Source organism: Pseudomaricurvus sp. ABR4_320, assembly GCF_056159445.1.
Window position 1 is genome coordinate 173015 of the sequence record NZ_JBSWVF010000009.1, and the last position, 51184, is coordinate 224198.

A 51184-nucleotide genomic window follows, 5' to 3' on the forward strand; every position below is an offset into this window, starting at 1 on the left:
GCGAGTAATGTCCATGGTGACAGGCTTGGTAATGCCTTTGATGGTGAGTTCCCCGGACATCGACGTAGGTACGCCGTCTTCAAAGTTTACTCGCGTCGAAGTAAAGCGCGCCGTCGGATAGCGCTCAGCGTTAAAGAAGTCGGTGCTCATCAAGTGTTCGTTGAGTTTTTCTGAGCCGGTGTCGACGGAATCAATACCGATAGTGATGTCGATGTTGGCGATCTCTTTGTCGGCATCCAGTGACACGGTTCCCTCGGTTTTGTTGAAACGGGACTGCTGTGTACTGAAGCCAAAGTGGCTGTATGAAAAGCGAGGAAACGTATGCGCGTCGTCCACCGTGTACACCACGGGAGATGCCAGAGCGGGAATGGACAAACTGCTGGCCAGTAAGAAGGTGGCAAGTGTGGTTTTCATAATAAAATTCCTAAGTTGATTTATGGGTTCAAGCCGCTGCTTGACCTTGATTCCCATAGTATTGGTTTGAATAGCATGGATAAATGGCGTTTCAATTGATATATTGTTACGTAAAACGTAACAATAGGTGTGTATGGATCGCTTTCGAGAAATCACCGCGTTTAAAGCCGTGGTTGAGCAGGGTAGTTTTGTTGCCGCAGGAGATGCCTTGAGGTTGTCCAAGGCGGCGGTTTCCCGTGCTGTGCAAGAGTTGGAAGATCGCCTCGGCGCCAGGCTGCTGCACAGAACCACGCGGCGTTTGTCGCTGACCGAAGCCGGTCAGGCGTATTACGACCGCAGCTGTGACATTCTTGCGAGCTTGGAGGAGGCGGATAGCGCGGTTGGATCCGTTACCGGCCAGGCGCTTGGCAAGCTTAGAATTAATGCCCCAGTGTCTTTTGGCATCAATCATCTCGCCGGATTATGGGGGCAATTTAGTCAGCAGTATCCTGAGGTCAATTTGGATATCGATCTATCGGATCGCTTTGTGGATGTGGTGGAGGAGGGCTTTGATGCCGTGATTCGAATTGGTGATCTCACCGATTCGTCTTTGGTGCAGCGTCGTTTGGCGGGCACGCAATTGGTCACCTGCGCGAGCCCCGCGTATCTAAAGGCTCATGGAAAACCCAGCTCACCGGAGGCGCTACCCAAGCATTCTCTGATTGGCTATCAATTCAGTTTGTCCCGGGATATCTGGCGTTATGAGGCGGCGGGAAGATCCATTGATATTCCGACTCAGCCGACGTTCCGCACCAACAATGGCGATACCTGCAGGGCGCTGGCATTAGCCGGACGTGGCATTATTCAACAGCCGGATTTTTTGCTGCATCACGATCTTGCGAATGGGGATTTGATACCGCTGTTTCCTCACCTGCAGGAGAGAGTCATCGGTATTTATCTGGTGTTTCCTTCCCGCCGCTTTCTCAGTGTCAAAGTGCGTGGATTGGTGGACTTTTTGGTGGAGGCGTTTCGGAAGCCGCCGTGGGAAAACAGTCAAACGGTTACATGAGTGACTTCTCACGAGAATGTATTGCTCGATAAATACTGAGAAGACACACGTTTGCTTCAAAGCAGCCGTGTGTCTCTTTTGACTTGACCTTTCGTTAAAACTAACGATAGGTTAACGCGTTATTATTGACGCTCACTTAAAAATGATAATCCACTCTGATCAGATAGCTGCCGGAGATCCCCTCTAGATTGAGGTCCCATTTCTCATTCAGCTGATACTTGGCGCCCGCACCAAAGTAAAGATCAAATTCGTTTTCTCCCTCATGATGATAATCAATCGGGTTGTCAGTGTTGTAGGTTTCGTGAGTGTAGTAGCCATCATCAAAATCGTATCCCGCACCAGCTTCCAGGTAAACGCTAAATTTTTCAGTGAGCGGAAAGAGGTAAATACCTTTCAGTACGAGATTATCTACATCGTCTTTTCGATCGGTATAGCCATACTGACTTATGGAGGTTTCTCGTTGGGCTTCATCTTCAATGTATGAGGCTTCTATCGAAAACCGATCGTTTATTTCATAACCCAGATTGATTGAAAACGAAGAGAGATAGTTTGAATCGCTGAATTCTTCTAGGTCATGAAAACCTGCACCTATCCCCACGTATGGATCCGCACTGGCATGAATCGCCCCCAACGCCAGTAAGCTTCCAAAGGTTAATCGATTAAGTTCTGACATTGTATTACTCCTTGTTTGTACCACCCGTTAAAAATCAAAAGTCAGAAGCGCCCAGGCAACCGCCGGCAAAGGTTTGGTGTTTCGTTGTTGTTCGTTTTTGTGTTTTTGGATTCTGGTCGAGATGCTGTGAATAAAAACCTCGATTAAGGTGGACCCTGGATAGGCTTTGGATCGACGGGTATAACGCCTGCCATTGAGATGGCGATCTGGAATGATCTGAAGTCGTTCAAGCGCATGCTGTCCTTTCCAATGCACGTATTGTTATAACTAACCTGTCCTTTTATAACAGTACTAATAGTACCCACGAAAATTAGAAGGGCTTTATCTTTCTGCGCCAAACTCTTGTCTGCTCATAAGAGTGGTGATTTTGTGCCGGTTGGTAGGGTGGTGTGCTGGGGCGAGTCACGTTTGAATGTGTTGCAAATTGGTGCGGCAATATAAAAAAGCCTAAGGATGGTGCGAATTTGAGAGGCGGAATTCTGAAGCTTTCTCGTTAAGGTGTTGAAAGTTAGTGACATTTCTCCATGGCATTCATCTTGCCTAATAGTGATAGTTCGCAATACGAATATATGTTCACAAAATGAGCGAGCGGATTATTCCGGATATTGATCTCCGGACTTGGTGGAAAACCTGTTCAAGTTATGTACTGGGAGTCTAAATGAGAAGTTTCAGGAAGAGCAGACACGTTATGTTCGATTCAGCCGCACTTCGTGCTCCGTTGGCACTGGCTGTTGCGCTGGCTGGCACCACGACGGTCAAAGCAGCTCAGATCGAGGAGGTTGTGGTTACTGCATCGCACCGTCAACAGTCGGTTCAGGACATTCCATACAACATTACCGCGATGACGTCCGCGGATTTGGAAAACGCCGGTATTACCGATATTGCCAAACTGGCTCAGCAAGTGCCCGGCATGGTTTGGAATGATATGGGCGCGCGCTCAAACGGTGTTAATAATCCGATCGTACTGAGGGGGCTCAATGGAACCTCAGCCGGTTCGAACAGCAAGTCTCCTGGCGCAGGGGATCAAACGGTTTCCGTTTATCTCAACGAAACACCGCTCTACGCCAACCTTCGGTTAAAAGATATTGAACGGGTAGAGGTTTTACGTGGTCCTCAGGGAACACTTTACGGCGCTGGCTCTGTGGGGGGAACCGTACGGTTTATCTATAAAAAGCCTGAGTTCGATGAATTCTACGGCAGCATCGATACCAAAATTGGTCAATCTAAAGATGCTGACGATATGGACTATGCCGCAGATGGTGTTGCGAATATTCCATTAACGGAGACCTTAGCTCTGCGGGTAGGTGCGGGTTATGAATATAACGCCGGTGTGATCGACGCCACCAATCTGATGCAGATGGATGAAAACGGGGCGCCGGTTCTCGCAGATCCGACGGATTATTTTGGTAGCGACGCGCTTTATTACGGTGAGAAAGATGTCGATGAATCCGATGTGTATTACGTGCGCGGATCTCTGTTGTGGGAACCAACGGACTCCGTTTCTGTATTGTTAAGTGCTCACGTGCAGGAAGATTCCGCGGAGGATTTCAGTGGCCAGAGTCTGAACGGGAATGAACGTGAACATACCCGGTTTGGCAAGTCTCCCATTGATATCAAGAATAACGTTTATTCTGCAGAGGTATCGGTAGATTTAGGTTTCGCTACACTGACGTCTGCCAGTTCTTACACTGACACAGAAATGGTCAGTGATACCGATAATACCAACTACGGAATTGGTGCCGCCGCGTGGTACGCGGGTAACCCTCGCCCGAGTTACAAAGACGGTATTGATTACGATACCGATCGTTTCACTCAGGAGTTTCGTTTAGCGTCCAATAGCGAAGGTGGTCTGTTTGATTGGGTGGTGGGCGCTTATTATTCTGACTACCAACAGAAATCCCACATCGAAAGTGAATTTGCCGGTTGGGCAGAGCTCGCCAATACGCCAGGGCATCCAACCGCTGTTGCTGAGCTGGGCGATCCCAATGCAACCTGGGCACAATATTACCAGACACTCTATCCGGACGCCGTGTTTAACGATGATATTGTCTACTACCTAGACAAAGACATTACCTATGAAAACACGTCCATTTTCGGCGAGTTAACCACGCATCTGACCGATGCTTGGCAGGTGACCTTAGGGGCTCGCGCTTTCTGGGTCGAAAACGACCGAGTATCTGATCAGAGTGTTCCCTTCGGTGGTGTTGCGTTTGATTTCTACGCCCAAAATACCGACGAAGACAACGATATGATCTTCAAGCTGAATACGTCTTACGACATCAGCGATTCGACAATGGTGTATTTCACCTGGGCAGAGGGTTATCGGCAGGGTGGCAGCAATGCGATTCCCGTGACCGGACCGTTCGGCGCGCCAGAGGAATTCGTTCCTTATGATCCCGATTACGCGACCAATTGGGAAGTCGGCGCGAAAGGGCAGATCAGTGATAAATTCAGTTATGTTGCTGCCCTATATTACATCGATTGGGAGAGCATTCAGGTTCAAGTACCCGCTCCGGCGTCGGGTATTCCCACCATTGCCAATGGTGGTGATGCCGTTTCACAGGGCATGGAGTTGGAGTTAAAGGCCTATTTAACCGACAACTTTGATGCGGTATTGGGATATACCTATACCGATGCCGAATTGACCGAAGACAGTTTGATTCGCTCTGGCTTTAACGGCTATGACGGTGACAAGCTTCCCGGCGTCCCCGAGCATTCTGTGACTCTCTCGATGAACTATGTGCAGCCCTTGGATATGGGTGAAATCCGTTGGCACCTCGATGGCTCCTATCGTTCAGAGACGCAAACTGCCTTGAATTCCGAGGCCCGTAATTATTGGGAAGTGGACGGGTTCGATATGTGGAACGCGTCGGTGACGTGGAATTATGACCGCTATCGTGTCGGGGCTTTTGTCGACAATATTACCGATGAGCTGGGCGTGACCTCTGTGGATCTTTCCAGCGAGACGACGCCGCCCAGTCGCCCGGGAAGTTTGATGTATGTGCAGGATCCCCGCACGATTGGTCTGACCTTTGGTTTGACGTTCTAGCGCCGTATGGCGTGATGATGCGTGTCCTTCTTACCCGCAACGCGCCATGGGCAGTTGCGGGTAAACTCTTCTCATCGTCCGGAGATACGTGTGCTCGCGAATCAGGAAACCCGAACGTCGGCCGGGGACACTTCGGCGGCAAAAAGCCATGTCGATTCCTCCTATGCCTGGTATGTGCTGGCACTGTTGTGTGTGGCTTATTCTCTCAATTGGATCGACCGCTATCTGTTTGTGGTGTCCATGGAATCCATCAAGCGTGATCTCGAGCTTTCAGATACTGCGCTGGGATTATTGAGTGGTGTTGCCTTTTCTCTCGTTTATTCTCTCGCAGGCCTGGTAACCGCACGCATAGCGGACGCGCGCGGACGCCGTAATCTTCTGGCCGGAGGCATTGCTCTATGGAGCGCGATGACCGCCGTCTGCGGAGCCTCGTTTAATTTCGTGCAATTGTTTTTCGCGCGTATGGGGGTGGGGATTGGCGAGTCTGCTTGCAGTCCCGCCGCCCATTCCCTGATCTCTGATTATTTTACGCAACGGCATCGCGCAACGGCCATTGCCATCTACGGCCTGGGACTCTACGTGGGGCTGACGACGGGGCTCTGGTTTGGTGGCTGGATCATCGAAGCCTACAGCTGGCGTGTCGCGTTTCTTGCGGCGGGAATACCTGGCGTATTCTTTGCGGTTGTTTTCTGGTTGACCGTAAAAGAGCCTGTGCGAGGCAGTGCGGATCTCGCCGCGACCGATCGCCAACATTATTCGGTGTTGGCGGTATTGCGCTACATGATGTCCAATCGGACCTTCGTCTGCTACGTGCTGGGATCCGGCCTGTTTGTTCTCGGCGGCAATTGCCTCGATAGCTGGGCGGCGGTCTTTCTGATGCGTATCCACGGGCTCGACAGCGCTCAGGCGGGTGCGACCATTGGCGCGATGGGCGGTATCGCGGGAATGATCGGCACGATGGTGTTTGCCCTTCTGGCAGATCGGCTTTCCGGAAGGGACATCCGCTGGTATCTGTGGATCTCCGCCATTGGCGGTACTTTGTGTGTACCGGCCTCTCTGATCTTTTGGTTCAGTGATGGCTGGCTGCAGATGGTAAGTTACTTTATCGGTATTTTAATGGGCGCCTCCTATATGGCGCCGACTATTGCAATCACGCAACGACTGGTGCCTGTGCGAATGCGTGCTGTGTCGTCGGCGGTAATTTTACTGAGTTATAACATCGTCGGGCTGGGATTGGGTAATCTGCTTGTCGGCGGTATCAGCGATTTACTGGTGCCCGTGTATGGGCAGGAATCCCTGCGTTATTCTTTGGCCCTTGTCACGCTGGCTGCGCTGGCAGGGCTGGTGTTAACACTCTACGCCACCGCGCGTATGCCCAAAGATTTTGCCAACCAGATTTTTAATGGAACATCAAAAGCATGACCACTGAAACGGTTTTTACCCCAGAACGATTACGCGAACTTCTGGTTTGCGATATGACGTTTCCTCAGGCGCCTTGTGGCGTTTTGTATACCCCGGATTTCGAGGGCGCAATGCAGAAGCGTCGCGAGAGCGGTTGTCGGTTTACGTCGTTAACTCTGGCCAGCGATGAACCCAGTATTGAAATGACAATTACCGCCGTGGCGGGCGCGCGGGATTATTTCCTATCGCAGCCGGATGACTATATTCTGGTGAATTCTGTGGCCGATCTGGATCGTGCGATGGTGGAAGACAAACTGGCCATCAACTTTCATTTTCAGGGGACGAACGGATTGCAGGGCAATACGGACTTCGTGGAGTTGTATCGGACGCTGGGTGTCGGGCATATGTTGCTGGCCTACAACACGCGCGGTTTTGCTGGCGATGGCTGTCATGAAGAAAGCAACGGTGGCCTGAGTCGCTTCGGGCGTACACTGGTCGAATCGATGAATCGGGCGCGGATGATTGTCGACGTGACCCACTGCAGCCTGCAGACGTCTCTGGACGCCATGGAAGTTTCTACAGCACCGGTTATTTTTTCCCACTCCAATTCGAAATCTGTGTGGGGGCATGACCGTAATATCACGGATGATCAGATCCGGCTGTGTGCACAGACCGGTGGGGTGATTGGTGTGAATGGTGTGGGATTGTTTCTCAGTGAAGCCAGATACGATGCCTCCGCGGAAATCATTGCCACCCACGCGGATTACATGGCGGAGTTGGTCGGGCCTGAACATGTTGGGATCGGCATGGATTCTGTACACCACATGGATTATTTTCTGGATAATTTTGCCCGGGCGAATCGCAAGCGGTATCCCACGGGTGGATATCTGCAATCACGCACGCCCAGTTTTGCCGGCCCGGAGATTATTCACGAGATCGCCAATGTGCTGTTGAAAAAAGGGTGGCAGCAGCAAGATGTACTGGGTTTTCTCGGATTGAACTGGCGCCGGGTTATGGCGCAGGTGTGGGGGTAACAGGTTCAGGCAATGCAAGACCAGAAACAGCTGTATCAGAATGTTGTGAAGCACCTCCGGTCCGGTCGGCCGAAGGATGCTCTGATGGCCTGCCGAACTTTATGTGAAGCCTATCCGGACTTTGCGCCTGGCTGGTATATGGCAAGCTCTGCCGCTCAGGGTATGGGCAATCTCCCAATGGCGCTGAAATATGTTGAACGGGCCGTGGCTATGGCGCCCGCTGAAGAAATTTTTCAGTTGCGTCAAGCTCATCTGTTATTACAGGTGGGACAAAAATCTCGTGCACTGGATGTCGCATCGAAACTCAAGGGGAGTGACGCCGGTGCGCAGTTTATGCAGGATTTAGGTAAATTTTACCTGTTGGCAGGGCACTATGTTCAAGCGTGTGCCTGTTCTAAAAAAGCGTTGCAAAGAGACCCTCAGCAGCCGGGGGCATGGTTTCATTTGGCGACAGCGCAACGGTTTCTTGGTGATCTGAACGCCGCAGAAGAGGCTTTTGACAGAGGCATCACAATACATCCGGAGTTTTATGAGGCCTGGTATTTGCGCTCAGGTTTACGTAAGCAGACACCAGAAAACAATCACATTGATGAATTAAACGCTCAAATTTCCCTTGAAGCCAAGCGCGGTTTAAATCGGGATATCAGCTATCTGCATTTTGCGTTGGCAAAAGAACTGGATGATCTCAAACATTACTCTGACAGTTTTTCCGCTTTGTCCATCGGCAACCGCCGGTATCGATCCAGCTTTCACTACGATGTCGCTGGTGATCGCGCCGTTATGGAGGCCATCGCCCGCCACTACGATACCCCGATCGATACGGCCTCTGATACACAGAATAGTCCTGCGGACAAAAGACCGATTTTTATTCTGGGGTTGCCGCGCAGCGGGACGACACTGGTTGAGCGGATCCTGTCTTCCCACAGTGGTGTTTATGCCGCGGGTGAATTGAAACAATTTGCGTTGACGTTAAGTCAGGCAGTGAGGGAGCAGGCGGGAACGCCGGTCGATCGACTGCAGGGTGTTGAAGTGTCTCGACAGCTGGATTTTTCCAATCTGGGTGAACGCTATCTACAGGCCTGTGATGAATTCCGCAGGGAAGCAGGAGATCGGCGTTTTATCGATAAAATGCCGCTGAATTTTCTCTACTGCGGCCTGATCCAGAAAGCCCTGCCTGAGGCGCAGATTATTGAGTTGGTCAGACATCCACTGGATGTGTGTCTGGCAATGTACAAGCAGCGCTTTGTTGGCGCCTATCCTTTTTCCTATTCGCTCGAAGAGACGGTGGCCTACTATCTGGCCTACCGGCGGTTGATGAATCATTGGCACAGAATAATGCCGGGTAAGATTCATCGGGTGATTTATGAAGATCTCGTTGCCGATCAGGAAAACTGCAGTCGACAACTCGTGACAGCCTGCGGTCTTTCCTGGGAAGAAGAATGTCTTAATTTTGCCGCAAACCCTACCGCCTCAACCACCGCCAGTGCGGTACAGGTGCGTCAGCCCATGTATCGTTCATCTATCGACAAGTGGCGCCACTATCGCGATCACCTGCAGGTTTGTATCGATGCACTGAACGAAAATCCGGATCTATGGAACGAGTCTGGACGTTACTCGTTGGACTGACCGATGAATACGACCGGGGACAGCCTGCTGTTAAAAAATGCGCGCATCATTGATGGTATTGGCGGGTACGAGCCATCGCTTTCCTGTGTACGCGTTCGCGACGGGTTGATTGACCAGATCTCATTCGGATCAGTACTGGAGCCGCTGGACGATGAACTCTGTATCGATCTCAAGGGCTACTGGCTGTTGCCCGGACTGATCGACTGTCACGCTCATCTTGCTGCCGTTGAATACGAGTTGGAAAAGCGACTGACGACACCGGCCAGTCTCAGTCATTTCCGAACAGCGAAAAACCTAAAGCGAACGCTGGATGCGGGTTACACAACGGTGCGCGAGGCGGGCGGAATTGATCTTGGGATCAAGCGTGCGCTGGAGGAAGATTTGATTCCCGGGCCACGTCTGCTGGTGTCTCTGGCGATTGTGACGCAGACCGGTGGGCTCTGGGATCTGCATCTTGGCGCAGGCGCGCATCTGGATCTGTCAGGCATTCAACCAGAGGTGGTGCGTTACAGTCGTCGCAGCGGTGATCTGATCGATATGGCCCGCCAGTTACTCCATGAAGGCGCCGATCTTCTGAACATCCACACCAGCAGCAGTCTGCACAAATCACCGAAAGACCCATTGCGCCCCATGTTTACGGAGTCGGAGATTTCGGCATTTGTTGCGGAAGCTCACCGTGCGGGAAAACGTGTGATGGCTCATGTGGATGGTGGGCCTGGAGTGGCCAATGCCATCCGCAGTGGCTGCGATACCATTGAGCATCCCTACCAACTCAGTGATGAGGATATCGATCTGTTGCTGAACCATGACTGTTGGTTGGTGCCAACACTGAGCTGCAACGCCGGCATTTTAAAAACCGTCGCTGAGGATCCCGATGCAGGTGTACACGCGTCTGCCCAGCTCGCGGCAGAACAGATTCTCGCCGTTCACCAGGAGGGGTTTCGTCGGGCACTGGCGGCGGGTGTGAAAATCGCGGCTGGCTCAGATTCCTATGGGCATTTTCAGGGCGAAAATGCCTGGGAGCTGTCGTTGATGGTCGAGCAGGGCATGTCGGCAATGGGGGCTCTTGTGGCCGCCACCGGAGATGCTGCCAAATGCTTAGGGTTGGAGCATCATATTGGCAGCATTGGTGTGGGTAAATGCGCAGACTTGATTGCCATTAAAGACAGTCCACTGTCGGATATACAGGTGCTACGCAATCCGGCCAAAATCGCACTCATTCTACAGCAGGGACGTGTTTACAAGTCCTTGTTTCCAACCGTCTACTAGTACTGATTTTCGTTATGTTTCCTTTGACTCAATTTAATAATTTTCCTAGCTCAATGCCATTTTCAGAGAGCGAATATCAGCAACGCCATCAACGGGTGCGTCAAAGAATGGCTGAGGATCGTTTGGATTTTCTCTATGTGACCGACCCGGCGAACCTGTGTTATTTGACGGGGTACGGTGCGAGTTGGTATCCACCTCGGTTGCCTGTCGGTCTGCTATTGGCCGCTGATCGTGAAGAGGTCTATTTCTTTGATTGGGATCGTCACGAGGACTTCGTAGCGCGCAATGCCTGTTACAGTGAGGTTGGTTTTATGGCGTACGGAGATTTCATTCAGCCTTTGCTTGACGTGATTGCAGCTGATTCGAAATCCTCGTTGACCATAGGTCTTGAATGGCAGAGTCAGTCCCCTAATGGCGCAACATTGAAGCAATTGGCTGACGGGTTGATATCCTCGGGTCTTCAGGTCATTGACGCCGATCGTCTGGTGGATGATATCCGCTTATACAAGTCGCCTGAGGAGCTTTTGGTAATTCGGCAGGCTGCTGCCATTGCCGATCGAGCAATGAACCGTTTGGCCGATGACATTAGACCGGGAATGACAGAACTGGATGTTTCCGCTCGGCTGACGGGCTTACTGATTGAGGAGGGGAGCGGTTACGCTGCCACTCCCGTATTGGTAGCGTCTGGTGACAATGCCTGGTGTGAAACCCACAGTTTTCCGTCCCAGCGTCAGCTGCAATTTGGCGATATCGTCTCCGTTGATTGTTGTGCAACGGTACATCATTACCATGGGAATTTGGCTCGGACCTTTGTTCTGGGGCAGGACAAAACGCTGGCAGGTGCACAGCTGGACGTTGCCGCAGAAGCGATGCCGCTGCTGCTAAAGGCCTCCGTTGGAAGTAATCCCAGTCATTGTCTTGAAGAGGTGCAGGCTCGCGTGGAAGCTGAAGTACCCAGCGAATGTATCTGGTGGATTGGTGGCTATTCGCTTGGAATCGCATTTTCCCCCAGCTGGGTTGGCCACGCGTATCTGGCGAATGAGGGCGTTCGTAAGCATGCGTTGCAGCCCGGGTTTGTTTCCAATATTGAAATCGTGTTTGGCAATCGCGAACAGGGTTACGAGGCGCAGGTTATTGATACGCTTGTCGTGACGGAAGAGGGGCTTGAGCTTCTGTCAGGCTTGCCCAGAAGATTGGTGTGCATTCCCTGGGTGGAATAGTCAGAGCATCAGGCGGAAAAGGTGGCCTCTTCCCAAACCGGTTTTGCGGTCCCGGGTCATTTTGATAAATCCGGCGTCGGTGCAGGCATCCGGCTGCTGCATACAGTCCAGAAAGCGCAATGCGAATTGGGCAATATCAAATTGGGTAGAATTCAACGCAGTTTCTTCAATCACTAAGCCAAGGTCGTCATCGAGATTTAGTGGCGTTTGCTGCATGTCTTCCCATGATTCGCTGGTGGCCAGGCGCGAGATGAGGTTTTCATTTAGTGTTATCGTAATGTGCTGGTTTCTGCCGTGGCTGGCGCCAATAAAGAGCTCCTTGTCCTCACTGACAGGAAAAGGGTCTTCTCCCCAAAGAAATGGTGCGTCTTCTGGTTCTTGAGCGGGCTCTGGATCCAGCTGACACAGTTCGTTTTCCAACCGCTGTCGGTCGCTTGCCGTTCGCCAGGCGACGATCATACCGGTAATTTCAGTATCGCCAAATACACAGCCTGCGGGCAAGGCGATCATCCAGTGAGAACCCTCTATGTGATCAATACTGAGGTCTTCATTGAGGCTACGATGAGAGAGTGCGGTTACCTGTTGTACTGAGGAGGGCAGATACACACGTGGCGCATCGAAAAATGGTCGCTCATCTGCCAGTAGCGGTAAGGCCGCTTGTAAATAGATGAGCTCAGATGGGGATGTAGCCAAATTCCCCGACAGCATACGGGCATAACTTTTTTGCCACGGGTCGTTGTTGGCCTTTGCGAAGGCAGCTCTCTGGCTGAAATCGGTGGTTTTGAGTCCGTCGAGGATGCGCTGGCGAACGAACTGATAGATGGTGGTTGAATGGAAACCGTAGAGCGTAAAGCTGGCCAACTGTATCTCCCTGGCGTGATCTGCGCTGGGTCCTGAACTTGGGGTTTTTGTTGAATAAACCTGAGCCTCTCACGGTGGAGGCCATTAAAAAATAGTCAGCCAGAGGCTTATCTGTCAACCAAATGCCTCGGTAAGTTGAACAATTGACCGCGTAGTTTTAGTTGCGTTCACGATTACTTGACAGGCCGAAGACGCTCGTTTCCGAGCCAGGTTCTGCTCGGCGAAAACAGACGACAGTCGAAACTTAACTGCCTGTTAAAGCAATTGCTGTCGAAAGGCCACCAGACTTGCGGTTACCGCAACGTTTAACGATTCCACATTGTTTTGCATGGGGATGCTGACTTCGGCATTGCACAGGCGAGTCACCTCTGGTGAAACGCCCTCGGTTTCATTGCCGAGAATAAAAATATTTCGCCCACCTGCAGGCAGCTGTCCGAGTTGCTGCGACGCATCGGCATCGAGGGTATAGATATTGGCACCTGCCTGACGGAAATCTTTGAGCGCCGTTGTCAACTGCGAACAACGCAGTATTGGGGCGCGAAATAAGGTTCCAGCGCTGGCTTTGATCACCAGGGCGTCAAGCCGTGCACAGCCTTTTTCTGGCAAAAGTAAGCCCTGTGTACCCGCGGCACAGATGGAGCGAACGATCATGCCGAGGTTTTGTGGATTGGTCACTCGATCCAGTGCAATGATATCCCAGCTGTCATCTGGCGCCGAGGTTATAAAATCTTGGTAATCACAAAATGCCGGGCAGTGTATATCCAGCGCGATTCCCTGGTCTTGCTTTCCATTGCGGGAAATTCGCGACAGTGCCTGTCGGTCATGGTATTGAATGTCGACGTTGCGTTGTTCGGCCAATGCGCAGATCTCTTCGAGTACTGCTGCTGAGCGATTGCTGTCGGCGAGGTGCAATCGATAGGGGGTTAGGTTTTTATCTGACAGGGCTTCCTGAACGGGTTTGCGCCCATAAATGGTGAGAATATTCTTGAGAAATCGCTTTTTCGCTCGGTAGGCATCACTGTCGGTTTGGGTCATGGGTCTTTCGGTGTCAGAATCTGTTGTAAGTGTTGTTGAGCGTCTTCGGACAATCCCTGATCTTTGGCAACCTTAAGCGTGCGCCGCCCCATGATTTGGTAAATTTCCGCCAAGGCTGGTGCAATTGCCTGCAATGAATGCAGCTGATGCGCGACGGTATCTTTGTCGCCGCGCGAGATGGGGCCCGTGAGCGCGTCTGCGGGTGTGCGTCTCAGTGCGTTGTCGACCGTTTGATGCACGATGGGCATCAGAATCTCGCTGGCTTGATTTTCTGGTACACCGGCGAGGGAAAAACACTCGAGACTGGCATCCAACAAGGCTGTCAGATAGTTGCAGGCGATCACTGAGGCAGCGTGGTAAACGGTTTTGTCGTCAGTATGTATTGGGAACATACGTCCGCCAACCCGCTCAAACGCAGGCACTAATAATGTCAGCGCATCTTCGTTGCCTTCATAGGCGCAAAAGGTCCCCTTAAAAACGCCGACAGATTTCTCTGGCGAGGCAAAGCTGTGGATTGGGTGCACACTGGCGAGTTTTTGCGTATGTCGCTGCAGGGAGTGAAGCACTTTGCTGCTCAGTGAGCCACTGCAGTGAAACACCGTGGTTTCAGGGCGAATCAGTCGAGTGGTTGCCAGCTGCTCTGCAATTTTCTCAATTTCACCGTCTGGCGTGGCAATCAACCAGGCATCGGCAACCGTCATCGCGTCGAGATCAGCGACGGCTTCCCCATAGCCGATAAATCGGCGCGCAGCTTTTGCCCGGCTGAAATTACTGGATAAAATCTGTTGCAGGCGAAACTGACCGTTCAGGCGCCACAAGCGAGTCATGGAGCACCCCAGGCGACCACCGCCTATGAGATTGAGTGTCAACATACGTCAGACAAATCCTGCGTCAGGTAGACTCGTGGTAGGGGGTAGTTTGGCAGATCGCTCGATAGCGGCCAACGGTTTCGGACAACCCGTAGTGGAGCGCATCGACAGTCAGTGCGTGACCGATGGATACCTCTAACAGTGCGGGTAGGTGACGAAACTTCGGAAGGTTTTGCAAATTTAGGTCGTGGCCGGCATTTAATCCGAGCCCGACATCGCGAGCGACGATGGCGGCGTTAAAATAGGTGTTGAAGCTGGCTTCCTGGGCATCTGTGCCAAAGGCTGCCGCATAGGGGCCGGTATAGAGTTCGATGCGCTCGACGCCCAGCTCTGCCGCAAGTCGAATCTGCTCTGGATCGGGATCCATAAACAAGCTGATGCGACAGTCCCAGTCGTGCAGCTGGTCAATGATGGGGCGTAGGCGGGCTGCCGCGTCACGCAGGTCAAATCCGTGATCCGACGTCAGCTGAGACTCGGAATCAGGCACCAGCGTGCATTGATCTGGCCGGGTTTCTTTCACCAGCTCCATAAAACCCGGATAGCTGCCTTGGGCACCCGCAAACGGATTGCCCTCAACGTTGAATTCGATTCCGGCTAAAGGTTTAACGAGCTTTGCGAGAGAGCGCACATCGTCAGGACGAATATGGCGCTGATCTGGCCTCGGGTGGACGGTAATGCCATCGGCGCCAGCCTGCAGGCAGATTTCGGCGTGCTGACAGACATCGGGAAAGTTGCCCTCGCGAGAGTTACGCAATAGGGCGATTTTGTTGAGATTGACGCTGAGCGCCGTTGTCGCTGAATCAAAAGTCATAAAGAGGTCTAGTCGCTGCCGCGGTCGACGTTCACGGAGAGTATGCGGATAGGCAGGTCAGGGGCCTCATTCCGATATTTTCCTATGGGCTCTGCGGCAATTTTTTCCAAGGTTTCCATGCCCTCAACCACTTCGCCGAACACGGTATAGCCGGGCTCATCTTTTTCGGCATCCAAATGGGGATTGGTCGCCAAGTTTACGTAGAACTGGGACGTGGCGCTGTCGGGATCTGGCATACGGGCCATGGCAACAGTTCCGCGCAGGTTTTTCAAGCCGTTGTTCGATTCATTCACAACCGGGTCACGGGTTTCTTTACTGACATAGTCGAAGGTTAAGCCTCCACCTTGAACAACAAACCCAGGTACTACACGGTGAAAAATCGTTCCGAGATAGAAGTTGTCATCGCAATACTTGAGGAAGTTTGCCACTGTAGCCGGCGCTTTATCTGGAAACAGCAGCAGTGTAAAACTGCCCAAATCGGTTTCGAAGGTGACCTCAGGTTGAATCGCAGGCGCTTCTGACGATTCTTGGCAATAACCTGCCGCTGCCAGGCAGAGACCCGCCAACAGCAGGATGACGTGCTGTCGCAGCGTCTTCACGTTTAGTTGGCCCATTCGGAATATCCCCGCCGAAAACGAACTCGGGGTAAGATAATCGCGATGATGACGCCGAGCAACACCGCCCCCGCACCGTACACAAAAAAGGTATTGCGGGAGTCGCCTTGAAGTCGGGCGTTTTCAGCTTTAACCACATCCAGTTCGGTTTGAATTAACTGATGATCGTGCAGTAATTGTTGGTGGCGTTCGTTAAGATTCACCGCACCTTCAGAAATTTCCTGTAACTCTGTGTAACTGGTCTGGAGTTCAGTTGCTGCATCGGTACTGGCATTAAGCTCTTCGCTGAGGCGTTGTTCTTCCTCTCGAGCACTGGCCAGTTGCTCGCTCAATTCTTTGTTACGCAGTTTCAGTTTATCGATTTCTGCCTGCACCTGCGCCAGCCGTTGGTTGGCTGTCGGAGTGTTCATCAGGTGTTGGTTTTGCACAAAACCGACTGTGCCCCCTTGGGTTTGAACTTTGCTCCAACCACTTTGCGCATTTTCGGAAACCAGTGTCAGGCGAGTACCTGTGCGGAGATTGCTGATAATACGATGCTGCATACTTTCTCCTGTCCGCATGGGCACAAAGAACGAATCGGCAACCCAGCGCTCTTCCGCCCGAACCTGCATGGACAGCAAGCTGGAAAGCATTAACAGGGGCAGGGTAAATTTGATAAGCAGTTTTGACATGGATTTCTGTTGGTGGCTAGGGGGTAAAATGACTCCGGCGAACAGTGAAAAGCGTGTTTGGCCGGGGGCCGCTGAGAGCTGGGATCAGGGCAAAACCTTCTTGAACGGTTTGACAATGACATTCGCGTAGACACCGGCATCCATGTAAGGGTCGGCGTCGGCCCATTGTTGCGCCGCGTCGAGAGAGTCGAACTCAGCGACGACCAGGCTGCCGGTAAAGCCGGCTGAGCCCGGATCTTCGGAATCCGTGGCGGGATGCGGGCCTGCAATAAGTAGGCGACCTTCTTCTTTCAATGCCTGTAATCGCGCGAGATGCGCGGGGCGTACACTTTGGCGGCGCTCCAGGCTGTTGCTGACGTCTTCACTGATAATGGCGTAAAACATAGATAATTCCGTAGTCAAAATGGGATTTTGCCGTCAATGAGGTGTTTTCACTAGACATTGAGCAAAATGTCTTCCAAGTCCAGTTGAGTGAGTTGTTTAATGCGGCGAAACAGATAGAACAAAGCCAGCATCATAACCATCGTGGCTGGCAGGGCGATCACAGGAAAGCTCAACGCCGTCATCTTACCTAATTCAGCATTGTAAGCCTCTGTTCCCGGCGGGCTCACGAGAAGGTATTTCGCCAGCGCGTAGTTGAGAACCGAAGAGAGAAAAAACGAGGCAGCGACCAGATAAGAAGCCGTATTCAGGGCATTGGCAAACGCGGTTTGATTGCCGTGGGCTTCCAGTGCGGCAGCGACTCTGTCCACTTGTAGAATTTTGTCATTGTAGATGAACGTGCGTACCAGTGGGTATTTGGTTTTCATCGAGATGACGGTCGCGAGACCAATCAGGGCGGGGATCGCCGCCTCTTTGATCGCAATGTATTTGGGGTCGAGTTCCAGCAGACTGATACCGCCGGTCAAAAAGATGCTGATCACTCCCAGTGCAGAAAACACGTTCAATTTGCGGGTCACGCGGAAATCGTTTAGCCCGTAAAGGATGGGAAAGGCGAGTGCTACGACGATAGCCCAGCGCGCCCCAAGGTAGTTTTCACTGCTAAACTTGGTAAGAATGATCGTTGGTAAAACGATATTCAGAGTGAGGTTCAGCAGTAGACTTTCGCGCTTGGGTTGATTTACTGCTTGTGTCATTTCCGGGCTCAAGGATACTATCTGATTAATGATTGACCAATAATAGGGCGGTCTGATGCAGGAAGGGATTTATACAGTTTCCTGCAACAATTAAAAGAGCCAGAAGCAAAACTTTCCAGAAAAAGTTCCTCAACCGTCATTTTTGCCTGCCGTAAATTCACAGAGAGAGATTTCTTGTACGACCTGCACTGCCACAGTAACTGTTCCGATGGCTCTCTCGAGCCAACCGCGCTGGTTAACCGAGCCCATGACATGGGGGTTACACATCTTGCTCTCACAGACCACGATACCTTAGCTGGGCTGCCTGAAGCGCGGCAAGCGGCCGATACTTGCGGAATATCTTTGATCTCTGGCATTGAGCTTTCCTGCTGCTGGAAGGGGATGACCATTCATATGGTGGGGTTGGCCGTCGATTGTGACGCTCCAGTGATTCAGGCTGCGGTGCAGCGGCAGTTAGATGCTCGACTGGAGCGAGCTGAAATGATCGGGCAACGCCTCGCTCGGTTGGGGATCCCTGACAGTTACGCAGGCGCGACTCAACTGGCTGGAGACAGTGTGATTGGTCGGCCTCATTTTGCCCGCTACCTGGTGGAAAAAGGTTTGGTTAAGGATACTCAGGCGGCCTTTAAGCGTTATTTGGGCGCGGGCAAACCGGGGGATGTGAAGCAGCAGTGGCCGGAAATAGGCGTTGCTGTCGAGTGGGTTCGACAGTCTGGTGGTATTGCCGTGCTGGCGCATCCCGCTCACTACAAGTTAACGTTGACCAAGTTGCAGCGTTTGCTTTCTGAATTCAAAGAGGCCGGAGGGATGGCGATGGAGGTGTGTTCCGGCCGTCAGGCTGCGGATATCACGCAGAAGATGGCGACTCTGGTCACGCGGAACGAGATGATGGCGTCGACCGGTAGTGATTTCCATGAACCGGGTGTGGCGGGGAATGAACTGGGCTGTCAGCCCGCACTGCCGGATTCTTGTACGCCGGTGTGGTCATTCTGGGAATCCGCATCGAATTGATGCATGCCATATTTGCTGCGGAAAAAAATCTGTTCTGGCGGTTAATTCATCGTCGTTTGTTTTATACTTGCTCGCCAGAGGCACAAAGGATATTGTCGCGCCTGAAATGATCGGGTCGCCGTGAGGCGCTCACATAACCGGCAGGAAGCCGGAAACAACCCGTACTGAGAGGCTCACAGTGGCACAGTTCTTCCAGATTCATCCGGAAAATCCCCAGGTTAGGCTCGTCCGCCAGTCCGTAGAAATTCTACGTTCAGGTGGCTTGATCGCCTATCCAACCGATTCGGCATATGCCTTAGGGTGCCAGATGGGTGACAAGGCAGCTCTCGAGCGTATGCGAACCGTACGGCGGTTGGAAAAGGATCATAACTTCACTCTATTGTGCAGGGATCTGTCAGAGTTGGCGACCTACGCGCGCGTGGACAACACTGTTTTTCGTGCACTGAAGGGACTCACGCCCGGACCATTCACATTCATTTTAGAAGGCACGTCAGAAGTGCCAAAACGCGTGCTTCACCCCAAGCGCAAGACCATCGGGATGCGTGTTCCGGATAACGCGATTGCTCTCGCGCTCCTGGAGGAGCTCGGAGCCCCCTTAATGTCGACGACGTTGATTCTACCCGGTGAATCAGAGCCGATGACCGATCCCTATGACATTCGTCTGACATTGGAGCACCAGCTGGAACTTGTCATCGATGGCGGCTATTGTGGTATGGATCCCACAACCGTCATCGATATGTCTGCAGAAACACCTGTGATCGTGCGACAGGGTTGTGGCGATGCCAGCAGTTTCGTGCAGTAACTTCCGGGTAATCTGGCCGGATGAGCCATAAAGAATCCGGTCCACCGTTGTCTTCGCTGTTGTTTAGCAACGTTTTTATGGCAGCACTCAATCATATTCTGACTTGGTTCAATCTGTGACTAATGACGTCAAAGCTGTGACTGAAGAAAATTCTTACGACGAGACGGAGACGTCTAAAAGCCCAGAAACCTCGTCTGAGCAAGAGGGCTCTGCACAAACGGAGGCTTCTACCCAAGCCGATGCCGTCGCGTCTGGAAAAGAGGTTGACGTGTCGAATCCCTCACGTCCAGCGCTCGCTGTTGTTCGTGGGCAGGCAGTGACGGAGTTGCCGAAAGACCTCTACATTCCTCCCCATGCATTGTCGGTCATTTTGGAAGCCTTCGAAGGACCGCTCGACCTGCTGTTATACCTGATTCGAAAGCAAAATCTGGACATTCTCGATGTTAATGTTGCCCAGATTACCCATCAGTATGTTCAGTATGTTGAGATGATGGAGGCCATGCATTTCGAGTTGGCTGCCGAATATTTGGTTATGGCCGCTATGCTGGCGGAAATTAAATCCCGCATGCTGTTGCCGCGCAGCGTCGAGGAGACTGACGACGAAGAAGATCCCCGTGCGCGCTTGATTCAGCGACTGTTAGAGTACGAGCGGTTCAAAAACGCTGCGGAGGATATCGATCAGCTGCCACGCATGGGGAGAGACACTCAGCAAGCCAGTGTGCAGCCGCCGGATCGCAATATCGGCCGTCCAGACCCAGACGTTGAAATGAAGGAGCTGCTCTTAGCGTTGTCAGAGGTCCTGCGTCGGGCTGACATGTATGAAAGCCACCACGTCGAGCGGGAAAAACTCTCTACCCGCGAGCGTATGGGGCAGGTATTGGATCGTTTGCGAGGTCGACAGTTTATGCCCTTTGTCAGTTTGTTCTCAATTGAGGAGGGGCGTTTGGGGGTAGTCGTGACCTTCCTGGCCGTGATGGAGCTGATCAAGGAGCAGCTGGTCGAGATCGTGCAAAACGAAATCTTTGGACCCATTCACGTCAAGGCGCGCACTGAGGCCGCGCCGGAATAAGCGAATCACTATGTCATACGATAAAGAACTCCTCGCGAGTATTGTGGAAGCGGCGTTGCTCGCGGCGGCGCAACCATTGAACAGTGAAAGGCTCTTAGCCCTGTTCGAAGAAGAAGAATTGCAGCCAACCAAAGAAGAAATTCTTGAGGCCATCACCGAGCTGCAAACCGACAATCATTATCGGGGTATTGAGCTCAAAGAGGTTGCCAGCGGCTGGCGGTTTCAGGTGCGCTCGGGCACTGCGCGCTGGGTGAATCGCCTGTGGGAAGAAAAGCCTCAGAAATATTCGCGGGCACTGCTTGAAACCTTAGCGTTGATCGCCTATCGCCAGCCGATCACGCGGGGAGATATCGAAGATATTCGAGGTGTCAGCGTCAGCTCCAACATTATCAAAACGCTGACTGAGCGTGAATGGGTTCGCGTCGTCGGGCACCGAGATGTACCCGGACGGCCTGCGCTCTACGCGACAACGCGACAGTTTCTCGACTACTTCAATTTGAAAAACCTCGAAGATTTGCCCACTCTGAGCGAATTGGCGGACGGCATGGACGAGTCCGATGATGTCACCGATGTCGATTCAATCGATACAGAGGCCAATGCGGAAGGGCAGGTGGACGATCTTTTCGCAGATGGGGAAGAGGCACCGCAAGGCTCTGATGATCAGCCTCCGCGTCGGGCCGCGTTAAAGCTGGTTACGGAAAACGGCGTGGAGGTCGGCCACCGTAACGAAGAATCTCCTCGGTCGTCATCCGGCGAGATCGACATTGCACAGCTAGCCCAGGAAATTATTTCCTCGTCGCGCAAGCCTGACGTGCCGACAGAAGAATCTTCCGCAACAGACGCTGACGATGCTTCGCCGTCGCCAACCAATCAAGACCAACAGCACACAGAGGAAGATGATGACACGCCCTCTGAGCGCGAAGAGACATAAACTATGAACGATAAACAATCGCCGGGAGATGAGAAATTATCGCCAGGAGATGAGAAATTGCAGAAAGTCCTGGCCAGAGCTGGGGTCGGATCCCGGCGTCAGATGGAAAAGTTGATTGATGAAGGTCGGGTCAAAGTTGACGGACGCGTCGCCACTTTGGGGGATCGTATTACCATGACGGCGAGTGTCTCGGTTGACGGACACAAAGTGGCGCTAAAGGCGCCGGACAGTCAGCGATTGCGGGTGCTGTTGTACAACAAGCCTGAGGGAGAGATCTGTTCTCGCTCTGACCCCGAAGGCCGGCCAAGTGTTTTTGATCGGTTGCCGCCAATTAAAGGCGGACGTTGGGTTTCTGTGGGACGTCTCGATTTCAATACCAGTGGCCTACTGTTGTTTACCAACGATGGAGAGCTCGCGAATAAAATCATGCATCCTTCGGCGAACATCGATCGGGAATATCTGGTGCGGATTCAGGGACGGGTCGATGACACGATGAAGCAAGTTCTGCGGGAAGGCGTATTGCTGGATGACGGCATGGCCAAATTTACCGACATTGTTGAGGGTGCTGGAGAAGGCGGTAGCAACCGTTGGTTTTATTGCGTCATTATGGAGGGGCGCAATCGAGAAGTTCGTCGATTGTGGGAATCCCAGGGCGTTAAAGTCAGTCGCCTCAAGCGCGTGCGCTACGGCAATGTGTTCATTCCCTCCCATGTAAGAGCCGGGCAGTGGGTCGAGCTGACCGATAAAGAAATTGCAGAGCTTTGTGCCACCGCCGGGTTAGAAAGACCTAATGCGCCCCAGGCAACCCGGCAGGAAGCGCTAAATCAAACTCGCCACCGGGAAAAGCTGCGCAACAAAGGCAATGCGAAAAAACGTCGGCGGACCTGATCAGGCCGCCGTAATAATGCGATCGCGTCCTGCCTGCTTTGCCTGATACATGGCAGTATCGGCACGCTGGAAGAGGCTGGTCGCGTTGTCTGAATCCTGGTATTGCGCAATACCAATGCTGGCAGTAACTGAAATTGGATCCGATGGCATACTGAACTGGTCCGAATAAATTCTCGCGCTGATTCGATTGGCGATTACCATCGCGCCTTCCATATCTGTCTTGTGCAGCAGCAGCACAAATTCTTCACCGCCGTAACGAAACGCCAAATCGCTCTGGCGAATACTCTGGCGAATGGCGTTCGCGGTACTTTGCAAAACCAGGTCGCCTTTATCGTGGCCCCAGCGGTCATTGATCGACTTAAAATGATCCAGGTCGATAACCACCATCGTTAGCGGTCGCTGATGCCGTGCAGCCAGGGAAATCTCCCGGATGGTCGCCTCGGTCATGGCCTTTCGATTTCCCAATCCGGTAAGTGGGTCGCGCAGTGATGCTTGTATCGCCTCGCGGTAGAGTAGCGCGTTACGAAGCGGGAAATAGATGACCGTCAGTTGGTGCTCGAGTATCGCAAGATCGACTTCTGTAAATCGTTTTTTGCGAGAGATGGTCAGCTCGCCGAGATCGTCGTTTGCCGTTTTTAGGCGGTAGTTCACTTTGTGCGTGGCAGATCGACCAAACTCTGCTCGAAAGCCAACCTGTTCATGTTCGTAACAGAGGCCATCAAACGGCACAACTTTCAGCAGCTGCTGATGCAGGGCAGCCAACATGGGTCTTAGTTCCAAATGACGTTGCAGGTTTTGGCTGAGCTGATAGCAATTGAACAAAAACTGTTCAGAGCTTAACAGAGTATTGACAGCGTTCTGCGCGGCCTTGGCAGACAGGCTGTGGCTGGTTCCAATTGAAGTTGCCATAGGGTGTCCAGTAACTATTACGTGTTTTGACTGTCTCTGGCAGCGGAAGCTGATCAGAAACTGTTCGTTTAAGATGTTTTAGCGAAAACTGTGCCAGTCTTTTTTCTTCAATATTCACCAATAAAAACAATGCGTTACAATTCATTGGAGTCAAGGCGGCAAAATCTGGGTCAAAAACCTGTCGACCTTGGCGGCAACGCCAGAGGCCAGATGTTGCCACCGTCAAAATGCAGACGGACTTAACGGGTGGAGGTAAACTCTCCGTCCTTGGTGGTGAGAACCGGTATTGAAGGCGTGGAGAAGGGAAGGCGGAAATGATCTTCAAATTTGCGGGTAACTGGGGTTTTTGGGCTCCGGCGATGGCATTATGGCTCACCGCGCTGGCGGTGTCCGCGGTGAAGTCGCCCTGGCGATTACTGTTCAGCCACCCTTTGCGCAAACATATGTTCGGCGCGAGCGTGATTGCGCTTGCGCTCTTTTGGCAGTTACAGGTAGATATTCCCCATCTGCTGGCACTTCATCCGTTGGTGATGATGTCGACCACGATGGTTTTTGGGCCGGCGCTGGCGGTGTGGGTCGGCAGTCTGGCAGTAGGTTTGGCCGTTATTCTCAGTGGAAGTCCCTGGGAATATATGCCTGTACAGGCCTTCGTCAATGTATTGACGCCGGTGGCTGCTGCGACCTTTGTGCTAGCCGTTATTGACAGAATTCCCGAGCGAAACCTATTTGTTTACATGCTTGGTGGGGGATTCCTTGGCGCCATGGTCACCGTGTTGTGCATGGGGGGCGTTGCGTGGCTCTATCTCTGGTTTTTTGGGCCAGATCCGCTTTTGGTATCCTTCAGTGATAATTATTACCTGACGTTACTGATGATGTTTCCAGAAGGCTTTATTAATGGCGCGTTGATTACTTCATTAACGGTACTCAAACCAGAATTGGTCAAGACGTATGATGACCAAGTGTATCTGGGTGATCCCTAGAGCCGTCATCATCATCGATCAGTGCAAATTCTTCTTCCGCAGAAGGCAGAGTAATGGTTACGACTAAGCCGCCCGCTGAGATATTTTTGGCAAAAATACTGCCACTGTGCAGAACCACGGTTCGCTTCGCGATCGCCAGGCCCAGACCATAGCCACCACTTTTACGACAGCGCGCTTCGTCGGTGCGATAAAAAGGCTCGAAGATGTCCTCGAGCTGATCCTCTGGCACGCCTGGTCCGGAATCGGTCACATTAATCTGCCAACTGTTGGGTTTGCAGCGCTGCAAGGTCACTTTTACTTCTGAATCGTCTGAGGTGTAGCGCACGGCGTTGCGAATCACGTTGCCAAAAACGCTATTCAGAGAGTTGCCGCGGGTGTGAACCAGAGCCTCTGCTATGCCATCGGTACGTACCAGTTTTACACCGCGTTGCTCAGCTTCTTCATCGAGCGTGGAGATAATGACGGAAAGCATACTGCTGATGTCGACAACATCAACCAGTTCCCAACTGTCTTGCGCGGTGAGAGGCAGAGACAGAATGTTAGAGATCACGTCGTTGAGGTAGTCCGCTGCTTTTTTGATTCTGTCGAGTTCATCGGTAATTTCGGTGTTTGCTCTTTGTTGAGCAATTGCCAAGGCGACCTGCAATCGAGCCAGGGGAGAGCGAAGTTCGTGAGAGACGTCTTTAATCAGGCGTCTCTGTTCGTCCATGGTTTTCTTGAGTTTGATCACCATGTTGTCAAATGCGCGTCCAAGCTCTGCGATTTCACCCGGACGGTCCCCGAACTTTTCGGCCAGTCGAATATCGAGATTACCCCGTGCTATCTGCTGAGTCGCCTGGGTTAATGTACGAATGTCGCGGGTAAAATAGCGGGCCAGATAGTAGCAAGCGGCTCCACTGGCAAGCAGGCTGAGCAGCAATATGTGCCAGACATTGTTGATGTAGAGGCGCCAGCGGAATGCAGTTTCCCGCGCCGGTGAAAAGACGACCACTCGCATTAATTCGCCATCGCGCAGGGTTATCTGGCGCCCAAATAAGGTGCGATCGCCTCGATACTGACGCACATAGGGCGTTTCTATATCAATGCGAGCTGCAAAGCGGCGAATGGTGTCAGGCAGTTCTCGTCGCAGCAGGTCTTTGCCGTCGGCGTCGATAAAGTAAAAGTTACTGGATGCCCACTGGGGCATCTGCCGCAACGCATCGCGGACTTCGGTGTAGTTGTAGTTGACGGCGTCGGAGACAATTTCCTGCAATAATCTGGCGCCAGGACCATCCAGTTCATCGGTCTCATAGTGAGTGAGGTGTTTGTCCGGCCCGACTCGCATGAAGTGGACGAGAACATTTGAGCCTAGCAAGACCAGAATGGAAACCAGCCAGAAAACCAGAAAAATCTTAACGTAAGATTTACCCATGTTAGGTTCCGGTTGTCGAAAGGGTGTTCCGCTATTGGCGAGTGAGCATATAGCCGGCGCCACGAATGTTGATGATCATGTCTTTGCTGGCGCCCAGCTGGGACAATTTTTTACGGATATTACTGACGTGAACGTCGATGCTGCGATCGTAGGGGGTCAGTTTGCGGTTCAGTGCTTTTTCAGTCAGAGTCTCTTTGCTGATGACATCCCCGGCTTGGCGCATCAATAATTCAAGTACCGTGAACTCAGCGCCTGTCAGCGGAATGGGCTGATCACTGTAAAAGGCAGAATGGCTGCGCGTCTGGATGAGCAGATCGTCAACGCGGATGTCTTCTGAAGCTTTCGCTTGAGGGCGAGCCTCCTCAGAACGGCGCAAAATGGCGCGAAGACGAGCGACTAGCTCGCGCGGGTTACACGGCTTGGGTAGATAATCATCAGCCCCCATTTCCAGCCCGACAATACGGTCGACGGTTTCACCTTTGGCTGTAAGCATTAACACGGGCACTCGCTGGTCCTCGCGAATTTTGCGCAATGCGTCGAGGCCATTCATTCCTGGCATCATGACGTCCAGGACAATCGCATCGTAGGTAGCTTCCGACGCGCGTTGCACCCCTTCGTTGCCGTCATGGGCCAGAGAAACATCGAAACCTTCCGTCTGCAGATATTCTTTTAACAAAAGGCAGAGTTCCTGGTCGTCATCGACTAATAGCAATTTACTCATATGGGGAAAGCGTTCGTGTCTCTACTTCGAGAACAGTTCAACAAGAAACTGTTATTCAGTTTTAAGGGCCTCAGGCGTGGTGCCAAACCTTAGGGGTTTGAGAGGCTACTCGCGTCGCCGAGAAGTTTGCCCGACCTTCTATATTGTAGTCACGGATTTCATTCCGCATCTTACGAATCTTTACGATTTGCAACAGCAAATAAACAATGGCGCCGTAAAAAAGGGGCGGCTATGGCCGCCCGTCGTCAAGTTCTCTTTTAGGCAGTTGCGACCGGCGTCATTAGTTGGGAAAATCCGCGTGCATTTTCACAGTAGAGGTTTCGAGTGGCGAATATAGGTTTGTTCTTTGGTAGTGACGACGGCAATACCGAAGCGGTGGCTTATCGTATCCAGCAGCGCTTTGGTGGAGACTGTGTCGACGTTCACGATATTGCCGATGTGACTCAACTCGATTTTACCGATTACGATCATATTATTCTTGGAATTCCGACGTGGGATTTCGGACAGATCCAGTCTGACTGGGAAGAATTTTGGGAAGACATTTCCGGAATTGACTTTACGGGCAAGACGGTTGCTCTGTACGGACTGGGTGATCAGTTTGGGTACGGCGATTATTTTTTGGACGCGTTGGGGATGCTCTATGAAGTGGTTGTAGCGCAGGGCGCCAGCGTCGTTGGCTTTTGGTCGACAGAAGGTTATGAGTTTGATGCCTCTAAAGCTGCGACCGAAGACGGAAAATATTTTGTTGGTTTGGGACTGGATCAGGATCAGCAGGAATCCCTAACCGCCGCTCGCCTCAATCGCTGGTGCCAACAGGTCGCTGATGAGTTCGAACTGGATGTAACGACGGCGGTTATAGAGGATTAATGCCTCGGACGTTTACTGAGTCTCGGCGATCAGTGTGGCACGCATTGGTGCCGGATGGCCTTCGATTGTTTTGGACGGGTCGTTAGGGGCTAGAAAATTCTCCAGTGAGTGGAACGTCATCCAACGCGTGGCGCGCTGTTCGTCCAAGCTGGTACGATTGATATCAACAGTGCGTACATTGCCGAATCCACATTTTCGTAGCCACGACTCAAGAGTGGGCGCGCTGGGTAAAAACCAGACGTTGTTCATTTGTGCGTAACGTCCTTCGGGAACCAAAACCTGCCCTTCATCGCCTTCGATAACCAAGGTTTCAAGCACCAGCTCGCCACCGGGACGTAAACTGCCGTGCAGCTCTTTTAAATGATCCATGGGGGAGCGGCGATGGTAGAGTACACCCATGGAAAATGTCGTATCAAACGCCCGTAAATTTTCCGGGACGGATTCCATCGGAATTGGCAGAACGTGGACCGGTTGCTCCCCAATCAAATGTTTAATCATAAAAAACTGCACGACAAATCTGGGGGATGGATCAATGCCCACTACCAGACTTGCCCCCATGCCCCGCATGCGCCAACAGTGGTAGCCATTACCGCATCCGACATCGAGCACGCGTCGGCCGGCAAGTGGCGCCAGGTGTGGGGAAATTCGCTCCCATTTCCAGTCGGAACGCCACTCTGTGTCAATGTGGGTGCCGTACAGTTGATAGGGACCTTTGCGCCAGGGAATCAGTGCCTGCAAGCTGGCGGTCAACTGAGTCTGTGTGGCCTCTGGGAGTGATAGGCCTCCCTCGCAACTGAGCTTAACTTCGTTTGCCAATTCGATATGTCCGGGGGCAATATCGGGCATGGCTTCTAATGCATCTAGCCAGCGGGGTAAATCCCCGTAGCGTTTTGTCGAAAGGCCGCTGTCGATTTGGCTCGGCAATATATCTGCCCAGTGAGACAAGTCATGGGCGCGTAGGTCTCTAAACAAGCTCTCGTAGTTGATTTTAGACATCTGAATGGGGCTAGGCTTTAACGGCGATCATTGAGGCAAAATTGAAGCATTGGAACCAGACATCGAAGCTGTCAAAACCAACGTTTTTTAGTCGAGAGCGATGGGATTCCAAGGTCTCGGGTATGAGGACATTTTCAAGCGCAGTACGCTTTTGCGCGATCTCCAAATCGCTGTAGCCATTTGCGCGTTTGAAATTATGATGCAGTTCGATCATCAGTTGATTGTGACTTTTGTCAGCAAAGGTCACTTTTTCTGATAGGACGAGAATTCCGCCAGGGAGAAGTCCGTTACAGATGTTCTGCAACAGTGCCTCGCGCTTTTCAACCGAAATAAACTGCAACGTAAAATTCAGCACGACCAGTGACGCATTCTCTATCGCTTGTTCGCACACGTCACCTTCAATTAATCGAATAGGTGCTTTTTGGTCCTCGGGCGGCAACATATTGCGGCAGCGCTCGAGCATGGCCTGAGACGTGTCTACCGCAATAATTTCAGTGACGCCAGAAGGAGCTCCACGTTGTATGGCGACAGCAGCAGCACCCAACGAGCAGCCCAGGTCGTAACAGCGAGAGCTGTCCCGTCCATATCGTTCCGCCAAATTTGCGATCATGTTGATAATGGTGCCGTAGCCTGGCACTGAGCGCTCGATCATGTCGGGAAAAACAGCAGCGACCTGTTGATCAAATTGGAAGCCGGAGATTTCCGCCAGCGAGTTGGCGTAAATTCTATCTGCAGTAGGGGATGTTGCCATGGAAATTAGACGTCGTTGGAGCATTTGAGGCGCAGGATTTTACCGTTCGATCAAAAGATGAACAAGCTCACACAGGCGATTGCTTGGTTGGCGTAGCATAGTCAGCGAAATACTCAATCTATTGAGCGGATGTATAGTCTATTCTTTTAGTATGAATAAGCTGGGTTGACTTTATGCGTCTACGGGGTGGGCGCATATGGGTGACCAGCACACGCGATCACGGAACCTCGGGAATGACCATACAGGACATTTGTATATTTTTCGCTGTTGCACTTCCTGTGGCGCCAGCCCGTCGGGAAGAGGCCAGGGTATTTTTTCCCTGCAGAGCAGCGTTTCTATGAGTTTTAAAGATTTCTCGGCTCTAAAGGTTCTTGTTGTCGATGACTTTGATAGTTTTCGCAATACTTTGGCGCGGATGTTATCAACCTTTGGCTGCCAAACCGTTCGAATGGCAAGCAACGGTGAGCGGGCTGTCGAGGCTTGCATCAAAGAAACCTTCGACGTCGTCTTGTGCGATTACAATCTCGGCGATGGTGCAAACGGTCAGCAAGTATTGGAAGAATTACGGTTGCGACATCTCTTGCCGACGCAAAGCATCTTTCTGCTGGTCTCTGCAGAAAGTGGCCAGAGTATTATTCTTTCTGCCGTCGATTATGCTCCTGACGGCTATGTCACTAAGCCAATTACCGCTAAAAGCCTACAGCAGCGCCTCGGACGTTTGCTAAAACAGCGCCTGGAAATGGGGGGGTTCTACGAATCTCTCGATTTAGGTGAAAAGAAAAAGGCGATTGCGATTGCTGAGCGAGCAATTAAAAACGAAAGCCGCTACACACCACAGTATCAAAAAGTTCTGGGCGATCTTTATTTGGAGATGGGCCGGATTGAAGAGGCGAAGAATACCTTTGTCAAAGTTCTTGAGGTTCGCCCTCAAGAATGGGCTCAAGTCGGTATGGCCAAGGTTAGGCTTGCTGCTGGCGACGTTGACAAGGCAATCGAATGGCTCGAGAGAATTCTCGCGACCAATCCCTATTGTTTGCAAGCGTACGATGCGCTAGCAGAAATATACAGCAAAGAGAATCGTCAGCAAGAGTTGCAGGATGTTCAGCAACGAGCTGTGGAGAGTTCACCTCTGTCTTTGCCTCGCCAGCTGGCTCTCGCGAAAACGGCGGATGAAAATCAGGATTTGCCCGTAGCTGCACGAGCCTACAGTAAGGTTGTCCGGCTGGGGGCGAATTCCTGTCAGGATGATCCTGCAAATCACCTACAATTTGCCCGCGTCAGCGCAAAGTGGGTTGGGCGAACAGGAGATGATGCAAATGCAGAACTGATCAGCGATGGTTTGAAAGCGTTGAAACGGCTGCAAAAAAATGGGCAGCTGGATGACGATAACCAAATCCAGCTGCATCTCTTGCAAGCGCAATTGTTGGTTGCTCAAGGGAGTGTTGATCAGGCAGAAAACCTCTTAAGCAATTTGGGCGATACGTTGTTGTCTGGAGATTTATCCGCGCAAGCCCGCATCGATGCGTTGGCAGCTTTGAAAAAGCTCGGAAGAGAAGAAGAATGTGATCGTCTGATTGAAAACTATCTGGCTGATTTCAAGGGAGATCAGGAAGCGCTAGCTCTGATTGATCCGTGGCTTGATGAGCCGGTTTCCGATGCCAGCCGAAAAATGGTGACAAAAATTAATAACCAAGGGATTGGCTTTTATCAGGCGAAAAACTACATCAAATCTCTTGAGTGCTTTGATTACGCAGGTCGTCTATTTCCCAATCACCCAGGCGTAAAATTAAATTTAATCCAAGCGCTTATCGGCTGCATGCGCAGCGGTGACGCGCCAGCGGGGTCTGCATCCCGTTGTCAGGGGCTGATCAAACACCTCAGTGAAACCATGCAGCAAGATCACGCCCAGTTTTCGCGCTTTATGCAGCTTCAGCAGATGTTTGCGACCCTGCAGAAAGAAGCAAAATTGCGTCGACATGATGATTAATACACTCAGCGGAATGGGAAGACCATGAATTCTCAGGACAGTAACGACTTCTCACTAATACTGGCGTCTAGCGTCCATGACATGAAAAACTCTCTGGGAATGCTATTGCATTCTTTGGCAGAGATTCTCGATGAAATGACACCGGAAGAAAGTCGGCAGCTCACGCGCTTTGCAACTCTCCAATACGAAGCGTCGCGCATTAATACGGAGCTTATTCAGTTGTTGGCGATCTACCGCATGCAAAATGATCACATGCCTATGCACCAAGAGGAGTGCTATGTGGTGGAGATTATCGAAGATCAGGTTGCGCGGAATGATATGTTGTTTCGTACCCGTGAGCTGGATGTCCGAATCGATTGTGATGAAGATCTCGATTGGTATATGGATGCCGAATTGATCGGTGGTGTTCTTAACAATGTCATGGTCAACTGCGCTCGTTACAGCAAAACACGGTTGACCATTACCGCGCGCATTGTCGACAAGCAATTGGAAATTGTTATCGCTGAAGACGGTGATGGTTACCCTGACTATATGCTCTCTAATCCGGGACTTGAACCCCAGAAAAAGGTCGATTTTTCTCGTGGGAATACCCACTTGGGTCTTTATTTTGCGCAGCAGGTTGCGCAAATGCATGTTGTGGGTGAAAGGCAGGGATTCGTAACGCTGGAAAATGGCGGTGAGCTCGGGGGCGGTGTGTTTACGTTAACGCTACCTTAGCCATAGCTGAATCAGTTTGCCCGCAACTTTATAGATTCTGTACTTGTCGATGTTTATCCTCTCTGTCGGAGGCTTTCTTTTCCGGCATTCAATCGTTACAGTGGGCGCTTGCAAGCCGAAGGCTTGCCAGTGGAGAGCGGATTTATACCAGGATGTACAGGTCAGAATTTCTTAATGTCGCGTTGGATGAGCTGAATTTGCAGGCGATGCGTGCGAGTGGCCCAGGCGGACAAAAAGTAAATAAAACGTCCAGTGCAATTCATTTGCGCTGGGATATTCGGCAGTCTCGTCTACCGGAAAACGTGAAAGAAAAGCTATTGCGTCAACGGGATAGCCGCATCAGTTCCGACGGCGAATTGATCATCAAAGCTCAGCGACATCGCTCCCAAGATAAGAATCGCGATGATGCGTTGCAGCGCTTGGAAGATTTTCTGCGGGCTGGGTTGCTTTGTCAGAAAGTTCGTGTGGATACCAAGCCTACTCGGTCAAGTGTGCGTCGTCGACTCGACAATAAAGGTAAGAAAAGCCAGCTTAAAAGGTTGCGCAGTCGAGTGAAGTCGTCAGAGTTCTAGTGAGTCTAATGAATATCGCCGCCAGCACCGTTTAAATTTCTCTACTGATGTGAGTTCCAATGTATTCGTCCGGGAGCTGCCATCCAAAGCGTCTTTGAGATCTGTCTCCTCGTCTTTGTCTTCGACATAATTCCACCTCGTCATCACGATTCCGCTGACGCCGATTGCCGTCATGGGCGGATTCTCTGCCTCGACTTGCTTCTTTTTTTCGACGCTCCTCTCTTTTTGGCGCTTCGCCTTTGTCCACAGCAGACTCCGAGGAAAGGTTCGAACCTACACGGTTTGATAGCAGGCGATATGCGGTATCCACAGCCTGAAACGTCTCCGCAGCTTGCGGGCAACCGGGATTGCGATCCGGGTGGTAGCGGGCAACCAGGCGGCGATAGGCATACTTTATGTCGGCAAGGCTGGAACCAGGGAATAGATTGAGCCTTCTATAGGCCTCATTTTCCGTCATGGGTTGGAAACCGTCTCAGTGAAGGTGGGCATATTTTCACTCTTTTGGCATTTTATTCGACAAGATCTACGGATAAAAGCTTTCTCTGGGTTAAACGGTAGGCATAAAAAAACCTCCAACGCTGACGCGAAGGAGGTTTTTTGCTGGCCCTCACTATTGAGTGTGGGGCCAGTGCCATTGAGATTAACCCTTGGCTTTTTTCTCTTTGGCCTTGGCAATCACTTCTTCTGCCACTTGGTTTGGGCAAGGGCTGTAGTGAGAGAATTCCATGGAGAACTGGCCGCGGCCAGAGGTCATGGTGCGCAGGTGGCCAATGTAACCAAACATCTCTGAAAGAGGCACATCCGCTTTCACTCGAACGCCAGTAGCACCAGGCTCCTGAGACTTGATCATGCCGCGACGACGGTTAAGGTCACCAATTACATCACCCACATGATCTTCAGGAGTGAACACGTCGACCTTCATAATAGGCTCGAGCAGCTGTGGACCTGCTTTCGGCATTGACTGACGGAAAGCACCTTTGGCGGCAATTTCAAACGCAATCGCGGAAGAGTCAACCGCATGGTAAGCACCGTCATACAATTCGACTTCAACATCCAGTACCGGGAATCCAGCCAGAGGACCTTCAGCCATCATGCCACCAAAACCTTTCTCAATAGCGGGGAAGAATTCCTTAGGTACGTTACCGCCCACAACTGTCGAGGTAAAGGTGAAGCCAGAGTTGGGCTCGCCGGGACGGATGCGGTAATCGATTTTACCGTACTGTCCAGAACCACCAGACTGCTTCTTGTGGGTATAGCTGTCTTCAACCGGAGTAGTAATGGTTTCGCGGTAAGCAACCTGAGGCTGACCAACAATCAATTCAACACCGTAGGTACGCTTGAGGATGTCTACTTTAATATCCAGGTGCAGTTCGCCCATTCCCTTGAGAATGGTTTCGCCGCTGTCTTCATCAGTCTCTACACGGAAAGAAGGATCTTCCGCAACCATCTTGCCGATGGCGATACCCATTTTCTCTGCACCGCCTTTGTCTTTAGGGGCAACAGCGATGGAGATAACGGGATCCGGGAACACCATCGCTTCCAGGGTACAGGGGTTCTTCGGATCACACAGGGTGTGACCGGTCTGTACGTTCTTCATGCCAACGATGGCGATAATGTCGCCGGCTTGAGCATTGGTCAGCTCGTTACGCTCGTCCGCCTGCATTTCCACCATACGTCCAACACGTTCGGTCTTGCCTGTGAAGGAGTTGAGGATGGTATCGCCTTTGGCGAGTTTGCCCGAGTAGATGCGTACGAAGGTCAAAGCACCGAAGCGGTCATCCATAATTTTGAATGCCAGAGCGCGCAGAGGCTCGTCAGCACTAACGATGGCTTTTTCACCGGTTGGATTACCTTCTTCGTCGGTCAGATCCTGTGGATCCACTTCAGTAGGTGAGGGCAGGTAATCAACAACCGCATCCAGAACCAACTGCATACCTTTGTTCTTGAACGCAGAGCCACAGAAGGTTGGGAAGAACGTTAGATCACGGGTGCCTTTACGAATGCAGCGCTTGAGGTCCTCAATAGAAGGTTCTTCACCTTCCATGTAAGCCATCATCAGATCGTCGTCCAGCTCAACAGCGGTTTCGATCAGTTGCTCGCGGTACATGGCAACATCGTCGGCCATGTCGGCAGGGATGTCTTCAATGGTGTAGTTCTCTGGTTGGCCGGACTCGTCCCAGATATACGCTTTCTGAGTGAGCAGGTCGACAACACCCGTAAAAGTGTCCTCGCGGCCAATCGGCAGAACCATAACCAGAGGCTTGGCGCCCAGAACGTTTTTCACCTGGTCGACGACATTCAGGAAGTCGGCACCAACGCGGTCAAGCTTGTTGACGAAGATGATACGGGCGACTTCAGATTCGTTGGCGTAGCGCCAGTTGGTTTCGGACTGGGGCTCAACACCGCCAGAACCACAGAAAACGCCGATACCGCCATCGAGTACTTTCAGAGAACGGTATACCTCAACGGTGAAGTCGACGTGCCCCGGGGTGTCGATAACGTTCAGACGGTGGCCATTCCATTCACAGGTAACCGCAGCGGATTGAATGGTAATCCCACGCTCGGCTTCCTGTTCCATGAAGTCGGTGGTGGACTCACCCTCGTGGACTTCGCCAATTTTGTGGATCTTACCGGTCAGTTTCAGAATACGTTCAGTGGTAGTGGTCTTGCCGGCGTCAACGTGGGCGAAAATACCAATATTTCTGTACGTGGATAAATCAGTCATTGGAAGCCTTCGAAATTTCGGGGTCAAAAAATGCGCGCAATTATACTGGCTTTTCCCCAGAGAATTGAAGAGGGGAAAACCTCCATTTGAAGAAATAGTTACACGTGGCTCGCGGTCAGCGTCATTGTAACGGCAAAACCGCCAAATTTGACGCTTTGGAAGCCCCGTTTATTGCTGATCAGCCCCCGCGGTAGGCGCGGTGAACTTCATCGGCAATGATGGTGATACCCTGGCGAACCTTTTCCCAGGGTTGCGCATAGGAGATCCTCAGGCATTCCCGGCTGTGTTGCCAGTCTTCTTTTAACCCGAGGAAAAAACTCTCGCCGGGTACCACCAGAACCCCACGTGCTTTTAAACGCTGGTAGAGTTGTTGGCTGGATATTGGAAGTCCCTCAAGCCACAACCAGAGGAAGATGGCACCTTCCGGTTTGTGGATATGGAAGGGTAATCCGGCGAGCGACGTGCGCAACGCATCGAGCGTGCGTTCTGCGGCGTGGAGGTAATAGGGGGCAATGTAATTCTGAGACAACGATTGAAGTTCTCCGTTGGCGAACAGTCGATGAATCAGAGACGGGCCGAGAGTTCCTGCAGCCAGGTTGATCACGGTATTGGCGTTGACGAAGGCCTGGATGAGTTCTTCGCTTCCAATAACGATGCCGGTGCGAATACCAGGCAGGCCCAACTTGGAAAGGCTGAGTGCCAAAACGGTGTTTTCATTCCAGAAATTACTGGCACGTGTAAAAAGAATGCCGGGAAAGGGAAGACCGTAGGCGCCGTCTATTATAAGCGGGATCTCTCTCTCTTCGGCGATGCTGCTCAGCTGTGCCAGTTCTTCGTCCGTTATTACGTTCCCCGTAGGATTGGTTGGCCGCGAAATGCTGAGCGCTGCCACATCGTTATCAATCGCCAGTTGGGAGAAGTCGACTCTGTATTTAAATAAATGGTTGGGCAATCGCTCAATGCCAGGGCGAGTAGCGGAAAAAAGGCCTTCGCTAAGGCCAAGATCCCTATAGCCGAGATACTCTGGGCTGACCGGAAAATGAATGCGCCGCACACGGTTTTGTTCTGTGGGGCCTGCGAGCAGGTTATAAAGAATAAAGAACGCAGGTTGACTGCCGTTGCATATGGCAATGTTGTTGGCATTCAGAGGCCACTGGTATTGCCGTTTGAGGTAGCTGGCGAGATGCTGCCGAAACTCTTTGTCCCCCTGGGGTGACTGGTAGGTGCCGAGCAGTTTGCCGGTTGCATCTTGGGTGTCGAGAATTCGCGTTAAGTTACTGCGATAGGCTTCTTCCACTGCCGGAATTTTTGCCGGGTTGCCGCCCCCCATAAAAATCATATCGGGATTTTCGTTAAGTGCGGTACCTAAGTCGTCCATCAGGTTGACGATGGAGGACTCGCCGCCGAATTTCTGACCAAACTGGGAAAATTTCATGGACACCTCGTGAACACCGGTGCCGGAGTTTATCACGCTCCGGTGTTGAGTTCAGCGAGGCGCTCATGGGGGATTAACGGGCAAATTCCTTAGGGGGGACTGATTCATCTGCCAATCGTGCCGGATCAACGGATTGGCCTGAGGCGAGTAATTTCTTGGTAAACATAAATTCCTGTGGGCGATTGACGCAATCGGCGGCGATCAATTTACCCTCTTTTAAGTAAAACGCAGCAAAGCTGCGGCCTTGATGAATATCGCCGCGAATGACAACCTGATCGTAGCCCTGACTCAGGCCGGCAATCTGTAATTTCAGGTCGAACTGATCGGACCAAAACCAGGGCAGAGAATGGTAGATCTTGTCTTTACCACAAAGACTTGCCGCTGCCGATTTTGCCTGTTCAGTGGCATTGGGCACGGATTCCAGTCGTAATCGAATGCCATAAAAGTCGTTGGGGTGGTTCGTGCAGTCCCCCACGGCGACGATGTCGGAATCTTGAGTGCGCGCGAATTTGTCGACCAGAATACCATTCTCAATGGGTAGGCCGGCGGCTTCGGCAAGTTCAATGTTGGGAACAATACCAACGCCGACGACGACCAGGTCTGCGTCGAAGTGGGTGCCGTCAGCGCAGGTGACACCTTTTACCTGACGTTCTCCTTCAAACCCTGCCACAGCGATGCCGGTTTTGATGCTGACACCTTCCTCGGTGTGCACTCGTGTATAGAATTCGCTGAGCTCTGGTGCGGTCACTCTGGCAAGGACTCTCGGTGCCATTTCTAGGACGGTGACGTCCATGCCTAATTTGGTCAGCGAGGCGGCGGTTTCCAAGCCGATATATCCGCCCCCTACGATTACTGCTTGTTTACCTGAAACGACATAGGTTCGAATCTGATCCACGTCTTTCAGGTCGCGCAGGTAAAAAATACCGGGCAAATCGATACCCGGCAGTGAAACAGTTCTTACCCGGGATCCCGTGCAGAGCGCCAGTTTGTCGTAATTCAATACCTCTCCGTGAGATAGGGTGACGGTTTTAAGGACGCGATCAATGGATTCAACCCGTGTTCCCAGCAGGAATTCGACATCGGCCTTCTCGTATGCGGCTTGACTTCGAATCAATAAGTCATCGGAGGATTTCTCTCCCGATAAGAACCCCTTTGACAGGGGGGGGCGGTGGTAGGGTAAGTGGGGTTCATCGCCAATGACGAGGATTCTTCCTTCCCAGCCTTCCTGTCGCAGCGAGGGGCCCAGCTGGGCGGCGGCATGGCTGGCACCGATGATAATGCAGGTCTTGGTCATAATCGTGGCTCTTCTCTATGTTCGGTGATGCATTTCTCACAGAATAATCGCTTCCAAGACAAAGGTAACTCGCATTTTAGGCCAGTGAGGTATCATAATTGGCCAAAAATTAGTATCATTTTCGGACAAATGACATCGCTTCACCTAACCTGTTGTTGTTTCACCATCAATCCTGTGATGAGTCGATCGCTTAATTGAAATTAGTTTTGGAGCAGAGGTGAATGATGGATCCAGCAGCCAAGATGCTGGCGCGCCAAGCTGCTTTACTCAATCAAGTGTTGATCGAAGAGTGTTCCTACGTCGATCGCAATGCGCTGGGATACTACTGCGGTCTTGGCGGGGCCTGGTGGTCATCGGAAAGGGCGCTAGAACCCGATGATTTCCTCCGCTTATTGCTTCAGCTGAAAGAAAACGAGGTTCCAAACATTGCTCTGCGGATTGCCGCAAGGGTCCGTTTGCAGGCGATGGGCGTTGCTGGCTATGCCGTCTTGTCCAGTCCGTCTCTCGAGAGCGGTATAAACCTCTGTGCGACTCTGGCTCAAAAGCAGTTTCCTGACCTCAGGCCCTCTCACTTTCTTACACGAGATCACTTTGTTTTGCAGTGTTCTGTGAAAGGGGCTGGAGCGCGTTATGCCCAGGTTCTTTTGGAGTACTGGATAGTCTCTCTGTGGAAGTGCATTCAGGATATTCTGCCCGAGGGCTTGGCTGCGTGTGCGAGCTACGGGGAATTCAATTTCGCCTCGCCGTCCTATCACGGTCAGTTTCAGCAGTTATTGGGGTGTCGAGTTAGATTTGATCAGCCGTCCACCGTACTGGCGATTCCTCGTCAGTGGCTGTCATTGAGAGGGTCCTCAAGCAATAGAGCGCAGCAGGCCTTGTATGAACAACAAATCCGCCGATTACTTCCTGGTATTAATGTTCAGGAGGGTACGGCGGTCAGAGTAAAGCGACTCTTGCTGGAGCGCCCCGGGCACTGTGCGTTTCGGCTGGAGACCGTAGCTGAGGTTCTGTCGTTATCGTCGCGCACATTGCGGCGACGACTCACCGATGAGGGCACCTGCTTTCGAACACTGGTTACGGAGGTGCGTATGACGTTGGCTGAGGACTATCTCCTAAATAGTCGTATCAGTGCACAGCAAATCTCCTATCATCTTGGCTATACTCAAGCTAATAATTTCTATCGGGCCTTTAAAAAGCATTTCGGTAGAACGCCGGAAGAGTATCGTAATGGCGTCACTGTGGACGTTTAGTCAATTCTGTTTACATGGTGTGGAAGGTTAGTCGGCGGTGCCGAATAGAGACACCTTGGGAGGTAAACAGTGAAATGACGCGATCTTTATCTGCGGTGGTAAGAAAATCTCCCAGTGAGACGCGGATTCCCTGGTCGTTGTTGATGGACAGGAATCGCTCTTCTGTATGAGGTGCGGCGGATTCGACGAGCAGCTGGGATTTCGGTTGTTGAAACTTTGTTGCCGTGGTTTGTGTCTGTTGACCCGATATAAAGATGCAGTCATTTCTGAAGACAATGATCTGTCTATAGCGGCTTCTGGCGGTGGAGTAATAGATCAGTACGCTGGCTAAGAGCGTCTCTACAATAGAAAAGGGCAATATTAACCAGGCTCCGGCAATCGCCCAAAGCGCTCCCCAGGCCAGGGTGGTTGCGCAAAGTATTGCCAGCAGGCCGTAGATTTGAACCCAACTGGACGAGCAATTAGGGCGTAGAGTAATGATTGTCTGTGGGGAGTCGATCTGTACGCTAACCATGGCGTATTCCCGTGGCGAGAACAAGAGAGAGACTTATTCACTATAGCGCCTGACAAAGAGAAGGGGCTGTTGTGGTTGCAATAAATGCGTTAATTTCCTGAAGTCCCGGCGGAGTGATAGCAGAGGGAGGAGGAGTCTGTTGGAAGAACTGTATCAATTGGCGGCGGGTATCGGTCGCATACTGGTGTCCAGTGGCGGTGTGTTGGGGACGGCTGAGTCCTGTACCGGCGGCATGATTGCCATGGCATTAACGGAAATTCCCGGCAGTTCTGCCTGGTTTCAGGAAGGTTTGGTGACCTATGCCAACGAAAGCAAACAGCGTTTGCTGGATGTGCCAGAGGAATGTTTGCTGCGCTATGGTGCCGTTAGCGAGCAGGTTGTTACCGCCATGACCGCCGGCGTGTTGCGTCGTGGGGCAGATTTTGCCGTGGCCACCAGTGGTATTGCTGGGCCCGGTGGCGGTACGCCTGAAAAGCCTGTCGGAACCGTTTGGCTCTCCGTCGCCAGTGCTAGAGGAACAACAGCGACGCATTTACGGTTGTCGGGTGATCGCCACGCGATTCGCGTTGAGGCTGCTCGTCTTGCATTGAAGGCCGTGCTTGAGAAAATTGAGTCGCAAAAGGCTCTTTAGATTGGGGCTTCAAACCTTAAGCTGATTTGATGGTTCTGCTGTATAAAAACTTAGTGCTGTATTCTTGTACAGTTAATCAATCTGTGCTTGAATTGAAACTTGAAGACGGGGCTGGTTAGTGTGGCGTGAAGATTTGCCTTGGCGAGATGTTCTGGCAAGAAGCACGGCAAGAATATGGACCGCCAGTCACCAAAGAACAGGAAAAAATCGCCGCCATCGGGATGATAGATGGCGGCCGACAAAATGAACCGAACAGAGAATTCATCGATTTAAGAGGGTTATATGGACCAGAACAAAGAAAAGGCGCTACAGGCCGCATTGAGCCAAATCGAACGGCAGTTTGGAAAAGGCACTGTCATGCGTATGGGGGATAAAGAGCGTGAGGCCATCCCCGCGATTTCAACAGGCTCCCTGGGGCTGGATGTCGCGTTAGGAATAGGGGGCTTGCCCAAGGGCCGTATTGTTGAAATATATGGGCCAGAGTCTTCTGGTAAAACGACATTGACCTTGCAAGTTATCGCCGAGGCTCAAAAAGCGGGCGGAACCTGTGCCTTTATTGATGCGGAGCACGCGCTGGATCCGATCTATGCCGAAAAGTTGGGCGTTAACGTCGATGATCTCATTGTATCTCAGCCGGATACGGGGGAGCAGGCTCTAGAAGTTGCCGATATGTTGGTGCGCTCGGGCGCTGTAGATGTTCTGGTTGTCGACTCTGTAGCGGCGTTGACGCCAAAAGCGGAAATTGAGGGTGAGATGGGCGACCATCACGTAGGCTTACAGGCTCGCTTGATGTCTCAGGCCCTGCGGAAAATTACCGGCAACATCAAAAATGCCAATTGTCTGGCCATCTTTATTAACCAGATTCGGATGAAAATTGGCGTTATGTTTGGCAATCCGGAAACCACAACTGGCGGTAACGCATTAAAGTTCTATTCTTCAGTTCGTCTCGACATTCGCCGTATTGGTGCCGTTAAAGATGGCGACGAAGTCATCGGCTCGGACACCCGAGTAAAAGTAGTCAAAAATAAGGTGGCGCCGCCCTTTACTCAAACAGAGTTCCAAATTCTTTATGGCCAGGGCATTAACCGCTACGGTGAGTTGATTGATTTCGGTGTCAAGTTGGGGCTCATGGAGAAAGCCGGTGCTTGGTACAGCTATAAAGGCGATAAAGTTGGCCAAGGTAAAAATAATGTGGTTCGTTACTTGAGAGAAAACACAGAAGTCGCTGAAGAACTGGAAGCGGCGATTCGTCAAGAGCTACTGCCTCTGACGAAAGCCAAAACCAAAGACGGCGTCGCACTGGAAGTTGTAGAGTCCAAGTAACCCACAGTTGACTATGGATAAGAATGAGCCCTGCGTCATCAGCACAGATGACGCAGCCTATTTACGACGCGTGGCCCTCGCAAGCCTTGCGCGTCGAGAGCACTCTCGTTATGAATTACAGCGGCTGCTGGTGACGAAAAAGCCGGAAGCTAAAGTCTATATCGCAGAACTTCTCGATGACTTGCAGTCTTCCGATCTTTTGTCTGATGAGCGTTTCCTTGACGCTTATATCGCGATGCGAAAACGTAAAGGCTTTGGGCCGGTAAGATTACAGATGGAATTGCGTGAGCGCGGTCTATGCGATGATGCGATCGACACCGCGCTGGCGTCTTCCGACCATGACTGGGAAGCGGAGGCTAAAAGGTTGTGGGATAAAAAATTCGGACGTTTCGGAAAAGATTCTCGAGAGAAAGCCAAACAATTTCGGTTTCTCCAATACAGAGGCTTCGCTAGGGAACACTTTGATCACCTCCAGTTGCTTGGATGATTGCCCCCTTTCTTCTTACCATCTTCATAATTAATATTCTTGTAAGTTTGCCGTAAGTGCTGGTATTGCCAACTATCCTTCCGCTTATTTTTCTCCCGCTAAGCTTTTATTGCCGCTTGGCTTACCTTGCCTGCTAAGTTTATAGTCCCGCCAAGCGTGCGTTCCGTGTATCTATGTCCCGTTTGGTTATCGACAGGATCATTGAATTCATACTGAGGTTTAAACGTAAGTATCCAATCCAGGGGGTGACCTTGTTTCCAGTTTCATCATTTAAATCGTTGACCTTAATTGTGTTTGTGATGTTCGGCGTAGTCCATCATGCCGTAGCCGACGTGGTTACACCGGAGGTTCGCGGAAATTGGATTCAAGGAGGATTACTGCAGGGTAAGTTGGCGAAGGGGCAATGGGTCGAATTTCAAGGTAAACGGTTGCCGTTGACAGCTTCCGGTGAGTTTATGGTTGGGTTGGGCAGAGATTTTCCTGAGTCTGCCAGTTTACTGGTAGGCAATGAGCAAGGAGAGCAGCAGACCTTTACTTATCCCGTTGAGGCGCGCAGTTATAATATCCAACGTATCGAAGGTGTGCCTCAAAAGACGGTAACACCTCCGGCAGAGCAGCTGGCCAGAATTCGCAAAGAGGCCGCAAGTGTCGCAAGCGCGCGCAACGTTGTGTTGCCGCTGGAGTTTTTTCGCGAAGCCTTCCAGTGGCCGTTGGTTGGACCGATTACCGGCGTTTACGGCAGTCAGCGGGTATATAATGGTAAACCCGGTCGTCCGCATTTCGGTGTTGATGTTGCTCAACCCACGGGTACTCGTGTTGTGGCACCAGCCGGCGGCAAAGTGACTCTGGTGAATGACGACATGTTTTTTTCCGGTGGTACGCTGATCATCGATCATGGATACGGGTTGAGTTCTACGTTTATCCACCTCAGTAAAATTCTCGTTGATGTCGGGCAGGAAATTCATCAGGGGCAGGAAATCGCGGAAGTCGGAGCGACAGGTCGAGCGACAGGGCCGCATCTCGATTGGCGAATGAACTGGTTTGATCAACGCATCGATCCTCAGTTACTGGCGCCGGCGATGGTGACGCCAGAGGCCAGTAAGTAGTATCCTTATAGAGCTGCGCAGTGGCGTGCAAGTCAGTTTAAGTGGAGTTAAAGTCATGGTTGATAAGAAACTTCTCAGCCTGTTGGTCTGTCCCATCAGTAAAGGGGCGTTGGATTACGATCGCGATCGTGAAGAATTGATCTGCTGGGAAAGTGGATTAGCTTACCCTATTCGGGATGGTATCCCAGTCATGTTGGAAGCTGAGGCGCGACAAATTACCCTGGATGAAAAAGAGCAGCACAAGATGGCTAGCTCTCAATATAAGTGCTGAGGACCGTAAATCGTGACTGAACCTTCCATTTTTACTCGCATTATCAACGGAGAGATTCCCGCTGATAAGATCTATGAAGACGATGATTGTATTTGTATTCGGGATATTGCGCCAAAGGCACCGATTCATTTGTTGGTGATTCCCCGCAAGCCGATACCGAGATTGGTCGATGCGTCTGATGACGATAAGGCGCTATTGGGAAAGCTGATGTTGACCGCCGGTAACGTAGCCAGAGAGGTTGGGGTGGGAGATGCTTTTCGCCTGATCGTAAACAATGGTGAAGATGCCGGGCAAACCGTCTTTCATCTCCATCTGCATATTCTGGGCGGTAAATCCTTCACAGAAGCTAACCTCGATTTTTAAAGTTCTCGCTCCCTGGGAGTGAATGTGTGGGTCAAATTGTCGCTCAAAACGCGCTAGAGGCTTATTTGGTTGCGTTTCGTGGCGTTATTTCCTTGGTTTTTTCTGACATTCCCTTCAATTCCTTTATAATTCGCCGACCTGATTAATTTGTTGCCCGGTAAACAATTCCCTTCGCGATATTTATGAAAAGTACAGAAATAAGACAAGCCTTCCTTGAATTCTTCCGCTCGAAGGGGCATGAGATCGTTCCGAGCAGCTCTTTGATTCCAGGGAACGACCCGACACTGTTGTTTACTAATGCAGGCATGGTGCAATTCAAAGATGTTTTTCTGGGCGATGATCCTCGCGATTATTCCAGGGCGACGAGTTCCCAGCGCTGTGTCAGAGCCGGAGGTAAGCACAATGATCTCGAAAATGTCGGCTATACCGCGCGCCACCACACCTTTTTTGAAATGCTCGGCAACTTTAGTTTTGGCGATTATTTTAAACGCGACGCCATTGCTTTCGCGTGGGAGCTTTTGACGACGTCGCAGTGGTTGAATTTGCCGATAGAGAAGTTGCTGGTAACTGTGTATGAGGACGATGACGAGGCTTTTGGTATCTGGCGTGACGAAATCGGATTGCCAGAAACAAAAATTATTCGAATCGGTGACAAAGACGGGAAAAAATATCAGTCCGATAATTTTTGGGCGATGGGTGACACGGGTCCTTGTGGCCCATGTACTGAAATATTCTACGACCACGGCGACCATATTTGGGGAGGGCCTCCAGGGTCACCGGAAGAGGACGGTGATCGCTTTATAGAGATCTGGAATATCGTTTTCATGCAGTTTAATCGCAGTGCAAATGGCGATATGGCGCCCTTGCCGAAACCATCTGTCGATACTGGAATGGGGCTAGAGCGTATTTCCGCAGTTCTGCAGGGCGTACACTCGAATTATGAGATTGATTTATTTGTCGCATTGTTAGCTGCCGTCGCTGACGTTACTGGTGCAGAAGATCGCAGTGATAAATCGTTGCGGGTGATCGCTGATCATATCCGGTCATCGGCATTTCTTATTTGCGATGATGTTCTGCCTTCCAATGAGGGTAGGGGTTATGTTCTTCGGCGTATTATTCGTCGAGCCGTTAGGCATGGGCATAAGCTGGGATGCAAAGAGCCATTTTTCTATCGTCTGGTCGCTGAACTGGGTGTGCAAATGGGTGACGCTTATCCAGAGTTGCTGGCAAAGAGAGAGCAGGTCGAACGCATACTTCTCGCTGAAGAGCAGCAGTTTGCTAAAACGTTGGACAAAGGGTTGGGCGTGCTCGAAGGGTTTTTAGCCGAACTTGAATCCAAGGTCATTCCCGGAGACGTGTTGTTTACGTTATACGATACCTATGGTTTCCCTCTGGATCTCACCGCTGATATTGCACGTGAAAAAGGCTTGGACATTGACAGTGACGGTTATGAAGCAGCGATGGAGGCTCAGCGGGAGCGTGGTCGGGCGTCGAGCGCTTTCAAAGTCGATTACAATGCTGGTGTTAGTGCGGATGAAAGCACCGAGTTTGTTGGCTATAAGGAATTAACGGCGGATTCTCGTATCTCTGCCATTTTTAAAGACGGTATTGCGGTCGAATCCCTGAGTGCCGGAGAGTCGGGCGCAATTTTGCTGGATGCTACGCCATTCTATGCGGAGTCTGGTGGCCAAGTGGGCGACACTGGCGTGCTTGATTCCAGCAATGGAACATTTCGTGTTTCCGATTGCACAAAAGACAAAAGCAATCACATTCATCTTGGTGAGATAGAGCGGGGGTCGCTTTCTGTCGGTGAGAAAATTTCCGCCAGGGTTGATGTCGATAAGCGTCAATCGACCGCGCTCAATCATTCTGCGACGCATTTAATGCACGCCGCCTTGAGAGAGGTGCTGGGGGATCACGTGACTCAAAAGGGGTCGCTCGTCGATTCGTCACGACTGCGCTTTGATTTCTCTCATTTTGAGCCAGTAACAGAGGCACAACTGCGCACGATCGAGATGCTGGTCAACAGCCGGGTGTTGGAAAACACTGAAGTGGGCGTTGATGTATGCGATATGGAGTCCGCAAAAGCCCGCGGTGCGATGGCGCTATTCGGCGAGAAATATGGTGATGAAGTCCGCGTATTATCGATGGGGAATGGCTTTTCGGTAGAACTCTGTGGCGGTACCCACGTTGCTCGTACGGGCGACATAGGGCAGTTTCGGATCGTGTCCGAGTCTGGGGTAGCGGCAGGCGTTCGACGAATCGAAGCGGTCACCGGTTTTAATGCGCTGCAATTGTCTCTGCAGCAGGAACAAAAGCTGGACAATATTGCCCGCCTCGTAAAATCAACTTCCGAGCTTGTCGAAGAAAAAACGGAACAGTTGGTCGCGCAGAATAAGTCGCTGGAAAAAGAAGTTGCCAGTCTCAAGTCAAAATTGGCGACGGCCGCCACCTCAGATTTAGCGTCCTCTGTCGTTGAGGTAAACGGGGTGAAGGTTTTGTCGCAAGCCTTAGAGGGCGCCGATGCCAAAGCCTTGCGTGAATCGGCTGATCAGCTAAAGAGCAAATTAGCGCCATGCGTACTCTTGTTAGCCGGTACCGCAGATGATCGAATTGCGTTGATCGCGGCCGTGAGTAACGATTTGACGACCAAAGTGGAGGCTGGAGAGCTTATGCGTTTTGTAGCGCCCGCGCTGGGCGGAAAAGGTGGCGGCAGAAAAGACATGGCGCAGGGCGGTGGCACTGATTTTTCAAAACTGGATTCGGTTTTGGCGTCGGTTACTGATTGGGTTGCCGAAAAGCTCGCCAAATAGCGGCTTTTTTATCGTCTGCGCCCGGAAAGTGGTTAACTTTCTTCCAGTTCTAGTGTTTAATTGGCGGCTTTTATTTTCAGGGCCTTAGTGTAGATCAGCGGGTAGTACGTGAGTTTAATTGTACAAAAATATGGCGGTACATCAGTCGGAACCGTTGAGAAGATTGAGTCTGTCGCTGAAAAAATTATTGGTTTTCGTCAGCAAGGGCACGATCTTGTTATTGTCGTGTCTGCTATGAGTGGTGAAACCAATCGGTTAATTGGTTTGGCGAACGAAATTCAAGCGAAACCAGATCCTCGTGAAATGGATGTTCTGGTGTCTACGGGCGAGCAAGTGACCATTGCCTTGTTGTGCATGGCGCTGAAGAAACGGGGATGGGATGCTCGTTCTTATACAGGCAGTCAGGTAAAAATCCTGACAGATGACGCCTTTACCAAGGCGCGCATACAGGATATCGATGTCGATAATATCCGCAGTGACCTGACCGCAGGTCGCGTCGTTGTCGTTGCTGGGTTTCAGGGGATTGATGGCCAGGGAAATATTACGACTCTCGGACGCGGTGGATCTGACACCACTGGGGTCGCTTTAGCTGCGGCATTGAAGGCCGATGAATGTCAAATTTACACAGACGTTGACGGAGTTTACACAACGGATCCTCGTGTTTGCGAGGGGGCTCGCCGTCTGGAAAAAATTACTTTCGAAGAAATGCTGGAGATGGCCAGCCAGGGTTCCAAGGTATTGCAAATTCGTTCGGTAGAGTTCGCGGGAAAGTACAATGTACCGCTGCGGGTTTTACACAGCTTTAAAGAAGGGTCTGGCACCCTGATTACTCTTGATGAGGATTATTCAAACATGGAGCAACCGCTAGTCTCTGGCATCGCATTCAATAGAGATGAAGCAAAGGTCACAATTGCGGGCGTTCCGGATATTCCAGGCGTCGCAGCGAGACTTCTGGCACCTATTGGCGCTGCCAACATTGAAATCGATGTTATTGTTCAAAATGTTGGCGCAGATGGCACGACAGACCTCACTTTCACTGTCAATCGTAACGATTTGGCAAAAGCAGAGTCTATACTGAATGAGGTCAGCCGTGAAATCGGTGCCAGAGAAGTTCGAACTGATGACAGAATTGCAAAAGTATCTGTTGTTGGTGTTGGTATGAGATCCCATGCCGGCGTTGCTTCAAAGATGTTTTCTGCGTTGGCGCAGGACAATATCAATATTCAGCTCATCACCACGTCAGAAATAAAGATCGCTGTCATTATTGATGAACGTTATCTTGAGTTGGCGGTACGATGCTTGCACAAAGCTTTTGAATTGGACAAAAGCCCCGCTGATCTCAGTGAGTCGTAGGCGCGATTTTGCGCTCAGAATCTAAACTATAAATTGGCCGTTTGGCTGGGGCGATGGTGAGTCCCGCTTTTATTCTCTAAGGAGAGGTTTAATGCTAATTTTGACCCGGCGTATTGGTGAGACCCTGATGGTGGGCGATGAGGTTACCGTCACCGTCTTGGGGGTGAAGGGAAATCAGGTTCGTATTGGTGTCAACGCACCCAAGGAAATCGCCGTTCACCGTGAAGAAATCTATCAACGTATTCAGCGCGAAAAGGAAGAGGATGAAGAGCATCAGGGGTGATGGTCTTCTGATTTCGTAGCTGCTAGTGAGAAGACCCTTCGCGCTCTGCCAAGGGTTCTCTCTCTGACAGTCTAAAAAGTTTTTCTGTTTTACTTCGCAATATTTTTTAAACCAAGTCTTTGATTTTCGGGTGGATATTGTTATTATGCCGCCCGCATTGATGGCGGCTCTTTTGTCATCATTTACGGAGAAGTGGCCGAGTGGCTGAAGGCGTGCCCCTGCTAAGGGTATATATCTTAACGGGTATCGAGGGTTCGAATCCCTCCTTCTCCGCCATCCTTATTCAGTAGGTTTTGTTTGTTAAAACAATCTAACCTCTGAGATTCAGATCAAGACATCCTTTCACACGGTATTTGCAGCCCTGAGCCCAGATGTATTAATGGTTTGGCTGTGCATTGGCGTTTTCGTTTTCTCGTGAGACTGTCGTGAACACATCTGCTAGACAATTTTGGGTTGTTATTGGGGCGCTGGCAGCGCTTGTCGGTTACGGCTCCATTTCAACGGATTTCTATCTGGCAGGCTTGCCGGCAATGATGGCTGATTTTGGCGTCGATCACGCCTCGATTCAGCTTACGTTATCGGTTTTTATGGTGGGTTACGGCGCCGGCCAATTGTTCTATGGCCCGATGTCGGATCACTATGGCCGCAAGCGGATTTTGTATATTGGCCTATGTCTTTATGTCGTTGCGTCGATCATTTGTTTGGTGTCGACAAGCTTGTCGACGATGCTTGCCGGTCGCCTTTTGCAAGGTTTAGCTGCTGCAAGCGGTCCGGTCGTCGCAAGGGCAATCGTCAGAGATTTATATGCCGGAAAAGATGCCGTGAAGGTGATGATGTATCTCACCGGTGTGATGGCTTTAGCTCCGATACTTGCGCCCGTCGTTGGTGGTTGGTTGCTGGCTGTAGCCAGCTGGCGTAGTCATTTTATTGTTCTGGGGTTGTTTGGCGTCGTGACATTATTGCTCACTCGGTTTGTGGTGCCTGACGTTACCCTCGTTCGATATGAAACTCGCTCGGTGTTCAGCAGTATTCTTTCAAGCTTCAAGGATTGCATTACTCACCCTGTTTTTATGGGGTATGTGTTAGTTGGGAGCTTGAGTTTTGCCGGCATGTTTTCATTTATTTCATCGGCACCCTTTGTCTTTATTGAATTGATGTCAGTTCCGGAAACTCAATTCGGATATTATTTTATGGCGGTTATTTGTGGTTATCTGATTGGATCGCAAGTGGGTGCCAGATTTGTTGATCGTTATGGGGCTGAGGTAATGCTCTTTTGCGGTTTGATGATTGCGTTAATGTCCGCTGTCGCACTACTGGTGTATGTGTTGGCGGTGGATGTTCCCACTGCTGTCATTTTGTTGCCATTCAGCGGTTTTTTTGCCGGTGCTGGCTTGGTGTATCCTTGCACGCAAATCTTATCGCTTTCGGTGTTCGACAAGGCGGCAGGAGGGGCATCGTCGGTGTTTGGTTTCGTCCAAGTAATGTGTGGTGCGCTGAGTGGCTTTCTTATCGGGCATGCCTATAACGATTCAGCATTACCGTCAGCAATTTTTTTAGTGGGCTGCGCGGGAATCGCCGTTGGCATTTATTTTTTGCTCGTGGCAAAAAGAACTCGTGCTTAGTTATCAGCCGATTGGTCGTTCTTACTGGCTGTTAGAATGATGGGGCTGGACCGGTAGAGTTTCTTAGAATCATTTCGCACGGAATGGCTATTTCCCTCTGCGCGCTTTTCCCCGCCCGCAGACGTTCAAGTAGCAGCGTCGTTGCCGCTTGCGCCATTTCTTGCACTGGTTGACGAATTGTCGTCAATGTTGGCCAGATCTGCTGGGCGATGGCGGAGTTATCGAATCCTGCGACAGAAAGCTGTCGTGGAATGTCTATGCCCATTTCGTGGGCAACACTCATTACGCCCGCTGCCATATCGTCGTTGCTCGCAAAAATTGCTGTTGGTCTTGGGTCCAGTGCAAGCAGCCGGCGTCCCGCTTCAATCCCAGATTCAAACGTATTGTAGCCTTGTGCAAAATACGCATCCGATGTGTGAATGCCGGCGCTCTCCATGGTTGTCTTGTAGCCAGTTTTACGCAAGGCGACAGCCTTGTGATCTGGATGGCCAATGACAAAGGCGATATTTCGATGTCCTAAGCCAAGCAAGTGCTCGGTCATGATTTGAGCGGCACCTTGATCATCTGTGTGCACATTGGGAGAGGTTGTCTGATGTATTTCAGCGGGAGACAGTCTAACGTAAGGCTTTTGAGCGTCATCAAACAGCGATGTGACTTCAGGCAAGTCGGCAATCGGGGGAATGAGAATGGCTCCGTCAATTCGTGTTTTCTGGATGATTGACGAGATGTTTGTCGCGAGATCTTCTGACTGATAATCGAGGGGGCGAATCAGTAATTCGTATCCGCCGAGATGGCAACGAGATAAAACACCTCCCTGAACATTGACAACATAAGAGGATCCCGCCAGCAGGCTATCGTAGAGCAATCCAATGAGAAAAGAGCGTTTACCCGCGAGGCTACGGGCGGAGGGATTGGGCTGATAGCCGAGTTCCTGAATGGCGGATTGAACTTTGTCTCTTGTGGTCGCTCGGACATTGGGTTCCATATTGACGACACGGGAAACCGTTTTTATGGATACTCCGGCCAGCTTAGCCACGTCTTCGATGGTGGGGGTCAATGGTGCCTCGATAGTGGTCGTTATGTTGGGGGGTATGGCGCAGTTATTATCTCATAGTAAGCGCGTAGCAACCAAGACGGAGCTATTAGGCATTCGTCGGATAGTAGAATCGCTTGGATTGGAAATCGAGAGAAGAGTGGTGCGATGAGTGTGTATTTTCGATGAGGCGTCATTGGCGCCATGGTCAGATGACAAATTTTTTCTAAGTTCGCTTGACTTGGGAAAGTCTGGTCACTAGTATACGCGCCTCAACGCACTCGTAGCTCAGCTGGATAGAGTACTCGGCTACGAACCGAGCGGTCGAAGGTTCGAAT

At 51.3% G+C, this 51184-nt stretch carries 49 protein-coding genes and 1 tRNA gene (1 of these 50 only partly in view); 29 read left to right on the forward strand and 21 right to left on the reverse strand.

What is annotated here, in order from left to right; all coding sequences use genetic code 11:
* Window positions 1-414: the 5' portion of a YceI family protein gene (locus ACXAFR_RS18310; protein ID WP_475179336.1), read on the reverse strand. Its footprint begins 156 nt before the window's first position; only the first 414 of its 570 coding nucleotides appear in the window; it begins with the start codon at window positions 412-414; its stop codon lies beyond the left edge, outside the window.
* A gap of 133 nt (window positions 415-547) precedes the next feature.
* On the opposite strand from ACXAFR_RS18310, the gene ACXAFR_RS18315 reads away from it, so the two are divergent.
* Window positions 548-1462, forward strand: a complete 915-nt coding sequence (locus ACXAFR_RS18315) for a LysR family transcriptional regulator (protein ID WP_475179338.1) — start codon at window positions 548-550, stop codon at window positions 1460-1462.
* Between the two features lie 136 nt (window positions 1463-1598).
* On the opposite strand, the gene ACXAFR_RS18320 is transcribed toward ACXAFR_RS18315, so the two are convergent.
* The gene (locus ACXAFR_RS18320) at window positions 1599-2135 is read right to left on the reverse strand and encodes an outer membrane beta-barrel protein (protein ID WP_475179341.1); all 537 of its coding nucleotides are present in this window, start codon (window positions 2133-2135) and stop codon (window positions 1599-1601) included.
* 688 nt (window positions 2136-2823) lie between these two features.
* Between ACXAFR_RS18320 and ACXAFR_RS18325 the strand changes: the two genes are divergently transcribed.
* The 6 genes from ACXAFR_RS18325 to ACXAFR_RS18350 all read left to right on the forward strand — a co-directional run bounded on the left by ACXAFR_RS18325 (window position 2824) and on the right by ACXAFR_RS18350 (window position 11734).
* Window positions 2824-5184: a TonB-dependent receptor gene (locus tag ACXAFR_RS18325; protein ID WP_475179343.1), complete on the forward strand. Its 2361-nt coding sequence runs from the start codon at window positions 2824-2826 to the stop codon at window positions 5182-5184.
* 21 nt (window positions 5185-5205) lie between these two features.
* A complete protein-coding gene (locus ACXAFR_RS18330) occupies window positions 5206-6606 on the forward strand; it encodes a spinster family MFS transporter (RefSeq protein WP_475179345.1) in 1401 nt (466 codons plus the stop codon).
* Window positions 6603-7619, forward strand: a complete 1017-nt coding sequence (locus ACXAFR_RS18335; RefSeq protein WP_475179346.1) for a dipeptidase — start codon at window positions 6603-6605, stop codon at window positions 7617-7619. The genes ACXAFR_RS18330 and ACXAFR_RS18335 overlap by 4 nt, the downstream gene beginning before the upstream one ends.
* 84 nt (window positions 7620-7703) lie before the next feature.
* Window positions 7704-9245 (forward strand): tetratricopeptide repeat-containing sulfotransferase family protein, encoded by a 1542-nt coding sequence (locus ACXAFR_RS18340; protein ID WP_475179349.1) that lies wholly within the window; start codon window positions 7704-7706, stop codon window positions 9243-9245.
* Between the two features lie 3 nt (window positions 9246-9248).
* Complete coding sequence (locus tag ACXAFR_RS18345) at window positions 9249-10514, forward strand: metal-dependent hydrolase family protein (RefSeq protein ID WP_475179350.1); 1266 nt, start codon at window positions 9249-9251, stop codon at window positions 10512-10514.
* 53 nt (window positions 10515-10567) lie between these two features.
* Window positions 10568-11734: a M24 family metallopeptidase gene (locus tag ACXAFR_RS18350; RefSeq protein ID WP_475179439.1), complete on the forward strand. Its 1167-nt coding sequence runs from the start codon at window positions 10568-10570 to the stop codon at window positions 11732-11734.
* On the opposite strand, the gene ACXAFR_RS18355 is transcribed toward ACXAFR_RS18350, so the two are convergent.
* The 8 genes from ACXAFR_RS18355 to ACXAFR_RS18390 all read right to left on the reverse strand — a co-directional run bounded on the left by ACXAFR_RS18355 (window position 11735) and on the right by ACXAFR_RS18390 (window position 17731).
* Window positions 11735-12595: a hypothetical protein gene (locus ACXAFR_RS18355; RefSeq protein WP_475179352.1), complete on the reverse strand. Its 861-nt coding sequence runs from the start codon at window positions 12593-12595 to the stop codon at window positions 11735-11737.
* Between the two features lie 255 nt (window positions 12596-12850).
* A complete protein-coding gene (locus tag ACXAFR_RS18360; RefSeq protein WP_475179354.1) occupies window positions 12851-13630 on the reverse strand; it encodes a TrmH family RNA methyltransferase in 780 nt (259 codons plus the stop codon).
* Window positions 13627-14502 (reverse strand): Rossmann-like and DUF2520 domain-containing protein, encoded by an 876-nt coding sequence (locus ACXAFR_RS18365; RefSeq protein ID WP_475179355.1) that lies wholly within the window; start codon window positions 14500-14502, stop codon window positions 13627-13629. Before ACXAFR_RS18365 ends, ACXAFR_RS18360 begins: the two co-directional genes overlap by 4 nt.
* Before the next feature lie 19 nt (window positions 14503-14521).
* Window positions 14522-15310, reverse strand: a complete 789-nt coding sequence (locus ACXAFR_RS18370) for a pyridoxine 5'-phosphate synthase (RefSeq protein ID WP_475179358.1) — start codon at window positions 15308-15310, stop codon at window positions 14522-14524.
* Window positions 15311-15318: 8 nt separating this feature from the next.
* Entirely contained in the window at window positions 15319-15924 is a 606-nt protein-coding gene (locus ACXAFR_RS18375) for a peptidylprolyl isomerase (RefSeq protein WP_475179359.1), read from the reverse strand.
* On the reverse strand, window positions 15912-16595 hold the full coding sequence (locus tag ACXAFR_RS18380) for a TIGR04211 family SH3 domain-containing protein (RefSeq protein WP_475179360.1): 684 nt from the start codon (window positions 16593-16595) through the stop codon (window positions 15912-15914). The genes ACXAFR_RS18375 and ACXAFR_RS18380 overlap by 13 nt, the downstream gene beginning before the upstream one ends.
* 84 nt (window positions 16596-16679) lie before the next feature.
* Complete coding sequence (locus ACXAFR_RS18385; protein WP_475179363.1) at window positions 16680-16979, reverse strand: YciI family protein; 300 nt, start codon at window positions 16977-16979, stop codon at window positions 16680-16682.
* A 50-nt stretch (window positions 16980-17029) separates the two neighbouring features.
* The gene (locus ACXAFR_RS18390; protein WP_475179366.1) at window positions 17030-17731 is read right to left on the reverse strand and encodes a VC0807 family protein; all 702 of its coding nucleotides are present in this window, start codon (window positions 17729-17731) and stop codon (window positions 17030-17032) included.
* A gap of 174 nt (window positions 17732-17905) precedes the next feature.
* On the opposite strand from ACXAFR_RS18390, the gene ACXAFR_RS18395 reads away from it, so the two are divergent.
* The 5 genes from ACXAFR_RS18395 (at window position 17906) to rluB (ending at window position 22432) form a co-directional block, all read left to right on the forward strand.
* Window positions 17906-18742, forward strand: coding sequence for a PHP domain-containing protein (locus tag ACXAFR_RS18395; RefSeq protein WP_475179368.1), 837 nt, complete (start codon window positions 17906-17908; stop codon window positions 18740-18742).
* A gap of 178 nt (window positions 18743-18920) precedes the next feature.
* Window positions 18921-19544, forward strand: a complete 624-nt coding sequence (locus tag ACXAFR_RS18400; protein ID WP_475179371.1) for an L-threonylcarbamoyladenylate synthase — start codon at window positions 18921-18923, stop codon at window positions 19542-19544.
* A gap of 268 nt (window positions 19545-19812) precedes the next feature.
* Window positions 19813-20613: a segregation and condensation protein A gene (locus ACXAFR_RS18405; protein ID WP_475179442.1), complete on the forward strand. Its 801-nt coding sequence runs from the start codon at window positions 19813-19815 to the stop codon at window positions 20611-20613.
* 10 nt (window positions 20614-20623) lie between these two features.
* Window positions 20624-21544, forward strand: a complete 921-nt coding sequence (gene scpB / locus ACXAFR_RS18410; protein ID WP_475179375.1) for an SMC-Scp complex subunit ScpB — start codon at window positions 20624-20626, stop codon at window positions 21542-21544.
* A gap of 3 nt (window positions 21545-21547) precedes the next feature.
* Window positions 21548-22432, forward strand: a complete 885-nt coding sequence (rluB, locus tag ACXAFR_RS18415) for a 23S rRNA pseudouridine(2605) synthase RluB (protein WP_475179377.1) — start codon at window positions 21548-21550, stop codon at window positions 22430-22432.
* Here rluB and ACXAFR_RS18420 read toward each other — a convergent pair whose 3' ends face one another.
* Window positions 22433-23341 (reverse strand): GGDEF domain-containing protein, encoded by a 909-nt coding sequence (locus ACXAFR_RS18420; RefSeq protein WP_475179379.1) that lies wholly within the window; start codon window positions 23339-23341, stop codon window positions 22433-22435.
* 314 nt (window positions 23342-23655) lie between these two features.
* On the opposite strand from ACXAFR_RS18420, the gene ACXAFR_RS18425 reads away from it, so the two are divergent.
* The gene (locus tag ACXAFR_RS18425) at window positions 23656-24321 is read left to right on the forward strand and encodes an energy-coupling factor ABC transporter permease (protein WP_475179382.1); all 666 of its coding nucleotides are present in this window, start codon (window positions 23656-23658) and stop codon (window positions 24319-24321) included.
* Here the strand turns inward: ACXAFR_RS18425 and ACXAFR_RS18430 are convergent.
* Both ACXAFR_RS18430 and ACXAFR_RS18435 read right to left on the reverse strand, forming a co-directional pair.
* Complete coding sequence (locus ACXAFR_RS18430; protein ID WP_475179383.1) at window positions 24281-25732, reverse strand: ATP-binding protein; 1452 nt, start codon at window positions 25730-25732, stop codon at window positions 24281-24283. The two genes, ACXAFR_RS18425 and ACXAFR_RS18430, sit on opposite strands and share 41 nt — an antisense overlap.
* A 31-nt stretch (window positions 25733-25763) precedes the next feature.
* On the reverse strand, window positions 25764-26453 hold the full coding sequence (locus ACXAFR_RS18435; protein WP_475179386.1) for a response regulator: 690 nt from the start codon (window positions 26451-26453) through the stop codon (window positions 25764-25766).
* A 324-nt stretch (window positions 26454-26777) separates the two neighbouring features.
* Between ACXAFR_RS18435 and fldB the strand changes: the two genes are divergently transcribed.
* Complete coding sequence (gene fldB, locus ACXAFR_RS18440) at window positions 26778-27320, forward strand: flavodoxin FldB (RefSeq protein ID WP_475179387.1); 543 nt, start codon at window positions 26778-26780, stop codon at window positions 27318-27320.
* Window positions 27321-27332: 12 nt separating this feature from the next.
* Here the strand turns inward: fldB and cmoB are convergent, their stop codons facing one another.
* Both cmoB and cmoA read right to left on the reverse strand, forming a co-directional pair.
* Window positions 27333-28316 (reverse strand): tRNA 5-methoxyuridine(34)/uridine 5-oxyacetic acid(34) synthase CmoB, encoded by a 984-nt coding sequence (cmoB, locus tag ACXAFR_RS18445; protein ID WP_475179388.1) that lies wholly within the window; start codon window positions 28314-28316, stop codon window positions 27333-27335.
* A gap of 10 nt (window positions 28317-28326) precedes the next feature.
* A complete protein-coding gene (cmoA, locus tag ACXAFR_RS18450; protein ID WP_475179390.1) occupies window positions 28327-29067 on the reverse strand; it encodes a carboxy-S-adenosyl-L-methionine synthase CmoA in 741 nt (246 codons plus the stop codon).
* Window positions 29068-29404: 337 nt separating this feature from the next.
* Here cmoA and ACXAFR_RS18455 point away from each other — a divergent pair, with 337 nt between their 5' ends.
* From ACXAFR_RS18455 to arfB, 3 genes are all read left to right on the forward strand, one after another.
* On the forward strand, window positions 29405-31054 hold the full coding sequence (locus ACXAFR_RS18455; protein ID WP_475179393.1) for a response regulator: 1650 nt from the start codon (window positions 29405-29407) through the stop codon (window positions 31052-31054).
* A gap of 24 nt (window positions 31055-31078) precedes the next feature.
* Window positions 31079-31771: a sensor histidine kinase gene (locus ACXAFR_RS18460; protein ID WP_475179395.1), complete on the forward strand. Its 693-nt coding sequence runs from the start codon at window positions 31079-31081 to the stop codon at window positions 31769-31771.
* Window positions 31772-31923: 152 nt separating this feature from the next.
* On the forward strand, window positions 31924-32343 hold the full coding sequence (gene arfB / locus ACXAFR_RS18465; RefSeq protein ID WP_475179397.1) for an alternative ribosome rescue aminoacyl-tRNA hydrolase ArfB: 420 nt from the start codon (window positions 31924-31926) through the stop codon (window positions 32341-32343).
* Window positions 32344-32374: 31 nt separating this feature from the next.
* On the opposite strand, the gene ACXAFR_RS18470 is transcribed toward arfB, so the two are convergent.
* The 4 genes from ACXAFR_RS18470 to ACXAFR_RS18485 form a co-directional block, all read right to left on the reverse strand.
* Window positions 32375-32800: a J domain-containing protein gene (locus ACXAFR_RS18470; protein WP_475179399.1), complete on the reverse strand. Its 426-nt coding sequence runs from the start codon at window positions 32798-32800 to the stop codon at window positions 32375-32377.
* Between the two features lie 183 nt (window positions 32801-32983).
* Window positions 32984-35068 carry an elongation factor G gene (fusA, locus tag ACXAFR_RS18475; protein ID WP_475179401.1) on the reverse strand — a complete coding sequence of 695 codons (2085 nt, stop codon included), beginning with the start codon at window positions 35066-35068 and terminating at the stop codon, window positions 32984-32986.
* A 178-nt stretch (window positions 35069-35246) separates the two neighbouring features.
* Complete coding sequence (locus tag ACXAFR_RS18480; protein ID WP_475179402.1) at window positions 35247-36503, reverse strand: valine--pyruvate transaminase; 1257 nt, start codon at window positions 36501-36503, stop codon at window positions 35247-35249.
* Window positions 36504-36576: 73 nt separating this feature from the next.
* Window positions 36577-37797, reverse strand: coding sequence for an NAD(P)/FAD-dependent oxidoreductase (locus ACXAFR_RS18485; RefSeq protein ID WP_475179404.1), 1221 nt, complete (start codon window positions 37795-37797; stop codon window positions 36577-36579).
* 221 nt (window positions 37798-38018) lie between these two features.
* Between ACXAFR_RS18485 and ACXAFR_RS18490 the strand changes: the two genes are divergently transcribed.
* Complete coding sequence (locus ACXAFR_RS18490) at window positions 38019-39047, forward strand: helix-turn-helix transcriptional regulator (RefSeq protein ID WP_475179408.1); 1029 nt, start codon at window positions 38019-38021, stop codon at window positions 39045-39047.
* Window positions 39048-39057: 10 nt separating this feature from the next.
* Here ACXAFR_RS18490 and ACXAFR_RS18495 read toward each other — a convergent pair whose 3' ends face one another.
* A complete protein-coding gene (locus ACXAFR_RS18495; protein WP_475179409.1) occupies window positions 39058-39561 on the reverse strand; it encodes a DUF2244 domain-containing protein in 504 nt (167 codons plus the stop codon).
* 139 nt (window positions 39562-39700) lie between these two features.
* Between ACXAFR_RS18495 and ACXAFR_RS18500 the strand changes: the two genes are divergently transcribed.
* The 11 genes from ACXAFR_RS18500 to ACXAFR_RS18550 all read left to right on the forward strand — a co-directional run bounded on the left by ACXAFR_RS18500 (window position 39701) and on the right by ACXAFR_RS18550 (window position 49813).
* Window positions 39701-40192: a CinA family protein gene (locus tag ACXAFR_RS18500; RefSeq protein WP_475179412.1), complete on the forward strand. Its 492-nt coding sequence runs from the start codon at window positions 39701-39703 to the stop codon at window positions 40190-40192.
* Window positions 40193-40474: 282 nt separating this feature from the next.
* Complete coding sequence (gene recA, locus ACXAFR_RS18505) at window positions 40475-41515, forward strand: recombinase RecA (RefSeq protein WP_475179415.1); 1041 nt, start codon at window positions 40475-40477, stop codon at window positions 41513-41515.
* Between the two features lie 13 nt (window positions 41516-41528).
* A complete protein-coding gene (locus tag ACXAFR_RS18510) occupies window positions 41529-42002 on the forward strand; it encodes a regulatory protein RecX (protein ID WP_475179417.1) in 474 nt (157 codons plus the stop codon).
* Window positions 42003-42175: 173 nt separating this feature from the next.
* On the forward strand, window positions 42176-43108 hold the full coding sequence (locus tag ACXAFR_RS18515) for a M23 family metallopeptidase (RefSeq protein ID WP_475179419.1): 933 nt from the start codon (window positions 42176-42178) through the stop codon (window positions 43106-43108).
* A gap of 55 nt (window positions 43109-43163) precedes the next feature.
* Window positions 43164-43379 (forward strand): Trm112 family protein, encoded by a 216-nt coding sequence (locus tag ACXAFR_RS18520; RefSeq protein WP_475179422.1) that lies wholly within the window; start codon window positions 43164-43166, stop codon window positions 43377-43379.
* 9 nt (window positions 43380-43388) lie between these two features.
* Window positions 43389-43742 carry a histidine triad nucleotide-binding protein gene (locus tag ACXAFR_RS18525; RefSeq protein WP_475179446.1) on the forward strand — a complete coding sequence of 118 codons (354 nt, stop codon included), beginning with the start codon at window positions 43389-43391 and terminating at the stop codon, window positions 43740-43742.
* Between the two features lie 182 nt (window positions 43743-43924).
* Window positions 43925-46555, forward strand: a complete 2631-nt coding sequence (gene alaS / locus ACXAFR_RS18530; protein ID WP_475179423.1) for an alanine--tRNA ligase — start codon at window positions 43925-43927, stop codon at window positions 46553-46555.
* Between the two features lie 108 nt (window positions 46556-46663).
* Window positions 46664-47908 (forward strand): aspartate kinase, encoded by a 1245-nt coding sequence (locus tag ACXAFR_RS18535; RefSeq protein WP_475179425.1) that lies wholly within the window; start codon window positions 46664-46666, stop codon window positions 47906-47908.
* A 91-nt stretch (window positions 47909-47999) separates the two neighbouring features.
* The gene (csrA, locus tag ACXAFR_RS18540; protein ID WP_475179427.1) at window positions 48000-48191 is read left to right on the forward strand and encodes a carbon storage regulator CsrA; all 192 of its coding nucleotides are present in this window, start codon (window positions 48000-48002) and stop codon (window positions 48189-48191) included.
* Window positions 48192-48377: 186 nt separating this feature from the next.
* Window positions 48378-48467: transfer RNA gene (locus ACXAFR_RS18545), tRNA-Ser, on the forward strand.
* Between the two features lie 149 nt (window positions 48468-48616).
* The gene (locus ACXAFR_RS18550; protein WP_475179428.1) at window positions 48617-49813 is read left to right on the forward strand and encodes a multidrug effflux MFS transporter; all 1197 of its coding nucleotides are present in this window, start codon (window positions 48617-48619) and stop codon (window positions 49811-49813) included.
* A 31-nt stretch (window positions 49814-49844) separates the two neighbouring features.
* On the opposite strand, the gene ACXAFR_RS18555 is transcribed toward ACXAFR_RS18550, so the two are convergent.
* The gene (locus ACXAFR_RS18555) at window positions 49845-50870 is read right to left on the reverse strand and encodes a LacI family DNA-binding transcriptional regulator (protein ID WP_475179430.1); all 1026 of its coding nucleotides are present in this window, start codon (window positions 50868-50870) and stop codon (window positions 49845-49847) included.
* Window positions 50871-51184 lie beyond the last annotated feature (314 nt).

Bases quoted from the DNA above. Each gene is read 5' to 3' on its own strand.
- ACXAFR_RS18315 (WP_475179338.1), top strand. From the start codon at position 548: ATGGATCGCTTTCGAGAAATCACCGCGTTTAAAGCCGTGGTTGAGCAG.
- ACXAFR_RS18320 (WP_475179341.1), bottom strand. From the start codon at position 2,135: ATGTCAGAACTTAATCGATTAACCTTTGGAAGCTTACTGGCGTTGGGG.
- ACXAFR_RS18325 (WP_475179343.1), top strand. From the start codon at position 2,824: ATGTTCGATTCAGCCGCACTTCGTGCTCCGTTGGCACTGGCTGTTGCG.
- ACXAFR_RS18335 (WP_475179346.1), top strand. From the start codon at position 6,603: ATGACCACTGAAACGGTTTTTACCCCAGAACGATTACGCGAACTTCTG.
- ACXAFR_RS18340 (WP_475179349.1), top strand. From the start codon at position 7,704: ATGGCCTGCCGAACTTTATGTGAAGCCTATCCGGACTTTGCGCCTGGC.
- ACXAFR_RS18345 (WP_475179350.1), top strand. From the start codon at position 9,249: ATGAATACGACCGGGGACAGCCTGCTGTTAAAAAATGCGCGCATCATT.
- ACXAFR_RS18350 (WP_475179439.1), top strand. From the start codon at position 10,568: ATGCCATTTTCAGAGAGCGAATATCAGCAACGCCATCAACGGGTGCGT.
- ACXAFR_RS18360 (WP_475179354.1), bottom strand. From the start codon at position 13,630: ATGACCCAAACCGACAGTGATGCCTACCGAGCGAAAAAGCGATTTCTC.
- ACXAFR_RS18365 (WP_475179355.1), bottom strand. From the start codon at position 14,502: ATGTTGACACTCAATCTCATAGGCGGTGGTCGCCTGGGGTGCTCCATG.
- ACXAFR_RS18370 (WP_475179358.1), bottom strand. From the start codon at position 15,310: ATGACTTTTGATTCAGCGACAACGGCGCTCAGCGTCAATCTCAACAAA.
- ACXAFR_RS18375 (WP_475179359.1), bottom strand. From the start codon at position 15,924: ATGGGCCAACTAAACGTGAAGACGCTGCGACAGCACGTCATCCTGCTG.
- ACXAFR_RS18380 (WP_475179360.1), bottom strand. From the start codon at position 16,595: ATGTCAAAACTGCTTATCAAATTTACCCTGCCCCTGTTAATGCTTTCC.
- ACXAFR_RS18385 (WP_475179363.1), bottom strand. From the start codon at position 16,979: ATGTTTTACGCCATTATCAGTGAAGACGTCAGCAACAGCCTGGAGCGC.
- ACXAFR_RS18390 (WP_475179366.1), bottom strand. From the start codon at position 17,731: ATGACACAAGCAGTAAATCAACCCAAGCGCGAAAGTCTACTGCTGAAC.
- scpB (WP_475179375.1), top strand. From the start codon at position 20,624: ATGTCATACGATAAAGAACTCCTCGCGAGTATTGTGGAAGCGGCGTTG.
- rluB (WP_475179377.1), top strand. From the start codon at position 21,548: ATGAACGATAAACAATCGCCGGGAGATGAGAAATTATCGCCAGGAGAT.
- ACXAFR_RS18420 (WP_475179379.1), bottom strand. From the start codon at position 23,341: ATGGCAACTTCAATTGGAACCAGCCACAGCCTGTCTGCCAAGGCCGCG.
- ACXAFR_RS18425 (WP_475179382.1), top strand. From the start codon at position 23,656: ATGATCTTCAAATTTGCGGGTAACTGGGGTTTTTGGGCTCCGGCGATG.
- ACXAFR_RS18430 (WP_475179383.1), bottom strand. From the start codon at position 25,732: ATGGGTAAATCTTACGTTAAGATTTTTCTGGTTTTCTGGCTGGTTTCC.
- ACXAFR_RS18435 (WP_475179386.1), bottom strand. From the start codon at position 26,453: ATGAGTAAATTGCTATTAGTCGATGACGACCAGGAACTCTGCCTTTTG.
- cmoB (WP_475179388.1), bottom strand. From the start codon at position 28,316: ATGTCTAAAATCAACTACGAGAGCTTGTTTAGAGACCTACGCGCCCAT.
- cmoA (WP_475179390.1), bottom strand. From the start codon at position 29,067: ATGGCAACATCCCCTACTGCAGATAGAATTTACGCCAACTCGCTGGCG.
- ACXAFR_RS18455 (WP_475179393.1), top strand. From the start codon at position 29,405: ATGAGTTTTAAAGATTTCTCGGCTCTAAAGGTTCTTGTTGTCGATGAC.
- ACXAFR_RS18460 (WP_475179395.1), top strand. From the start codon at position 31,079: ATGAATTCTCAGGACAGTAACGACTTCTCACTAATACTGGCGTCTAGC.
- arfB (WP_475179397.1), top strand. From the start codon at position 31,924: ATGTACAGGTCAGAATTTCTTAATGTCGCGTTGGATGAGCTGAATTTG.
- ACXAFR_RS18470 (WP_475179399.1), bottom strand. From the start codon at position 32,800: ATGACGGAAAATGAGGCCTATAGAAGGCTCAATCTATTCCCTGGTTCC.
- fusA (WP_475179401.1), bottom strand. From the start codon at position 35,068: ATGACTGATTTATCCACGTACAGAAATATTGGTATTTTCGCCCACGTT.
- ACXAFR_RS18480 (WP_475179402.1), bottom strand. From the start codon at position 36,503: ATGAAATTTTCCCAGTTTGGTCAGAAATTCGGCGGCGAGTCCTCCATC.
- ACXAFR_RS18485 (WP_475179404.1), bottom strand. From the start codon at position 37,797: ATGACCAAGACCTGCATTATCATCGGTGCCAGCCATGCCGCCGCCCAG.
- ACXAFR_RS18490 (WP_475179408.1), top strand. From the start codon at position 38,019: ATGATGGATCCAGCAGCCAAGATGCTGGCGCGCCAAGCTGCTTTACTC.
- ACXAFR_RS18495 (WP_475179409.1), bottom strand. From the start codon at position 39,561: ATGGTTAGCGTACAGATCGACTCCCCACAGACAATCATTACTCTACGC.
- recA (WP_475179415.1), top strand. From the start codon at position 40,475: ATGGACCAGAACAAAGAAAAGGCGCTACAGGCCGCATTGAGCCAAATC.
- ACXAFR_RS18510 (WP_475179417.1), top strand. From the start codon at position 41,529: ATGGATAAGAATGAGCCCTGCGTCATCAGCACAGATGACGCAGCCTAT.
- ACXAFR_RS18515 (WP_475179419.1), top strand. From the start codon at position 42,176: ATGTCCCGTTTGGTTATCGACAGGATCATTGAATTCATACTGAGGTTT.
- ACXAFR_RS18520 (WP_475179422.1), top strand. From the start codon at position 43,164: ATGGTTGATAAGAAACTTCTCAGCCTGTTGGTCTGTCCCATCAGTAAA.
- alaS (WP_475179423.1), top strand. From the start codon at position 43,925: ATGAAAAGTACAGAAATAAGACAAGCCTTCCTTGAATTCTTCCGCTCG.
- csrA (WP_475179427.1), top strand. From the start codon at position 48,000: ATGCTAATTTTGACCCGGCGTATTGGTGAGACCCTGATGGTGGGCGAT.